Genomic DNA, 54,895 nt, shown 5'->3' on the forward strand with positions numbered 1-54,895 from the left:
AGTGCGACGTACTCGACGACTACATCGAGGCTCAGGTGCACGGACCGGTGCGGCTGGCCCACGATGTCGAGGCTCTGGTCCTCGACCCGAGCTATCAGGGCACTCCGGTGGAGGTGGCCGCTCGGAGGCTGCCCTGTCGGGTCGAGTGGCACGAGGGGTTCCGGCTGAGTGTCGACGAGCTGCAGCGACATCCGGACTACCGCGGCCCGCAGTACGTCGAGCTGGGCCGCCGGATCGCGATAGACGGCGTACTAACCGCGCGGGCGATCGGAGACGCGGCCAACCACTACGACAACCAGGAGCTAAAGCGGGTCTGGCACTGCGTGGCTCGGTTTGGCTGAGAGGGTGGGGGGATGGAGCTGCGGATTTCGGTTGGGGCGGATGAGGTTTGGGCTGAGCACCTGGCGGGGGACGGGGTGCCGGTGGTGTTGCTGCATCCGGGGATTGGGGACTCGCGGTCGTGGGACCCGGTGGTGTCGAGGCTGAGCGGGCGGCGGATGGTGCGGTACGACGTCCGTGGGTACGGGCGCTCTACACCGCCGACCGAGCAGTTCTCACTCGTCGAGGACCTCACCGCAGTGCTGGATCAGCTGGGGCTCGAGCAGGTCGTACTAGCCGGGTGTTCGATGGGTGGGGCTACGGCGCTCGGACTGGCAGTGCAGCAGCCGGAGCGGGTGCGAGGACTCGTGCTGCTGTGTCACAGCCTCCCCGGATTCCCCATGCCGGAGGAGCCGGAGCTCGACGCCGAGTACGACGCGCTGGAGAAAGCGCGGGACGTTGAAGGACTGGTGCGGTTCGGCCTGCGGATAGGCGCTGCCGCGGGTGACGACGACGCAGCGGTCGCCCAGTTGCGCGCCGCCGCGCCGGCGTGGCTTGACCAGGACACCTACCAGAAGCCGGCCACGCCGGTCTACGACCGCCTGCACGAGATCACCGTGCCCACTGTGGTGATGGTGGGCGACAAGGACCGCCCGATCCTGGCCGCTGTGGCTGGTGCTACCGCAGCGCGTATCCCCGACGCCGAGTTCATCTGGATGCCTGGCGTCGACCACCTGCCCAGCCTGCGTGAGCCCGAGCTAGTAGCTGACACCATTCAGCGAATTGCTGGCCCAGCGCTCTAGCGTCGCCGCAGCCGCACCGCTGTCCACAGCCTCCCGACACCGCTCGAGACACTCCGCCAAGTGCTCGAGCAATAGACCGTTCTCAAGCTCCAAAGTGACCAGTGCAGCCGCAGCGTTGAGCAGTACGACGTCCCGCACCGCCCCGGGCTCTCCTTCGACCAGTCCGCGCAGCACCCGAGCATTGAATGCCGCATCACCACCACGCAACTCAGCGAGCGAGGACGGCCGCAACCCCAGCGATCGCGGGTCGAACATGACCTCGGACGCAGAGCCGTCATGCACGACCCACACCCGCGAGAACCCAGTGGTGGTGAGCTTGTCCAGACCGTCGTCACCACGCGCCACCAAAGCCGACTTCCCCTGCGCGGCCAACGCACCGGCGAGCACTGGCAGCATCCGCGGGTTGGCGACCCCCACGAGCTGATGCATCGGATCGGCTGGATTCAGCAACGGTGCAAGGGCATTGAAAGCCGTCGGCACGGCCAACTCACGCCGTACGACGGCCACGTGACGCAACGCCGGGTTGAAGCGCGGAGCGAACAGATAGGTCAGCCCGACCTCGGCCGCGACCCGCGCGGCATCAGCGGCCGACAGGTCGAGCGGCACACCCAAGTGCTCGACCAAATCGGCAGACCCGCCCGCTGACGACGATGCGGCCCGCCCACCGTGCTTGACGACCGTCACCCCTGTCGACGCCGCCACTACGGCCGCCATGGTCGAGACGTTCACCGCACCGGTCCGGTCACCGCCGGTACCGACGATGTCCACGAACGGTCCGCCGATCCGCACCGGCGTCGCGTGCGAACGCAGTACCGAGGCCAGTCCGTTGATCTCGTCGGCCGTCTCGCCCTTGGCTCGCAGGGCGATCAGGAAGCCGGAGATCTGGGCCGGTGAGGCGTCGCCCAGCACGAGTTGGTCCATCGCCCAGCCGGTGTCCGCCGCCGACAGGTCGGAGCCGGCCAGGAGCGCGGAGATCAGCCCGGACCAGGTCCGGAACGTTGTTGCCATGGGCAATCCTCAGGGGTGCTGGGCCGCCCGCGAGGAGACATGACAAACGGCCGCCTCGAAGGAGACGGCCGGGTGGTTACGCGCGGAAGCAGACCGTCAGTCGACGGCCCACCACATCCCCGCACGCTGGAACATGCGGCCGACTTTACCAGCCGCGGATGTGGTCGACGATAAACGTCGGGACGAGCCCGGAGTCGTCTCCGGAACTCTGCTCCGGGAAGTCGAAGACGGCCAGCATCAGCTGAAGAGGGTACGTCGGAGCGCCCTGACAACTGCGGATCCGGGTGCCGTCGACGAAGAACGACGCCTCCCCGTCGGCCCACTCTGCGGCGTAGGTGTGGAACTCGCGGAGATCGATCGGCAGCCGGATCGCCTCGAAGTCCTGCGGTACGGCGGGATCCCGGATGCTCTTCAACCCCATCCCGATCGCGTCCGGGGCGTCGCCGAACACTTCCATCACGCAGATCTCCCCGCACTGGTCCGGCTGCTGCTCGATTCCGCACATCCACAGCGACACCATCGATCGCGGACTGATCTCGGCCCGCGCACGCAGTTCGACGTACCCACCGGCCGGAGTCCAGCCCCAGAACGGCTCCTGCTCCTCGCGTACGACGAGACCGTCCCGGAACGCCTGCTGTCCGACAGTGCTGCCGACCGGGCCGGAGTAGTTGCCGGACTGGATCCCGGACACGCGCAGGTCCGGTTTGTGGTCGCCCTCGCACCACAGTCCCTGCTCCGGCGGGATGCTGAGCGTGAGGCACGAGTCACTGACCTGGTACGTCGCAGCCGACGCGGCGCGCGAACTCCACTGCGGCAGGTAGTGCGGTGACCAGACCGCCACGTCCAGTGAATCGCCGTCGAAGGTGTCCTCGAAAACCGGGGTCTCCGCCATGCCCCCATCATGGCGTGTCACATCATGGTGTCCAGATCCGTCGACGAAATGATGGTCTGCGACAGGAGAGGGCAGCAGTGGACGACCACGACCAGCTAGCGCGGCAGTTCGAGCAGAACCGGGGGCAGTTGCGCGCGGTCGCGTACCGGATGCTCGGATCGCTTACCGAGGCCGACGACGCCGTGCAGGAGGCGTGGCTGCGGCTGAGCCGGTCTGACGTGAGTGACGTGGGCAATCTGGCCGGCTGGTTGACCACTGTGGTGTCGCGGGTCTGTCTGGACATGCTGCGCAGCCGTAAGTCGCGGCGGGAGGATTCGCTGGACACGTACGTGCCGGATCCGATTCTGAGCCGGGATACCCCCGGGCAAGGTCCTGAGGACGAGGCGGTACAGGCGGATGCGATCGGTCTGGCGCTGCTCGTCGTACTGGAGACGTTGTCGCCGGCGGAGCGGTTGGCGTTCGTACTGCACGACATGTTCGGCGTGAGCTTCGACGAGATCGCGGAGATTGTGGACAAGTCGCCCGCGGCGACGCGGCAGCTCGCGAGCCGGGCACGGCGGCGGGTGCAGGGTGCGCCGGCGAGTGACGGGGACAGTGTGCGGCAGCGGGCCGTGGTGGAGGCGTTCCTGGCCGCGTCGCGCACAGGTGACTTCGAGGCGCTGTTGTCGCTGCTCGATCCGGACGTCGTGCTGCGGGCCGACGCTGGGGAAGCGTCGACGGAGTACGCCGGTCCCGCGGTGTCGAAGCTGGTCCGCGGTGCGCTGGATGTGGTGGAGCAGGCACTGCTGTTCACCCGGATGGCGCCGTACACCGAGCTCGCCCTGGTCAACGGACTGCCTGGCACGATCACCGTCGTCAACGGTCAACTGATGGGTGTCATGGGCCTGACCGTTTCCGACGGCAAGATCACCCAGATCGACATCCTCGCGGACATCGAGCGCGTCAAGAAGCTCCCGCTGCCAGCCTGAGCACCCGCCTCGCCTGCGCCTCCGCCGTGCCAGGCGGGTTCCGGTCGGCACTCGGACCACCCGGTCCGATCAGCGTCAGCCAGAAGCCCGCCCACAGAGAGCGGGCGGCCCGGAGACGCTCCGGATCGACGTCGAAACGCCGTACGACGGGACTCCAGTCGGTCTGGCGTCCGGCCAGGTGCTCGACGAGGTTGGCGAGCTCCACCGTGCGGTCGCCGCGGCCGGCGTCCTCGAAGTCGACGATGCGGACCCGGCTGCCGTCCCAGAGGTAGTTGGCCAGGTTCGGGTCGCCGTGGGCGACGACAGGGTCCTGGATGTCGTCGAGGGGATCAGTGGTGAGCCACGCGCGGGCGGCCTCGCCGATCACGCCGTCAGCCGAGCGCATGCCGGTCAGCGCGATGCGGGTGCGGTTGATCAGGGCGCCCAGGTCAATCGGGGGTAGGCCGTCGGGGCTGATTGACCACAGGGTTTCGAGAGCCTTGCCGAGGGCGTCGAGTTGCCTTGGACCCAGTGTCCCGGCGAGTGGCCGGCCAGGGAGGACGGTCATCGAGACCCACGGCGTACCTCCGGATGAGCTGGACAGCGGGGTAGGGACCAGGTCCGAGGTTTCCCGAGACAGCAGGGTGAGAGCGGCCCACTCGCGGGTGGGTTCGCCGCGGGACCAGGACGCGTAGCGCTTGGTGAGGATGTCGCCGGAGTGCTCGACCGAATGTGTCATCAGAAAGAAGTTTGCCGGGGTGTGTCGATCAGCGCCCCTCCCCTTCGACGTACAGGCAGAAGCGGATACGGCGAGGGAGTGAGCTGGGATGACGACGCAGACGGTTGCACCGGTCGCAAACGACCTAGTGGCGGGCCTGCTGGGCGCGGGGTTCAACGGCGCGATCCGCCTCCCCGGTCAGGCGGAGTACGACGTACAGCGCAAGTCCGTGATCCCCACGCTCGACTCCAGGCCCCTGGTGGTCGCTGAGGCCTCCAACCGGACCGACGTGCAGGCAGCCGTGCGAGCGGCTCGCGAGTACGGCGTACCGATCGCGGTGCAGGCCACCGGTCACGGGACCCGCGTTCCAGCCGACGGCGGCATCCTGCTGAAGACGACGCAGCTGGCCTCCGTCCTGATCGACCCGGAGCGACGCATCGCCAAGGTCGCGCCCGGAGCTCGCTGGGGCGCGGTGCTCGACGCCGCCCGGCAGTTCGGCCTCGCGCCGCTCTCAGGCTCGCACCGCGACGTAGGCGTCACCGGCTACACGCTCGGCGGTGGAGTGGGCTGGCTGGCCCGGAAGTATGGCTTCGCAGCCGACAGCGTGATCCGGGCCGAGATCGTCACCGCGGACGGCCGGTTCGTCACCGCGAGCGCCGAGCACCACGCGGACCTGTTCTGGGCAATCCGCGGCGGCACCGGCAACTTCGGCGTCGTGACCTCGCTCGAGTTCCGCCTCTACCCGGTCCGCCAGGTCCACGCCGGCATCGTCTACTACGGCATCGACCGCGCCGCCGCGATCCTGCGCCGTTACCGCGACTGGACCGCGACGATCCCCAACGAACTGAGCACCGCGGTCGTCCTGACCCGCGTCCCCGGCACCGAGCAGCGCGCCGTCGCGATCAAGGTCCTGTACGCCGGTGCCGCCGAACTGGCCGAACACCTCCTGAAGCCGCTGTTCGAGGTCGCCGGTCCCCGGCTGGCCGGCGAGCTGACGACGGTCGAGTACGCCGATGCCGCCATGGGTGGCACGCCCGCCCGCCACCTCGACTTCCTCGAGACCCTGACCGACGAGGTGATCGACGTGGTCACCGGCTTCGACGATGAGGACGCGCCGACCGTCGAGATCCGGCACTGGGGCGGCGCGATGGCGCACCCTGGTCCGAACGCAGGCCCGGTCGGTCACCGCGGTGCGACGTACTCGCTGATCGTCGACCGGGAGATGCACGGTGTGCTGCCGGATTCGGGTCGCACGTTCGTGAACTTCCTCGGCGACCTCGACCGCGCGGAGACGGCGTACGGGCCGGAGGATCTGCGCCGGCTGCGCGAGGTGAAGCGGGCCTACGACCCGACGAACTTCTTCCACCTGAACGCGAACATCAAGCCGTAGACGTGAAGCGACCCGGTCCTCAGGAGGCAAGGACCGGGTCGATTCGGGTCGTTCGTCAGACCGTGCCCGAGTTCCCGTAGACGGATACGTGGACGTGGTCGTAGTGGTTCGCGGTCGTGCCGCCGCGGTCCTCCATCGCGCGCCAGCCTTCGCTGCTGCGCTGGACGGTCCAGATGTGCTGCTGCCAGATCAGCTGGCTGATGCCGAGCTTCTTGTAGTTCGCGTGCAGCCAGTCGGCGACCTCCTGGCCCTCCGAACCGCTGACCATGATGTCCAGCGCGCGCCCACTGGAGTGCTCCGAACCACTGTCGCCGGACCGCAGACCGCCGTACGACGTGATGTCCGGGAACTTGGCGCAGATGGCGCGGTGCACCCGGATCGCGTCCTGAGTCAGACCGTCCTCGACCGAGGAGCCGGACTTGCAGACGCCCTGGCTGATGCTGCCCGCGGTGCTCGCGACCGGCTTGGTCGCGGACAGGTAGGCCGCCTTCACCCAGCGGGACTTGTTGTCGCTGACGATCTCGGCCCAGATGCCGTCGACCTTGCCGGTGACGGAGACCTTGGTGCCCTTCGGCAGCACGTCCAGCAGGACGCCGGACAGCGGGATCGACCAGACGTTCAGGTCGGTGGTGGTGAACTTCGAACCCATCGCCTTCGGCGGCGCCGCGTTCTGCGCCGCGCGATTCTGGGTGGGCTTCGGGATCGGCGCCTGCTTCTTCAGGTGCTTCGCCGCCGGCGTCTTCGCCTTCGTCGGCTTCGGTGTCGAGGGCTTCGCCGCGGGAGCGATGTCCAACGGCGGCCGCAGGGCATCCCGGCTTACCTGGGTCTCGCGCGACAGCTGCAGGGACGAGCTGGCGATCGAGGTGGTGTCAAGCTTGACGTGCTGGTCGGGGAAAGCGGCCGCCGAGCCAGTGGCGACCAGAGCCACTGCCGCACCCGGAATCGCCACCTTCACGAGCCCGGTCCGCATCACCTGCGGGCGCGGTTGACGGTGCCGCGCCTGTCTGTGCCGTCCTGCAGTCACTTCTGGAACCCAATCTGCCGAGACCAAAACGTTATCGACCGGAGGAGTCAAGCACACATCGCCGCGCCGGTTCGAATCGGCCCCGAGACTTAACGCATTGCGAACGTCCAACGGGGTGTCCCAGCCGTGATCTGACCGCTATCCGGATGAAACCTGGTTGAGATCAAACGCTTGGTCCACGCACGCCGGTCGTGATAACGGTCGCGACGAAGGCGGCGTACCGCTCCGTCGTCCAGCCTCGAATCATGACGAGAAGTTCATAGAGTTCGACGGAAATGCAGGTCCACAGGACGTCCGCGACCTCGTCGAGTGTGATCCCGGGGCGCAGGTCTCCGGTCTCGAGCAGGTGCCGGCCGAACATCGTCATCCCGGTCAGCCGTTCGTCCAGCAGGGTCTGCCACGTCTCGCGCAGGGTCTCGTCGTTGTGCCGCCCGTCCCGGATCAGGATCTGCACCTTCGCGGACCGCTGCTGCCGCTCGACGAACCCGTCGACGTACAACTGGATCTTCCGGCGTACGTCGGGTTCTGCCTGGATCGCCTGTGTTTCCGGGCGCTCGGCCATCGGGATCGGCTCGTCGTCGCCGACGATGACGAAGTCGAACACGGCCTTCGCCAGAGCCGCCTTCGTGCCGAACCCCTTGTAGATGCTCTCGGCCGAGACGCCGGCTCGCTGGGCGACCGCACTGATCGTGGTCGCCTGGAAACCGTCCGCCTCGAACAGCTCCTGCGCCGCGACCACCACGTCCCGCCGCCGTTGCCGGGCTCGCTCGCGCCGGCCGGTCGCATCGTAATTCCTCTTGACTTCCGTCATCACCGATCCCATGATTTTGGATACAGGCTCACTGTATCGAATTCTAGGGGGAACCATGAACACCGAAACCGACCTGGGTGCGATCGCGGTTCGCGCACTCCAGATCATGGCCGACGGCGACCGGGCCGACTTCGACGCGCTGGTGCATCCGGCCGCGATCAACCGCGAGGACGAGGTCGAGCCGCCGAACTGCCGGGCGGGCGGACCGGCCGGCTACTACGCGACCGCGCTCTGGCTGCGGGCCGCGTTCGAAGGGCTGGCGCACGAAGTCCACCATCTGGTTGCTGACGGCAACTTGGTGGTGATCGACGCGACGATGAGCGGGCGGCATGTCGGGCCGTTCGCTGTCTACACCCCCGAGGGCGGGGTGGACACGGTGTTCCCGCCGACCGGGAAGACGTTCGCGATCACACAGTCGCACTGGTTCCGGATCGCGGACGGCCAGGTTGTCGAGCACTGGGCCAATCGCGACGACCTCGGCCAGGCGAAGCAACTCGGCTGGGTCCCGCCAACTCCGGCGTACCTGATCCGGATGGCCCGCGCCAAGTCCCGCGCCAAGCGCGCCGCCTGACCTGGCGCGGCTGGCGGCCGACGACGAGGTGAAGGTCCTGCTCATCACCGGCGCGCAGCAAGCGGAACTCAAAGGTCTGGTGGATCGCGAGACGATCTCGAGTGGTGTGCTCGCGGAAGGAATCGCGGCGTTCACCGAGAAGCGGCCGCCGAAGTTCGACTGGTCTTAGATCACGGTGCCGCGGAGCTCGACGCGGTCGCCGGCTGCGGCCGAGACCCGGGCCGCGATCGCCTTGGCCTGGTCGTCGTCGGGGACGTCGACCATGAAGAAACCGGCCAGTTGTTCCTTCGCCTCGCCGAACGGTCCGTCGGTGACCACCTGCACACCGTCACGGATCTGCACGATCCGCCCTTCCTCGGGCGGCAGCAATCCTTCTGAACTCAGCAACTCACCGCTCGCGGCGAGGTCGCCCTCGAGCTTCATCAGCCGGCCGAGCGCCTGCTGATCCTCGTCGGTCCAGGTGGAACCGACGCTCCGATAGATCATCACGACGTACTTCATGGCCTCACCGTAGCGGCGTGGACGGACAGAACCGCACAGATCGAACCGACACAGACAGAACCCCGCGGACCGAAACGGTCCGCGGGGTTCAGGTCCTGCATCTGGATCAGTACCAATGCCGACGTCCACCGATGGCGCGGCCGGTCGTTCCAACCAGGAACAGCACTGCTCCGACCACAACGAGGATGATTCCGATCGTCCACAGGATCGGAACGCTCAGTAAGAACCCCAAAATCAGCAGGATCACACCGAGGATGATCATGAAGCCTCCTTCTCAGGGGCCGCCCGGCGGAAAGTGGCGGCCACCTCAGTACGGTGCCCCGGCGCGGAACCCCTAACCTCCAACGTGCGTTTGATGTCAGGAAGTCACCGGCTCGAGCTGATTTTCCAACGATCGTTTGCGGTTGACCAGCAGGCCGCATCCGGCCAGGCCCAGTGCGATGAAGAACCAGACCGCCACGAACGCGACCCGATAGCCGTGCGTGAGAGCGGTCGGCGTCGTACCCGTCGTACTGGCTGTCGCGATTGCGGAGAGTGCTGCGATGCCTACTGCGCCACCGATCTGGAAGCTGGCGTTCTGCAGTCCGGAGGCAACACCGGAGTCCGCGCCGGCGACATCGCTCAGTGCCGCTATGGACCCTGCGACCGTGCCGGCACCCAGCGCGGCGCCGAAGACGGTCAGACCCCAAAAGGCGAGCTCGAAGTAGCCGGAGTCCACGGTGAGCTGCGTCATGACGGTAGTGCCGGCCCCGGCGATCAGTAGCGAGACGAACGCGACCACGCGCGGGCCGATGCGGGTGACGAGGTGCTGTCCGACGATGGAGCCCACTACTGCCGCGGCCGCGAGTACGGCGGACATCAGGCCGTACTTGATCGCGGACGCTCCCAGCGCCAGCTGGGCGTACTGCGTGTAGATGAAGTTCAGCCCGAACACCGAGAGACCCCAGGCGATCGTGATCAGGTTGCCGCCGACCAGAGCGCGCGAGCGGAAGATCCGCAGCGGTACGAGCGGCGCGGCCGACCTCTTCTCCACTAGTACGAACAGTCCGAACAGGGCGGCCGACAGTACGACGGTCAGCACAGTCCCGGTCGCGGACGAGTCCGGAGCCTCGATAACGGCGTACACGAGGGTGATGAGGGCGGCGGTCACTGTGATGGCACCGGCTACGTCGAACCCGCGTCGGCCCGGTCCACGGCTATCCATGAGCAGAGTGGGCGCCAGTACGACGACGAGCAGGCAGACGGGCACGTTGATGAAGAAAATCCACTGCCAGCCGAGTCCGTCGGTCACTGGCCCTCCGATGAGGGAACCGGCCGTACCGCCGACTCCACTGGTCGCGCCCCAGATTCCGAGCGCCTTGTTGCGGTCCGGGCCGGACGGGAAGGTGGTCATCACGATCGACAGTGCGCTAGGTGCCAGTACGGCGGCAGCCGCGCCCTGCAGGCCCCGCGCGAGTACCAGTGCGTCACCGCTCCAGGCGAACCCGCAGAGCAGCGAGGACCCGGCGAACAGCAGCAGTCCGGTGATGAACACGCGCCGCCGGCCCAGGAGGTCGGAGATGCGGCCACCGAGGAGCAAGAGGCCGCCGAACATCAGTGCGTACCCGCTGGGCACCCACTGGATGCCACCGGTCGAGAAGGTCAGTTCACGCTCGATCGACGGCACGGCGACCAGCACGATCGAGGCGTCGAGGATGATCATGAACCCGGTCAGGCACAGCAGCGCCAGTGCCAACCAGCGCTTCGATTCGGAAACCATCTGACCTCTCCAGTACGGCGGGGACGCTCGGGCTGAGCGTCACTCGGGGGAGACGTCGGGGTCGGCCGCGCTACTTCGACATTCCTGGTTTTTGTCGAAGTCGGGTACTGCTGATCCGACGTACCAGGTGACAAGGGGTCACAACGGCCTCCACGAGGGACAGGATGGTGCCTGTGAAGTACATGCTGCTGATCTACAGCAACGCCGAGAGCTGGGCCGGCCTGTCCGCTGAGCAACGCGACGGCCTGGGGCGCGCGCACGAGTCACTGATGCGAGAGCTCACCGACCAGGGCCTCCTGGTCAGCGCGGCCGGCCTGGCGGACCCCATCACCAGCCGGACCGTGTCGGTCCGCGACGACACCACGACCACCACCGACGGCCCGTATGCCGAGGCCAAGGAGCACCTGGCCGGGTTCTACCTGGTCGAGTGCGACACCATCGACGAGGCGATCAGCTACGCGGCGCGCATGCCGGACGCGGAGTACGTCGCGGTCGAAGTGCGGCCGGTGATGGACTCGTCCGGGCTGGAGATGTGAGCGACTTCGAGCTGCTCCTTCGTGAGCAGGCGCCGCAGGTGCTGAGTGCGCTGGTCCGGCACTACGGTCACTTCGACCTGGCCGAGGAAGCCGTCCAGGAGGCCCTGCTGGCGGCCGCTCAACAGTGGCCGGCTGAAGGTGTGCCGGACAACCCCCGAGGCTGGCTGATCCGGGTCGGATCCCGCCGACTGACCGATCTGCTTCGCAGTGAGTCGGCCCGGCGCCGGCGCGAGGAGAACGCGGCCCAGATGGCCGCGCCCGAGGAATTCGTTGCCTCAGGCCCCGAGCTCGACGATACGGGTGGCCGGGACGACACACTGACCCTGCTGTTCCTCTGCTGCCACCCGGCCCTGTCACCCGCCTCGCAGATCGCGCTGACGCTGCGCGCGGTCGGCGGTCTGACCACTGCGCAGATCGCAGCAGCGTTCCTGGTGCCGGAGTCGACCATGGCGCAGCGGATCAGCCGGGCGAAGCGCAGTATCAAGCAGGCGGGCAGTACGTTCGAGCTGCCGCCCGAGGCGGAGCGGGACGAGCGGATGGGCGCCGTACTGCACGTTCTCTACCTGATCTTCAACGAGGGCTACACCGCGTCGTCAGGTACGTCGTTGCACAGCGCGGAGCTCACCACCGAGGCGATCCGGCTGGCGCGCGGTGTGCGCAAGCTGCTGCCGGATGACGGCGAGGTGGCGGGGTTGCTGGCGCTCATGCTGCTCACCGACGCACGTCGCCCGGCCCGGACCGGTGAGGAAGGCTCACTGGTGCCGTTGGCCGACCAGGACCGCTCTGCCTGGAACAAGGCCGCGATCGTCGAAGGCGAGGCGCTGGTGTCGGATGCGCTGTCGCGCACGCAACTCGGGCCGTATCAGGTGCAGGCCGCGATCGCTGCGGTCCATGACACGGCCGAGCGGGCCGAGGACACGGACTGGCGGCAGATCGTCGCGCTGTACGACGTACTCGAGCAGATGGTCGACAACCCGATGGTGAAGCTCAACCACGCGGTCGCGGTCGCCATGGCGGTGGGTCCGAAGGAGGGCCTCGCCGTACTCGAACCACTCGAGTCCGACGACCGCCTCACCGATCACCACCGGCTGGAGGCGGTCCGGGCGCATCTGCTCGAAATGTCAGGTGATGTGGTCGCTGCGCGGGAGAGCTACCTGCTCGCGGCCCGGCGTACGACGAGTGTCCCGGAACGCAACTATCTGCAATCCAAAGCAGACCGGCTGACCTGAGTCGCGCCGGCAGGGGACATGTGTCAGGTTTGAACTGTGGATCTGACCAGGGCCTCATTGCTGCGCGAAATGTTGACCGGTACCGAGCTCGGGAGCCGGACCACCGACTTCGCGCACTCGCTGCGGCGGTTCACCACGCGGACCGGTGGGTTGATGTTGTTCGGGCCGGTGGACGACGAGCCCTGGCACTTGACCGCGCACTTGGACGACGAGCTGCATCGGGCCGGGGTCGAGGACGTGCGGCCGTCGCTGATCCGCTGGGCCCCGCCGTCGGATGCGCCGCCGCATCTGTCGATCGGGCTCGACCGGCTGCGGGACGCTGGGCGTGGTGAGTCGCTGTTGGTGGTGGCACAGGACAATCCCGCGGAGACGTTGCTCGAACGGGTCAGCGACGTACGACGTCGCGGTACGACGATCTTCAGCATCGGGAACGGGGACAAGGAGCTCACGTCCCTCAGCCACGAGACGCTGGTCCCGGAACTGCTCGTGCCGGACGGATTCGGGTGGGCGACCCGGCGGGTCGAGTTCGATCACGATGAACCGCAGTCCGCCGTACCCCTGGCCGAACTGGACCAGGAGACGACCGAGGGCTTCGAGATGGCCCAGCACCTGGTCAGTCTCGCCGCCGCCGACGAGGAAGCCGGCCAACCAGGCTGGCGCCGCCGCCTTCGCGCCGCCATAGAACGCCTCAGCGGCGAACCCGCCTGACACACCTGCTCGGATCCGTGGACACGTACTTACCTATCCTCGTGATCCGGGTCCTGCTCGAGCTCAAGCGTCGAGGTACAGCGCGGCCAACCGTGGTAGATGCGTCTCCAGATCGTCATCGTCGTCGAAGTCGATCTCCTTGCCTGCTGGTAGGTCCGGGGTGTCGGGAGCCTCTGCCTCGACGGCCTTCCAGTAGGCGGCCTCGTCACCGGTGGCGTTCTTGTACGCGTGACTGCCGACGTGCAGCATCCCTTCGCCGTCGAAACCCTCGAACCCGTCCGGCCGGTCCTCGTCGACCACGTCGGCGAGCGAGTCCGGGACCGTCAGCGCGGCGTCCCAGATCTCCCGCCCTTGCGCGACCAGCCAGCCCCGGAACGAGTCGAATCCATCCTCGGAAGCGCCCGAGTTGATCAGGTACGCCGCCGCCCACAGATCCCACCGGTAGGACTCGACCTGCAACCGCGCGAGCTCGACCCCGAACCCCGCGATCTCCTCGGCCTCCAGCCCCACCAGCATCTTGGTCAGCGCGTCCGCAACCCCATCCGGATCCGCGACGGTGTCATCCACCTCACCACGCGCATCCTCAACAAGACCCCAGAACCCATCCCTGTCCACCCCCAAAGCGTCTCACCAGCCCAGCCCCCTTGGGGAGCGCCAATCCAAACCAACTTCAGCCAGATACTTCAGTCGCGCCTGGCTGGCCAGTCGCCAGACTCGGGACTGGCTGCAAGGACGCCTCGGGCTCGTCCGTCTCAAGGTCGGCAGTCACAGGTTCATCGTTCGTAGCCGTCGAGGTGGGCTCGACCGGGTCCGACTCAGCACCGTCCTGTGAGGACAGGGCTGTCGACGTGAGCGACGGTCGCTCATCTGGCTGGGCCGGCGCCTCCCGGAGCCGCGGCGGGGTCGCCGTCCAGGCCCGCAGGTCCTGCACGATGTCGCCGTAGAAGGTGTCGATCGCGTGCTCGACGGAGTCGATGAACGAGCCTCGGCCCCGGCCACGCTTGGTGCCGAGGGGGAGTCCGAGTGCGACCCGGAACGATCGCAGTTCCTTCTTCGGATCCTCGATCAGCAGCGCCGGTTGATCACGGACAGCACGCAGCAGTTCCGCCGTACCGGCGCCCCGGCCGTGCATCACGAAGGCCTCGATCCGGGTTGCGTCCGGTGCGTGCCGCAGTTGGCGTAGCAGCCAGTTGACTCGGGTCGTCGGCTTCCCTTCTCGGGGTGCGGCGAGGTCTATGTGACAGGTGACCTGTCCGGCTCGGAGATCCGCCGTCACGACCACCGGGCCGACGGCGTTCGGGATGTTGATCGCGCCCTGCAGTGAGCCGTGAGTACACATCGACTGCACCAGTGACTGCGAGCGCAACGCCGGCTCCGCGAGTTCCTTCCTGGACAGCGCGGGCGTGACGTCGTCACCCAGTTTCCGGCCGAGCTGGAGACTCACAAACCGCAGCAGCGCGTCGAACCGCGCGGCAACCTCGGGTGCGCCCTTGTCGCCGGCCCGGAGCGTGTTCGAGGCAACGGCTTCCCGGATCGTCACCCACGACGATCCCATGTCCTCGAACTGCAGCGCCCCGGACCGTGGGTGCTCCAGGTAGCGGATCAGCTCACCAAGGATCCAGGCCTGGTCCGGATCGGCGACGCCGCGATGTTCCTTCTGCAGCACGGCTTCGGCCAGCACCATCGACCAGGACCAGTGATGCAACGCGACGCGCTTGAGCTTCTTCTTGTCCACCTTGGTCGGATGCAGCCCGGCCACCGCCGGGATCTCGTTCGAGATCGTGATGACCGCATCGAAGTCCTGTTCACGAGCGATGTCGAGGTACGCCTCGAGTTGCTCGGTGGCCAGTTCGTTGACGCCGGTCTTCACCTCGACGAGTGCGGTCCACTCCTTCTGACCCCGCCGGGACCGCAACAGACCGTCCGGATACAGGCGGCGCTCACCCAGGTAGAACGGCACCTCGATGTACGTCTCCAGTTGTCCGGCGGGTGCACCCAGCGGTTGGGTGAGCACTCGCCCGAACTCACGAACAGACGACATCACGGCGAGCAGGGCCGACGTCGCACGCCGCTCCTGCTCGTCCGCGCCGTTGATTCCCGAGGTCGGTATCAGGCGTGCCTGATGCCAGCTTTCTTCTGCCATGTCCATCCCCCACGAGCTGTTGCCGGCTGACCCCCCACAGGTCCGCTCTACCGGTGATCGCCCGTTGAGTCCGGGACCATACGCCTGTCGTCACGCAACGTGAAGACGCTGGCCCTATCCGGTCTCCACCAGATCTCGTCCAAGCGGCTGCATTGGTGACAGCAACCGGCGGGGGTGCTCTCTAGGGCAGGTCTCTTTTGTAGACGGTGACGGGGATGCCTTCGCCGAAGGAATGGGTTTGGGTTAGTTTCCAGCGGGTTTTTTGTGGGGTTTCGGTGAAGAGGTGGCGGCCGGTGCCGAGGATGACTGGGAAGGTCATCAGGTGGATCTCGTCTACCAGGTCGGCTGCCAACAGGCTTTGGGCCAGTTGGATGCTGCCGGCTACCTGGATCTCGCCGGGCAGCTTCTTCTTGAGGCTGGTGACCTCGGCGAAGGGGATGACCTGGGTGTTGTTCCAGGTGGGGTTGGTCAGGGTGGTCGAGACGACGTACTTGGGCATGCTGTTGTACTTGTCGGCCAGCTCGCCCTCGTAGTTGGGCCAGGCCGCGGCGAAGCCGTCGTAGGTCTTGCGGCCGATGAGGAGGGCGTCGGCGCCCAGAGCCTCGTCGTTCTTGTACTTCTCGCCGTCGTCGCCGCGATCGAAGTCGAAAGTCCAGTTCGCGTACTTGAAGTCCTCGCCACCAGGCGCCTGTACGACGCCGTCGAGCGAGATGAACGAGGTCAGCACGATCGTCCCCATCGCACTCACACCTCGTGCGCGAACTGGCGCAGTACGGGCGCGAGCACGGTCGGCTCGGTGCTGTGGTTCTCACCCGGGATGGGCTTGAACGTCGCGCTCGGCAGCACGTCGGCGACGGCTTCGGCGCCGGTGGCCAGCCACGGCGCGGTCTTGTCGCCGTGCATGACCAGGACCGGTACGTCGACCTTGGCCCAGCGATCCGTCGGCAGTGGATTGCCCGACATCGTGGTCCCCATGATGCGGCCGTCGTACGCGATCGTGTGTGCGATCTCTTCGACCGGCGCGAAGTACGGGCTCTGCTTGATCCCGGCGACGAACTCCGGCGGCATCCCGGCGGCGGCCGTCATGAAGAGCTCGGCGGCCAGATCCCGGCGACCAGCAGCGACGTGCGCCTCGAGCTGCTCGACGTAGTCGGTCGGCAGCGGCGGACGTCCGTCGTCGGTCACGACCGGTGGCTCGAACAGAGCGAGCGCGGAGATCGGCAGCCCAGCGGCAGCCGCGTCCAGGGACAGGAGTGAACCGGACGACCACGCGAACAGGATCGCCGGTTGCCCGGCGTCCTCGATCAGCGCGGCGATGTCCTCGATCTCCCGCTGGATCGCGTACGGCGCGGTGTCCGTGCTCTCACCGCGTCCGCGCCGGTCGTACGCGTAGACCCGGAACTCGTCACTCAGCAGCTCCGCCACCTGGGCGTTCAACGGGTTCACCGCGCGGTGGGCGGTGGCGCCGTCGACCAGGATCAGCGGCCGGCCCTGGCCCCACGCCTCGAAGGCGATCGTCGTGCCGTCGGAGGATTTCACTGTGCTCATCGTCTGACTCCTCACTCTGGGAACTGTCGTCGTTGGGAACTAGACCGTACAGTACTCAGGAGAGAACTGGACTGTCTAGTATGATTTTCCGTAACCAGAGGAGGACGCCGTGGAGCATCGACAACGGGGAGCCGTGTGGCAGCCGGATCTGTTGCACGAAGGCCGGATGGTCGAGATAGAGGGCGAGGGCCGGACGCCACGCAAGCGACGGGCGATCCTGGCCGCGGCGACCGAGGTCTTCCTCCAGCACGGGTATCTCGGCGCGAGCATGGACGAGGTCGCCGCGAAGGCCGGCGTCTCCAAGCAAACCGTCTACAAGCAGTTCGAGAACAAGGAGCGGCTCTTCGCCGAGATCGTCCTCGGCACCAGCGATCAGCTGATGCAAGGACTGGTCCAGGCGTACTCCGAGACTCTCGACGGAGCCACCGATGCCCGGGAAGCCCTACAGGCGTTTGCGTTTCGGCTCCTGGAGAGCCTGACCGCGGGCAGCGTGCTGCAGCTCCGCCGGCTCGTGATCGCCGAGGCCGACCGCTTCCCGGAGGTCTGCGGCGCCTGGTTCACGAGCGGCTTCGAGAACTCGTTGGAGGCGCTAGGCGTGGCGCTGACCGGCTTGTCGGAGCGTGGTCTGTTGCGTGAGCTCGAGGACCCGACGCTGGCGGCGTACCAGTTCGCCGGTCTGGTGATGTACAAACCGATGAACCGCGCCATGTTCGCCGGCACCAGCGAGCGCCCGAAGCCCGGTGAGCTCGACAACCTCGCCGAGAAGGCCGTAGACGTCTTCCTGGCGGCGTACGGCGTTTAGCCCGGGGCATGCAACCCGGCCACTCAGGTCGCCGTCTTTACGTTCGGCAACCGACCGGCGCGAGGGGCAACGATGAGTGGCGAATCATCGCGTGATCAGGAGTTCTCGGAGTTCGTCCGGGCCCGGCGATCACGTCTGGTGGGAGCGGCGTACCTGTTGTGTGGTGATCGGTACGCCGCCGAGGACCTGGTGCAGACCGCCCTCACGAAGCTGTACGCCGCTTGGCCGCGGATCCACCGGCAAGGCGCCGAAGACGCCTACCTGCGGAAGATTCTGGTCCGGACGAGCATCGACGCGGGCCGGCGGGCCTGGCGGCGTGAGCTGACCTCCGACCAACTACCGGACGAGTCCGTTCCGGGGCCCGATCTGGACGGGCGCGACGAACTCGTGCGGGCCCTGGCGGCCCTCGGGCCAAGGCAACGGCGGATCGTCGTTCTGCGGTACTGGCTCGATCTGAGTATCGACGAAGTCGCCGCGGACCTCCGGGTCAGCACCGGGACCGTGAAGAGCCAGTCCGCTCGTGCTCTCGACAATCTCCGCGCTCGGTTGACCGCATCCCGTACCGACGCACTCATTCAGGAGCAGCCATGAACGAGCAGGATCTGCGCGAGCGCATGCAGCACAGCGTGCTGACCGAGTTCGCGCCGGAGGAGATCGATGCGGCAGCGGATGTGGCGCGCGGCCGGCGAGGGCTTCGACGGCGTCGGGCCGTCGGTGGATTCGCGGCCGCCGCTTCGGTGGCAGCGGTGATTGCCCTCGGCGCCCAGTATCTGCCGCTGTCGTCGGCCGAGCCGGAGGTCACGCAGTCGACGACGAAGCCGGGCAAGACGACGCGGCAGAGCGAGCTGGACCCTGCGTCGCCCTACACGGCGCGGGTGAACGCCACCACCGCTGAGCTCGTTTATGCGGCGAACAGGCAGCTCGACAAGACAGGGAAGTACACGGCGGAGCAACGGGCCGTGCCTCACCCCACCAGGGACGGCAAGTCCGATGCGATCGGCGAGCTGACCGTCACCCGGGAGTGGAAGCAGGCCGGGGGGACGGGGCTGCTCTGGCTCTCGATCGCCCAGCCCCGCTACGCACTCGCGAAGGACAAATGGTGCCGGCTCCAGCTGTCCTGCACCGAACGGAAGGCTCCCAACGGCAAGCAGGTGGTGGTCGGTTCGGTTGCCGCCGTACGGAATTCCAAGGGCGTCCCGTATCGCGAGAGCGGTGGGACGACCGTCCGGTACGCGCGGCCGGACGGCCAGGTGGTCATCGCGGCGGTGCTCGGCATGAACACTCTCGAGCGCATCGTGGACGGGCTGCCGAAGGGTGTGAAGAATCCGGCGGTGACGTGGCAGCAGTTGGCTGCCGTCGCCACGGATCCCGACTTGAAGCTGCGGTAGTTCAACCCGTGCCGCGGGTGGAGGTCCGGACTACGAGTTCGGGTGTGAAGATCACCCGCTGGTGTTCGTGGTCCGGGTTCGACGACTCGTCGAGCAGGAGCTCGGCGGCGGTTCGGCCGAGCAGTTGGCGAGGCTGACGGACCGAAGTCAGGGGTACGGCGGCAGCGGCCGCGAACTCGATGTCGTCGTACCCGACGATGGCGAGGTCCTCGGGGACGCGCAGGCCGAGGCTGACGCACTGTTGCAGCAATCCCAATGCCAGCAGGTCGTTCGCGCAGAACGCGGCGGTCGGCCGGCGGTCTGCCGGGAGGCCGGCGAGTCGTTGCCCTGCGCCCCTACCTTCGGCGACGGTGAGGGCGCCGGTGGTCAGTTCGATCAGGTTCTCCGCTGGGCGGCCGGCGGTTTGGAGTGCGCGGCGGGCGCCGTCGCGGCGGTCGATGACCTGGCCGATCGTGTTCGGGCCGCCGACGTACGCGATCCGTTCGTGGCCGAGTTCGAGCAGGTGGGCGATGGCGAGCTCACCGCCGAGTACGTCGTTCACCGCGACGGAGCAGTGTTCTTCGTCGTCGATGGCACGGTCGACGACCACGACCGGCGTACCGCGGGACGGGAGTTTGCGCAGGCGCGACGAGTTCTGGTCGATCGGGGTGATCAGGATGCCTTGGACGCGCTGCTGCTCGAGCAGGTCGAGGTAGTCGGCCTCCCGGTCGACGTCCTCGTTGCTGTTGCAGAGGAAGACGGACAGGCCGGCCTCGCGGGCCGCGTCCTCGACACCCTTCGCGACGTCGGTGAAGAACGGGTTGCCGGCGTCGAGCATGAGGTAGGCGAGGATCCGGCTGCTGCCGGCACGGAGCTGGCGGGCCGACTCGTTGCGCACGAAACCCAGGGAGGCCATCGCGGCCTCGACCTTCGCCCGGGTCAGCGGGCTGACCACCTCGGGCCGGTTGAGCACGTTAGAAACAGTCCCCAAGCTCACCCCAGCTGCAGCAGCCACAGCCTTAACCCCAGCAGCATGCCGCTTGGCAGCCCGGCGCCGGCGCCCTCCTCCCGCAGAGGAGCCGTCTGAGTGGACCGGCGTGGACATGCCGTCAGCCGACGAGCGGGCGGGGCCGGGGGTGTTGGCTGTGGTGTCTGGTGGCATGTCGGCCCTCCCCACAGACGTGGTGGTTGAAACGTGTTAGCTCGCGCAGCGTACCTGTTCTGGGTGGGATTTCCGCAGTGATCGTCCGGGATCGGTCGTTGGGGTCTTGACGCCTGGCGGGGTGCACGCTTACGTTCGTGCACACCTCTTGAAACCTTTCAGCTCCTAGCCCGCCCCGCGTTGGAGGTGACGATGGCCGACGGTCTGCCGCTCCTGCGGGTGTCCGGGGTGTCGAAGTCGTTCGGCGCCGTCGCCGCGGTCCGCGACGTCTCCTTCGACCTCTACGGCGGCGAGGCGCACGCCCTCGTCGGCGAGAACGGCGCCGGGAAGTCCACGATCGTGAAGATGCTGGCCGGCGTACACCGCCCGGACGCCGGCACCCTCGAGCTCGACGGTACGCCGGTCGACCTGAGCAGCCCCGCCGACGCGAAGGCCGTCGGGATCGCGGTCATCTACCAGGAGCCGACCCTCTTCCCCGACCTGTCCGTCGCCGAGAACATCGCGATGGGCCGGCAGCCGCTGGGTCGTTTCAACACCATCGACCGGGCCGCGATGGTCCGGCTGGCCGCCCAGCTGTTCGTCCGCCTCGGCGTGTCGATCGACCCGAACCGCCCGGCCCGCGGCCTGTCGATCGCCGATCAGCAGCTGGTCGAGATCGCGAAGGCCATCTCGGCAGACGCCCGCGTGGTGGTGATGGACGAGCCGACCGCCGCGCTCACCGGCGTCGAGGTCGAGCGACTGTTCACGGTCGCCCGCTCATTGCGCGACGACGGCGCCGCGCTGCTGTTCATCTCGCACCGCTTCGAGGAGATCACCGCCCTCTGCGAGCGCGTGACGATCATGCGCGACGGCAAGCACGTCTCGACCGACCTGCTCACCGACATCACCGTCGACGAGATGGTCCGCAAGATGGTCGGCCGCGACCTCGGCGCGCTCTTCCCCAAACAGGACGTCACCCCCGGTGCGACCGCGCTCAAGGTCGAGGGACTCAGCCGCGATCCCGTGTACGCCGACATCTCGTTCGAGGTCCGCGCCGGCGAGATCGTCGCACTGGCCGGCCTCGTCGGATCCGGCCGCTCCGAGGTCGTCCAGTCCATCTTCGGCGTCGACCCCCGCGACTCCGGCACGGTCGAGGTCGGCGGCAAGACCCTCAAGCCCGGTACGCCGAAACAGGCGATGGCGGCCGGGGTTGCGCTAGTACCCGAGGACCGTCGGCAGCAAGGGCTCCTGATGGAGTTGTCGATCGAGCGCAACGTGACCCTGCCCAGATCCCGATCGCTCTCCCAGCTGGGCTTCCTGACCGGTAGCCGCGAACGTCGCTCGGCCAAAGAGTGGGCCGATCGGCTGAAGACCAAGTACGGAAGGCTTTCCGACGAGGTCGGCACGTTGTCCGGCGGCAACCAGCAGAAGGTCGTGCTGGCCAAGTGGCTGGCCACCAACCCCAAGGTCCTGATCGTCGACGAACCCACCCGCGGCATCGATGTCGGCACCAAGGCCGAGGTCCACCGGCTGATGTCGAGCCTCGCCGCCGACGGTGTCGCCGTACTGATGGTGTCGTCGGAACTGCCTGAGGTGCTCGGCATGGCTGACCGGGTGCTCGTGATGCGCGAGGGGCGTCTGGTCGCCGAGTTCAGTCGCGCCGACGCCACTGAGGAAGCCGTGATGTTCGCCGCGACCGGGCAGGAGGCGAGCGTATGACCGCCGTCGACCTGCCCGCGCCGCGGAGGTCCTCGCTCGATGTCGTACTGCGAGCACGCGAGCTCGGGATCGTCCTCGCACTTGCTCTGTTGGTCGCGGTGACGACGATCTCGAACCCGCGCTTCCTGTCCGGTCAGAGCATCCGCGACATCCTGCTCGGCACCGCGATCCTGGCCGTTCTGGCGGTCGGCCAGGCCGTGGTGGTGATCACCCGCAACATCGACCTGTCCGTCGGCTCGGTGCTCGGGCTCAGCGCGTTCACGGTCGGCACGCTCCTGCAGAACGATCCGCGCATCCCCGTCATCGTCGCGCTCGCTGTCGGTGCCGCCGTCGGCGCGGTCTGCGGGGCGGTCAACGGAGCCCTGGTCCGCTTCGGCAATGTCCCGGCGCTCGTCGTCACCCTCGGGACCTTGTACGTCGTCCGCGGCATCACATACTTCTGGGCCGGCGGCAGCCAGATCAACGCCGACGAGCTGCCCCAAGGTTTCCTCGATTTCGGCAACGCCACCCTCCTCGGCATCCCGTACCTGGTGCTGATCGCGGTCCTCGTCCTCGTTGTCACCGGCGTCGTCCTGCGCAGTTACCGGATGGGCCGCGAGTTGTACGCGATGGGCTCGAGCCCACAGGCCGCGCGGCTCGCAGGCATTCCAGTAGCGAGAAGGACAGTCGGGGCGTTCATCGTGAGCGGTGGGCTGGCCGGCCTCGCGGGAGTCTTGTTCGCGGCACGGTTCGGCACGATCGACGCGGCCGCCGGGACCGGCTACGAACTCAACGTGGTCGCCGCGGTGGTGGTCGGTGGCGTCGCGGTGTTCGGTGGTAGCGGGAGCGTGTGGGGAGCAGCGCTCGGCGCGTTGCTGCTGACCACGATCGGCAGTTCCCTCGCCGTACTGGAGATCAACCAGTTCTGGCAGCAGGCGATTGTCGGCGGGCTGATCCTGCTCGCGATCGGAGCCGATCGCCTGGTCGCGGCCCGGGTCGCGGCGAGCCTGAAGAAGCGAGGCTCGCATGTCCACAGCTGAGTCCGCACCGGCCACGCGCCTGCTGAACTGGAACGCCGCGATCATCGCGATCACGGTGGTCGTCCTGATCGTCGCAGCCGCGACCGTCGACAACTTCGGTACGTCGCAGAACTTCGGCTTCCTCGTCCTCGACCTGCTGCCGATCGCGCTCGTCGCCCTGCCGATGACGCTGGTGATCGTCACCGGCGAGATCGACCTGTCGGTCGCGAGCACGCTCGGCCTGTCCAGCGCGGTGATGGGCTACCTCTGGAACCAGAACCAGCCGATCGAGACGATCATCCCGCTCTGTCTCCTGCTCGGAGCGGTTCTCGGCGCCGTCAACGGCTTCTTCGTCACGGTCCTCGGGCTGCCGTCGCTGGCGGTCACGATCGGCACGCTCGCGCTGTACCGCGGCCTGGCCTTCGTCGTCCTCGGTGACAGCGCCGTCGCCGACTTCCCGAACCTCTACACCGACTGGGTCACCGGCACGATCGGGAGTACGCCGATCCCGAACGTGCTGATCATCATCGTCGTGCTCGCGATCGTCTTCGGCGTGATCCTGCACGCGACGCCGATCGGCCGGGCGGTGTTCGCGGTCGGCGCGAACGAGCAGGCGGCCCGGTTCGCCGGTGTACGCCCGGGCCGGCTGAAGTTCTGGCTGTACGTCGCCAGTGGGTTGGTCTCCGGTCTCGCCGGAGTGCTGTGGACGCTGCGCTACTCCAGCGCCCGGGCCGACAACGGAGCCGGCCTCGAGCTGGCCGTGGTCGCCGCGGTCCTGCTCGGCGGCGTCTCGATTTTCGGTGGCAAGGGCGCGCTCCCCGGCGTGATCGCCGGTGTCGTGCTCCTCGGCTCATTGCAGAACGCACTGCGCCTGTCCGATGTGTCCAACGAGGCCCTCAACGTGGTGACCGGCGTACTGCTGATCGCCTCGGTGCTCGGTCCCAACCTCGCCAACCGACTGCGCCGTACCTGAAGGGGTGGAACCAATGAACCAACGGAAGAACCTGGCGGTGCTGGCCGTCCTCGCGCTCGCACTGACCGCGTGTGGCGGTGGTACGACGAAGTCGAGCACGGAGAGCCAGAACACGGCGGGCTCGTCGAACACCTCGGCCAAGGCCGATCCGAACGCCCCGCTCAAGGAGGGCCTGAAGATCGCGTACCTGCCGAAGCAGCTGAACAACCCGTACACGGATGTCGAGGTGGGCGGCGGCAAGGTCGCGGTCGGCGAGCTGAAGGGCGAGTACAAGCTGGTCGGCCCGAACGACGCGAGTGCGTCCTCGCAGGTCAGCTACATCAACACGCTGATCCAGCAGCAGCAGAACGTGATCGTGGTCGCCGCGAACGACCCGAACGCCGTCTGCCCCTCGCTGAACCAGGCCCGCAAGGCCGGCATCAAGGTGGTCAGCTTCGACTCCGACGCGTCGAAGAGCTGCCGGGACGCGTTCATCAACCAGGCCACCACGCAGGGAATCGGCGAGAGCCTGGTGAAGATGGCCAGCGAACTGGCCGGCGGTGCTGGTGACATCGCCATCCTGTCCGCGACGCCGAACGCCACGAACCAGAACTCCTGGATCGAGGTGATGAAGACCGAGCTGGCCAAGCCGGAGAACGCCAAGCTCAAGCTGGTCAAGATTGCCTACGGCAACGATGACGACCAGAAGTCGTTCACCGAGGCGCAGGGTCTGCTGCAGTCGTACCCGAACCTCAAGGTGATCGTGTCGCCGACCACGGTCGGTATCGCCGCCGCCTCCCGCTACGTCAGCGCCTCCAGCTACAAGGGCAAGGTGGCCATCACCGGACTCGGCCTGCCGAACCAGATGCGCCAGTACGTCAAGGACGGCACGGTGAAGAAGTTCGCGCTGTGGAACCCGGCCGACATCGGCTATCTGGCGGCGTACGCCGGGGCTGCTCTGAGCTCGGGTCAGATCACCGGCGCGCAAGGGGAGAAGTTCAAGGCCGGCAAGCTCGGCGAGTACACGGTCGGCGCCGACGGCGAGATCGTGCTCGGCCCCCCGACCGAGTTCACCGCCGCAAACATCGACAAGTTCAACTTCTGAGGGCTGCCCGTGAACCGCTATTGCTTCTGCCTCCAGGTCCGCCCGGACCGCTTGGACGAGTACGTCGACCACCACCGGAACGTCTGGCCGGACATGCAGGCCGCGCTCCGCGACTCCGGGTGGCACAACTACTCGCTCTTCCTCCGCGACGACGGCCTGCTGATCGGGTACGTCGAGTCCGAGGACCTGGAGGCCGCCCAGAAGGCAATGGCGGCCACCGAGGTGAACACCCGCTGGCAAGCCCAGATGACCGAATTCTTCACAGGTATAGACGGTAGGCCGCCGGACGAGTCGTTCCTGCTGCTGCCCGAGATCTTCCATTTGAAAGAAGAGGACTGAGCCATGACGACCGAAGCCGTGAAGGCCGCACTGAGCCGCCAGGAGATCGAGTTGCCCTCGTGGGCGTTCGGGAACTCCGGCACCCGGTTCAAGGTCTTCAGCCAGCCGGGCGTGCCGCGCTCCCCGGAGGAGAAGATCGCGGACGCGGCCGTCGTACACAAGTACACCGGGGTCGCGCCGAGCGTGGCGTTGCACATCCCGTGGGACAAGGTGGACGACTACGCCCGGCTGTCGGCGTACGCGAAGGAGCAGGGCGTCCGGCTGGGTGCGATCAACAGCAACGTGTTCCAGGACGACGACTACAAGCTCGGCAGCGTCACCAACCCGGATCCCGCCGTACGGCGGAAGGCCACCGACCACCTGCTCGAGTGCGTCGACATCATGGACGCGACCGGGTCCCAGGACCTGAAGCTGTGGTTCTCGGACGGGACGAACTACCCCGGCCAGGACGACATCCAGGACCGGCAGGATCGGCTCGCGACCGCGTTGAAGGAGGTCTACGACCGGCTCGGCGACGACCAGCGGATGCTGCTGGAGTACAAGCTGTTCGAGCCGGCCTTCTACACCACGGACGTGCCGGACTGGGGTACGTCGTACGCGCACTGTCTCGAACTGGGGCCGAAGGCAGTGGTGTGCATCGACACCGGGCACCACGCGCCGGGGACCAACATCGAGTTCATCGTGGCGTTCCTGCTGCGGGTCAAGAAGCTCGGCGCGTTCGACTTCAACAGCCGGTTCTACGCCGACGACGACCTGATGGTCGGTGCGGCGGACCCGTTCCAGCTGTTCCGGATCATGAACGAGATCGTCCGTGGTGACGCGCTCGACCCGGATCGCGGGATCGCGTTCATGCTCGATCAGTGCCACAACATCGAGGTGAAGATCCCGGCCATCATCCGGTCGGTGATGAACGTCCAGGAGGCCACCGCGAAGGCGCTGCTGGTCGACCGGGACGCGCTGCGGAAGGCCCAGCAGGAGGGTGACGTCCTCGAGGCGAACGCCGCGCTGATGGATGCCTACAACACCGACGTCCGCCCGCTGCTCGCCGACTTACGGGAGTCGCAGGGGCTGGAACCGAACCCGGTCGCGGCGTACAAGGCCAGCGGCTACTTCGACCAGATCGTGAAAGAACGAGCCGACGGCCAGCAGGCCGGATGGGGAGCCTGAACAGTAATGAGCGACAGTGCAGCCGAACTCGTTGCGCGTAGCAACCGACTCGGTGCCGATCCACGCAACACCAACTACGCCGGCGGGAACACGTCGGCGAAGGGGACCGCGACCGACCCGGTCACCCAGCAGCCCGTGGACCTGCTCTGGGTGAAGGGATCCGGCGGCGACCTGGGCACACTCACCGCGAAGGGTCTCGCGGTGCTCAGGCTCGATCGGTTGAAGTCGTTGGTCGACGTGTACCCGGGCGTCGACCGCGAGGACGAGATGGTCGCCGCCTTCGACTACTGCCTGCACGGCAAGGGCGGTGCGGCGCCGTCCATCGACACCGCGATGCACGGGCTGGTCGACTCCCCTCATGTCGATCATCTGCACCCGGACTCCGGGATCGCGCTGGCGACCGCGGCCGACGGCGAGAAGCTGACCGCGGAGTGCTTCGGCGACCGGGTGGTCTGGGTGCCGTGGCGGCGGCCCGGGTTCCAGCTCGGTCTCGACATCGCCGCCGTGAAGAAGGAGAACCCGGAGGCGATCGGCTGCATCCTCGGCGGGCACGGCATCACCGCGTGGGGCAACACGTCCGAGGAATGCGAAGCGAACTCCCTCGAGATCATCCGGACGGCGGAAGCCTTCCTGGCCGACCGTGGATCGGCCGAGCCCTTCGGAGCTGTGGTTCCCGGGTTCGAGGCGCTTCCCGAGGACGCCAGACGGCTCCGGGCCGCGGAGTTGGCGCCGGTGGTCCGCGGACTCGCCTCGACCGACAAACCGCAGGTCGGGCACTACACCGACGCTGACATCGTGCTGGAGTTCACCGCGCGGGAGAAGCTGGCGCCACTGGCCGCGCTCGGGACCTCGTGCCCGGACCATTTCCTGCGCACGAAGGTCCGCCCGCTGGTCCTCGACCTGCCGGCGAACGCACCCCTCGAGGACGCGGTCGCGCGGCTGAAGGAGCTGCACACCGCCTACCGCGAGGAGTACGCCGCCTACTACGACCGCAACGCGGAGCCGGACAGCCCGCCGATGCGCGGTGCGGATCCGGCGATCGTGCTGGTGCCCGGGGTCGGCATGTTCAGCTTCGGGAAGGACAAGCAGACCGCGCGGGTGGCCGGCGAGTTCTACGTGAACGCGATCAATGTGATGCGGGGCGCCGAGGCGGTGTCGACGTACGCGCCGATCGACGAGCGGGAGAAGTTCCGGATCGAGTACTGGGCACTCGAAGAAGCCAAGCTGCAGCGGATGCCGAAGGCCAAGCCGCTGGCGACCCGGATCGCGTTCGTGACCGGTGGTGGGTCCGGGATCGGCAAGGCGATCGCGCAGCGGCTGGCGGCCGAGGGCGCGTGCGTCGTGGTGGCGGACCTGGATCTGGCCGCGGCCGAGGCGGTCGCGAAGGAGATCGGCTCGTCCGACGTGGCCGTTGCCGTGGGCGCCGATGTGTCGTCGGCCGAGGCGGTCGAGGAGGCGATGCGCGAGGCCGTGCTGGCCTTCGGTGGCGTCGATCTGATCGTCAACAATGCCGGACTGTCGATCTCCAAGTCGTTGCTGGAGACCACGGAGCGCGACTGGGACCTGCAGCACGACGTGATGGCGAAGGGCTCGTTCCTGGTCTCGCGGGCAGCTGCGAAGGTGTTGATCGACCAGGACCTGGGCGGCGACATCGTCTACATCTCCAGCAAGAACGCGGTCTTCGCCGGCCCGAACAACGTCGCGTACGGCGCGGCGAAGGCCGATCAGGCCCACCAGGTCCGGTTGTTGGCCGCCGAGCTCGGCGGGTACGGCATCCGGGTCAACGGGGTCAATCCGGATGGCGTCGTACGCGGGTCCGGGATCTTTGCGAAGGGCTGGGGTGCGCAGCGGGCCGCGGTGTACGGCGTACCCGAGTCGGAGCTGGGTGCGTACTACGCGCAGCGGACGTTGCTCAAGCGGGAGGTGCTGCCGGAGAACGTCGCGGCTGCTGTGTTCGCGCTGACCGGTGGGGAACTGACCCACACGACCGGTCTGCATGTGCCTGTCGATGCCGGCGTGGCAGCCGCGTTCCTGCGGTAGGGGTGATGGCCATGGACAAGATCATGGACAGAATCACGCCGCGGAAGACCAGGATCGGTTTGGTCGCCGGTGGGCTCGGTGCGTACTGGCCGCAGTTCCCCGACCTGCTGCCGCAGTTGCAGGCGTCGGCGCGACGGGTGTCGGAGCGGTTCTCGGCGCTGGACTGCGAAGTCGTGGATGTCGGGTTCATCTCGGATGCGCAGGAGGGCGCTGTCGCGGCAGAGAAGTTGCGGCTGGCGGACTGCGATCTGATTGTCGGCTTTCTGACGACGTACATGACTGCGTCGATGCTGGTACCGGTGGCGCAGCGGTCGGGCGCTCCGGTGCTGCTGCTGAACCTGCAGCCGACCGAGGCGATGGATCACGCGACGTTCGACACCGGTGCGTGGCTCGCGTACTGCGGTGCTTGCCCGCTGCCCGAGATGGCCAACGCTTTCGAACGGTGTGGGATCGACTTCCGGTCGGTGTCCGGCTACCTGGAGGACGAGCGGGCCTGGGCGCGGATCGATCGGTGGATCCGGGCCGCCGGCGTGCGGGCTGCGTTCCGGCACGGGCGGCACGGTCTGCTCGGGCATCTCTACCCCGGGATGATGGACGTGATCACGGATCCGACGCTGGTGTCTGCGCAGCTCGGTGGGCACGTGGAGATCCTGGAGATCGACGACCTGCGGGTCCGGGTGGAGAAGGTCACGGCCGCCGAGACGGACGAGCGGATGAAACTCGCGCGGGACATCTTCACGCTGGACGACTCGGTCGACGAGGACGACTTCCGGTGGGGTGCGACGGTGTCGGTCGGACTCGACCGCCTGGTCGAGGACTTTGCTCTTGATTCGCTGGCCTATTACCACCGTGGCCTCGACGGCGAGATGCACGAGCGGGTCGCGGCCGGGATGATTCTCGGCGCCTCGTTGCTCACGGCAAGGGGTATTCCGGCGGCCGGTGAGTACGAGCTGCGGACATCGTTGGCGATGCTGGTGATGGATCGGCTTGGTGCGGGTGGTTCGTTCACCGAGCTGCAGGCGCTGAACTTCAACGACAACGTGGTCGAGATGGGTCACGACGGGCCGGCGCATCTGGCGATCAGTTCGGCCAAGCCGTTGTTGCGTGGGCTCGGGGTCTATCACGGCAAGCGCGGCTGGGGCGTGTCCGTCGAATTCGACGTGAAGCACGGTCCGGTGACCGCTTGTGGGCTTGGTCAGCGCCGGGACGGCTCGTTCAACCTGATCGCGTCGGAGGGCACCGTCGTACCCGGTCCGTTGTTGCGGATCGGGAACACCACGTCCCGGGTCGACTTCGGGTGTGATCCCGGTGAGTGGACCGACGCGTGGTCGGCCTCAGGTGTTGCGCACCACTGGGCTCTTGGTACCGGTCACCGGGCCAAGGACCTGGCTGCGGTCGCCGATCTCCTCCACCTCGACCTGACTGTCGTATCCCCATGAAGCGCGTCGCGGCGGTTGACCTAGGAGCCTCCAGCGGCCGAGTCATGCTCGGCATGGTGGGTCCTGGCGTGCTCGAGCTCTCCGAGGTCAACCGCTTCTGGAACGGCCCCGTTCGGACCGCCGGCACGCTGCACTGGGACGTCCTGCACCTCTATCACTCAATGCTCAAGGGCCTCCGGGGTGCCGGCCAGTTGGACGGCGTCGGCATTGACTCCTGGGCCGTCGACTATGGGCTGCTGGACGGCAAGGGCCGCCTGTTGGGGAACCCGGTCCACTACCGGGACTCCCGTACCGACGGCGTCATGGACCGGGTCCTGGAGACGGTTCCGGCCGCAGAGCTCTTCGACATCACCGGCCTGCAGCAGCTGCCTTTCAACACCATCTACCAGCTCGCTGCCGAGGGCCTCCTCGAGCAGGCCGAGACGTTGCTGATGATTCCTGACCTGCTCGGGTACTGGTTGACAGGTGAGATCGGGACCGAGCGGACCAACGCCTCCACCACGCAGCTGTACGACGTACGGACGCGTGAGTGGAGCGACTCGCTGGTGGCACGGATGGGACTGCCGCGGCGGCTGTTACCTGAGTTGCGGGATCCAGGGGACGTGATCGGCACGGTGCTGCCCGACGAGACCGGGCTTCCGCCTGGTACGCCGGTGATTGCCGTGGGCTCGCACGACACGGCCTCGTCCGTGGTGGCTGTGCCTGCGGGCGACGAACGGTTTGCGTATATCTCATCGGGTACCTGGTCCCTGGTGGGCCTGGAACTGGATGAGCCGGTACTCACGGACGCAGCCCGTGCGGCCAACTTCACCAACGAGGGTGGCGTCGACGGGCAGATCCGGTTCCTGCGGAACGTGATGGGGCTCTGGATCCTGCAGGAGTGCCAGCGCGTTTGGGCCGACGACGATCTGCCGACGCTCCTCCGGGATGCGGCCGCCGCGCCGCCGTTCGCCGTACTGATCGATCCGGACGCTCCGGAGTTCCTTGCTCCTGGCAACATGCCGGAGCGGATCAACGAGCACTGCCGCAAGATCGGGCAGGAACCACCGCAATCGCGCGCGGCTGCGGTTCGCTGTGTGCTGGAGAGTCTCGCCCTCGCTTATCGCCGTACGTTGCGAGCTGCGCAGTCCATCGCGGACCGCGAGGTCGACGTACTGCATGTCATCGGAGGCGGCTCGCAGAACGAGTTGCTCTGCCAGTTGACCGCCGACGCGTGCGGATTGCCCGTGCTGGCCGGCCCGGTCGAGGCCTCCGCTCTGGGCAACGTATTGGTACAGGCTCGCGCTCTGGGCGAGCCATTACCGGACCTGGCCGCGATGCGCGCGCTGGTCCGGTCCACCCATCACCTGCGGCGCTACGAGCCGCAGGCCAAACCGGCCGACTGGGACGCCGCCGAGTCCCGAATGTTCGGAAACAGGTGATTGTATGACCGTCCTCCCGCAGGAATTTCGCCCTCTCGCTCGCCGGGTTCCGCCCCGCGAGATCAGCCATGACGACCTGCAGCTGCTCCGCCTCCTCGCCACCGGCCTCCCGGTGGACGCGGTCGCGCGCCGCCTCGACCTGTCCGAGCGGACTGTCCGCCGCCGTACGCGCCTGGTGTGCGATCGGCTCGGATTCAGTACCGCGATCGAAGCCATCGTCTGGGCCGCTCGCCGCGGCCTGGTCTGAGTCACGGCCGCGCTGATCCCGCCCGGCGCGGGGTCGGCGCGGTCAGATCAGGTAGCGGAACTCGGGCGAGTTCGGGTTGATTCGCTCGATGTCGAGGGGTGCCGCGTGCATGCGCGCGAGTAGCCCGTCGAGGTCGCCGGCCCGGCTGATCTCGATGCCGACCAGGGCGACACCGGTCTCCCGGTTGTTGCGCTTCACGTACTCGAACAGGGCGATGTCGTCGTCCGGCCCGAGCACCCCGTCCAGGAACTGGCGCAGGGCCCCGGGCTCCTGCGGGAACGTCACCAGGAAGTAGTGCTTGAGTCCTTCGTAGACGAGCGATCGCTCGAGGATCTCGCCGTACCGGCTGACGTCGTTGTTCCCGCCGGACAGCAAGCAGACGACGGTCTCACCCGGCCGCACGGTCAAACCGTTGCCCAAGGCACCTGTTGACAGCGCACCGGCCGGCTCGGCGATCAGGCCGTCGGTCTGGTAGAGCTCGAGCATCTCCGAGCAGACCAGACCCTCGGGGATCGACATCAGCTCGACGCCGGCCTGCTCGACCAACGGCAGCGTCACGTCACCGACCCGGCGTACGGCGGCTCCGTCCACAAAGCTGTCCAGCTGCGGCAAGGTCACTGGCTCGCCGGCCTCCAGCGCGGCCGCCATGCTCGCCGCTCCACCCGGCTCAACCCCAACGATCCGTACGCCGGGATGCCGCTGCGTCAGCCAGGTCGCGACACCGGCCACCAGCCCGCCACCACCGACCGGAACCACCAGTACGTCGGGTGCCTGACCGAGCTGCTCGACGAGCTCGACGGCCACAGTCCCTTGTCCTGCAACAGTTCTCGCATCGTCGAACGCGGGCACGATCGTCGCGCCGGTGGCCTCACCTTCGGCGTACGCCGCGGCGGCAGCGTCGTCGTAGGTATCGCCGGTGACGATCACCTGGATCTGCTTGCCACCGAGGGCCGCGATCCGGTCCCGCTTCTGGCGTGGCGTCGTCCGCGGGACGTAGACCTTGCCGTGGACGCCGAGGATGTGACACGAGTACGCGAGGCCCTGGCCGTGGTTGCCCGCGCTCGCGCAGACGACGCCGGCCGACTTGGCCGCGTCGTCGAGCTGGGAGATCAGGTTGTAGGCACCGCGAACCTTGTAGGAACGGCCGATCTGCAGGTCCTCCCGCTTCAGCCAGACCTGTGCGCCGGTGCGCTCGGAGAGGCGGAGGTTGCGTTGTAACGGGGTGCGTACGGCGACACCGTTCAGTCGTTCGACCGCGGCCTCGATCGCGTCCGCGTCGACCGCCGTTCCCAGGCTGGTTCGAGCGACTGAACCAGTGCCTGCACTACTGCCCTGCATGAGCTTCCCTTCCGTGCATTTGCACGATCCTCGCCGAATCGCTCGCTGCCCAAGACGACCCCCGTCCACACTACGGACGGGGGGATACCCGTTGCGCAACAGACTCTTGCACCATGCGTGAAACGGCTCTTCACTGGGCAGTCTAGTTTTCATACGCTCACTCGGTGTAACGGCCAGGGCTCTGGACGGGATGAGCCGAGTAAAGCCGGTCAGAAGGACTGGAGGGCAGGATGGAACTGATTCCGTTCAGTCTGTGGGGCGACGCTTTGTGGTGCGGTCAGGAAGTCGTGCGGGAGGCTCCGCACGAGCAGGCGATCAGAAGCCTGTTCCCCGACCCCATCCCCGCGCGCGGCGCAGACCTGGACACCGACGCGGATCTGGTCCCGGAACCGCGCAACCGTTTCGATCCCCGATCAATCGCCGTACGGGTGCAGGGGAAGGTTGTCGGCTACTTGCCGAGGGACGATGCGCACCGGTATCACCCGGTGTTGTCAGAACTGGTGGGACAAGGCCTGCAACCGCAGGTTCCGTGCCACCTGTGGGTCAGTGAGTGGGAGCCGGCGGACTGGGACGGCAAGAACGACCAGGGCACCGAGTTCCACGCCAGTGTGGCGGTGGCCCTCGGGCAGCCGCACATGCTCGTTCCGGTGAATCTGCCGCCGCCTGGCAGCTATCACCTACTACCGCCCGGCAGCGGCATCGTCGTACCGGGGAGTGAAGTGCACCCCGACGTACTGGCGCCGTTCTTCCGGGCGGAGGGCGAGTGCTGGGCGTACGCCACCATGCATGCGGTCGAAGAGGAGGACGGCATCCAGGACCGGCATCGGATCGTGGTCGAGATCCGGCTGGACGACGAACCGGTCGGCCGGCTCAGCCCACGGCTGAGTGCGGAGTTCCTGCCCGCCATCCACTACCTGACCGACATGCGTGCCGAACCCGCCGCCCGCGTCGCCGTCCGCGGCGACCGAACCGCATCGGAGGTGATCTTGTACGCGGCGCGGAGTCACGACCTGCCGGCTACCTGGCCGGACGGCCTGACCCGCTCCCCCATCGCGTCCCCGCAATGGATCTACTGGGCCGCCAAAGAGGCCAACTAGGCGGCTGCGCTGTACTCACCATGCCTCACTGGTGGGTACAGCGGAGCTACTTGACACCACCCTCCTCAGACCCGACGGAGGGACTCGCGAGTCATCCACGGACGACGGTCTCCTCACCGAGGAGGCCGTCGTCTCGTTGAGCTCAGGCTTCGCGTGCGCCTGGCCGGGTCTGGGAACCCATTTGATAGGCCACGCGTGGATCGACGCGTGCGCCCGTCGGTGCCGCGACCGCCGGCGTACCGTCCGGCCGGGTGGGAGCGCCGGTGGCTGCGACGCCCGAGGTTGCGGCGGCCTGTGCGGCCCGGGCTTCGACCGCAGCCAGGGGCCGGCCGGTCGGCGCCGGCGGATGGGCGAGCTTCTCCACCGCCTCGAGTCCGATCCCCGCGACCTCGCTGCCGGTCATGCGAGCCTCGAGCAGGGTCTGGTCGAACGCCCGTGGCGGCAGACCGGAGTGCCCGGTCAGGTCGGCCGCGTCGATCGTCCTGGCGTGGTTCTCCATCTGCTGCTGGATGCTGCTGATCGCGTTCTCGTGCTGCTCGACGGGGATCTGCGCCTGCGCCTCCGGCGAGGACCTGAAGAGAACTGTCGCGGCAGTTCGCATCGGCGACGTCTGCGGCGCTGGTCCGTGCGAGGCGGACAGCAGGTCCCTGGCGACGTCGCGGTTGGGGAAGCGGTCGCTCAAGGTCTCGACGAAGCCCTCGGCCGCAACCTGGCGCACCTGGTCGCGAAGCTGGCCGGCCGGATCGCCCATCACCCGTTGGTCGAGGATCGCCCGATAGGGCTGCGGGACGTCGCTGGCCGCAATCATGTTGTCCACGTCCCGCACAGCCACCTGCCGGGCCAGCCCGCGGACCATGCCCACGTGCCTGAACTCCCCGGCGTACGCATCGGTCATCGCGTCACAGATGGCCGATCGATCTCCACCCGGACTGGAGCCGTCGAACCGCCCCACGTCATCCTTCATCGGCCGTCCGGTGTGCTGCTGCACCATCCGCGACATCCTGGCCCACCACTGACCACGCTCGTCCGCAGCCCTCGCCACATCTCCTCCTAGACCCCCGCTAACCCGCCGGTAACGATAGCCGCCTATTGTCGGGACGAGTTCGTACAGGAGCGCTGTCGCATGTCTCACGAATCCTCAACGTATGACGCAGTGCGACGTACGTCGAACAACGTTGCCCTGGTACTCGGTGGTGGCGGCGCTGCCGGGCAGGCGTGGCAGATCGGTGTCATCGCCGGTCTGGCCGAAGCCGGCCTCGATCTGATCGAGGCCGCCGAGCTGGTGATCGGCACCTCGTCCGGTTCCACCACGGCCGCGTGGGTCCGCAGCGGGATACCGGCGGCCGAGCTGTTCGCCAAGGTGCTGGCTGAGCCGAGTAGGCCGACCCGGCAACGCCCGCCCTCCGCGCAGCCCAACCCGGTCTTCGAGCGGATGCGGGCCATCGGCGCCGCGGCCACCTCGGCAGCGGAGCTAAGAAAGGCGATGGGCGCGTACGGGTTGGAGAGCGACTCCGCGTACGGACCTGAGGTGACGGAACAGCGGCGCGCAATGGTCGCCGCCCGCTTGCCCAACCACGAATGGTCGGACCGTCCGCTGATCGTGACGGCCGTCAACGCGCAGACCGGCGAGTTGGTCGCGTTCGACCGCGATTCCGGTGTCGACCTGGTGGACGCGGTCACCGCGAGTACGGCGTTGCCCGGTGGCGGCCCCACCCACAACATCAACGGCACCCGCTATATCAACGGCGGCGTCCGCTCCGCCGAGAACGCCGACCTCGCCGCGGGCTACCCGAACGTCATCGTGCTCGCGCCCTTCGGCGGCCGAACAGGTCCGCTACCGGAAGGCCAGTTCGAAGGCATCCGCAGATTCCCAGGCGCGGACCTGCCAAGCCACATCGAGGCCCTCCGCGACCAAGGCAGCCACGTCGAGCTCATCACCCCCGACCCCGCCTCCCTAGCCGCCATGGGCACCAACCAAATGGACCCGGCCACCCGCCTTCCCACCGCCCAAGCCGGCCACACCCAAGGCAAACAAGAAGCCCTCCGCATCACGCTCCGCTGACAGAAGCCCAGGCGATCGCCTGGGCTTCTGAATGGGTCTACTGAGGTTGAATGTTCTGGTTCAGGTGGAAGAGGTTGGTCGGGTCGTAGGTGTTCTTGACCGCCACCAGCCGCTCGTACGTCGCCGGTGGGTAGGACGCTCGAACGATGTCCTCGTTCGTCTCGCCGGTGAAGTTCACGTACGACGCCGCGTCCGGACCCAGTGACGCACCGGACGACCGGGCCCACTGCACGGCCGCGTCGTACCCGTCCGCTTCGGGGCTCCGGGCAACCACATTGAGGATGAACTCCCGGTCCCGCGTCCCGAACGCGGTAGCGTCCGCCGGTACCCGCCCCATCGCCCCGCCCAGGTGATGGACGTGAAGCTCAGACACCCCGTTCGGTACGGCGGCATGCGCCGAAGCGAGAGCCTCGACCGTCGCATCGTCGAGCGAACTGAAGAACGCCGACCGGAAGTAGTTCCGCATCCCCCGTGGGAACAGTGGATCGAGCAGCGTCTGCATCGCGACGTACGGCATCGGCCCGAACAGATCCGCCACCACCGGCGCCAGCTCTCGGAACGGCTTCGTCGCCGCGTCACCCTCTTCGAGGGATCCGGACCACATGCCGAGTACGGCGACGATCGGCTTGCCGTGCACCTCTTCCGGCAGGAACGGCAACGGCGGTGCGGTGGTCAGATTGATTGCCAACGACAACTCATCCGGCGCCGCGGACGCCACCTCACCGAAACCACGCAGTACGTCGGCAGCCCGGTCACCCGGGTAGAAGACCAGCCCGGCGTACACCGTCGGACCGACCTCATGCGCCTGGAACTCGAACGACGTGACGACCCCGAAGTTGCCGCCACCACCCTGCAACGCCCACAGGAGTTCAGGGTTCTCGTCCGCACTCGTGTGCAGATACCGACCGTCAGCCGTCACCACATCCGCCCCGACGAGGTTGTCGGCCGCGAGCCCGAACCGCCGTACCAGCCAACCGATCCCACCGCCGAGGGTGAACCCGGCGACACCGGTCGACGACACCAGACCGCCGGTGACGGCCAGCCCGAACGCCTGCGCCTCGGCGTCGACGTCTGCCCAGGTGGCGCCGCCTTGCGCCACGATCCGCTGTCGATCCGGATCGATCCGCACCGAGTTCATCTGGGACAGGTCGATCACCAGACCGCCGTCCGTGGTCGAGAACCCGGGGATGCTGTGCCCGCCACCCCGTACGGCCAGCGTCAGCCCCTCGCTCCGGGCGAACTCGACCGCCCGGATGACGTCCGCCACGCCGCGGCTGCGCACGATCAGCGCGGGTCTCTTGTCATGCGCGGCGTTCCAGATCGACCGTGCCTCGTCGTACGACGGGTCGGTCGGGCGGATCAGCTCACCACGAAGTCCCTCGGCGAGTTCACCGAGCGTGGCCTCCCCGAGGCTGTCCTGCCGCGCTTGCGTCGTTGTCATCTCAGCTCCTGATTCGTCCCGCTCAGGAGGAACTCCCCCGAGCACCAACGACGCTAGGAAGTCGGCCTTCGCAGTGGCTTAGCGTGACTTAGCTCGCCCTGAGCGACCGCGATCAGGGGTTGCGAAGGAGGGCGTCGGCGCGTGCGGTGCCGATCCGGCAGCCCAATCGGGCGAGGATGTCGAACGCGATCCGACCGTGCCCGGTCAGTGTCTCGGAGTCACCGTCGTCCTGGGCGAGTTCGGCGGCGAGGAGCCGCGCCCAGGCCTCGAGCCGGAGATATCCCTGCGGCCGAAACGCCTCCACTGCCTGTTCGGCGAGCAATCGGGCGACCTGTCGTTGGCCGGCGTACAACTCGACGACGGTGAGGTTCAGCAGCGCGCCCGCCGCGGCCGGCGCATCGTCGACCGCCTCGCCGCGGTCGAGGGCCAGGCGGGTGAGCCGCCGCCCCCCACCGGGGTCACCAGCCGCGGCAGACAGCAGCCCGAGATTGCCCAATGTGAGGTTCTCGCCGCGGCGATCGCCAAGCTGCTCGCGGATCCGGAGCGCCTCACGGAGATGCTCCTCGGCCGGCGCGAACAGCCCCTGGTCGCGCTCGATGCAGCCCAGATGATTGAGCGCATGCCCGAGCCCTGGCGCGTCGTCGATACCGGCGAACACCTCGACAGAACGTCGTACGGCGTCCAGCGCGGCAACGAGATCGCCCGCGAGTCGATGCGCGTCGGCGAAGGCCGACAAGGCGTACCCCCGGCCCTGTACGGCGCCGACCCGGCGCCCGAGCAGGAACGTCTCCTCGAACACCGGGACCATCAGTTCGCCGACCGGTACGAGCGGCAGGCATATCGTGACCGCGGGGAAGAACGGAACGGTGGTCGTGTCGATCAGGCTCAACCGCCGCAGGCATTCGGTGAATCGTTCCTGCGCGGGTACGACGTCCTCGCGGAACAACGCGATCATTGCCGCCAGCCCCTGAGCGGCGGCGGCCACGGGCGTCGCACCCAGGAAGTTCGCCCGTTCGAACGCGTCCGCGGCGGTCCCGGAGATCTCGTCGAGGTCACCGCTCCCGAGCAGCAGCGTGCCGCGCAGTACTCGCGCTGCCACGACGTCAGCCGGGTCCTCGGACTGATCCGCGACGGAGATCGCCTGGTCGCCGAGCGCAGGGATCCGGTTGCTCAGACCACCTCGCGCGTGCAGGATCGCCAGCGCGAAGATCGCCCGTACCCGTTGCCGGGACGGCACGACCGCGACCTCGAGGATGCGTTCGAGCCAGCCCGCTCCTTCGGCGAAATGACCTCGCGCGAGCCAGTACTGCGAGAGGCTCACCCCGAGGAGCAGCGCACGCTCGTGATCGTGGCGGATCGCCCAGCCGAGTGCGGCGCGCAGGTTGTCGTGGTCGGCGTCGAGCGCCTGCGGACGTTCGACGGCAACGCCTGCCCGCTCCGGATCCTGGTCGGACGCCAGCTCGAGGAAGTGCCGGCAGTGCGCGGCCTCCAACCGTTCGACCTCCTGCGCGGTGACGAGATGCTCCCGCGCGAACTGCCGAATGGTCTCCAGAAGCCGATAGCGCGACCGCGGCCCGTCGTGATCGACCACCAGCAGGGATTTGTCGACCAATCGACCGAGACAGTCGAGCACCTCCGGGCCAGGTATCCGTTCGTCTGCACACACCTGCTCGACCGACGGAAGCGAGAAGCTGCCGGCAAAGACCGCGAGCCGACGCAACAACACCTGCTCGTCGTCCGACAGCAACGCATGGCTCCACCCGAGCGCGGCCCGCAACGTCGCGTGCCGGGTCACCCCACCGTGTCGACTGAGCAGGGGGAGGGCCTCACCCAGCCGCTCGGCGATCTCGGCCGGCTCGAGGTGCGAGGCGCGTGCAGCGGCGAGCTCCAGTGCGAGCGGAATGCCGTCGAGACAACGGCAGATCTCGACGACCGACGCGGCGTTGTCCGCATCGAGAACGAACCCGGGCCGGACATCCTGAGCTCGATCGACGAAGAGCCGTACGGACGCCAACGTTCCGAGCCGCTGCAGATCACCGGCATCCGAAGCTTCTGGCAGCTCGAGGGATGGAACCCGGAAGGTCACCTCGCCCGGAGCGTGCAGGGGCTCGCGGCTCGTCGCGAGGATGGTGACTCCGGGGCAACTCCGCCGTACGGCGCTCGCGAGGCCGGCGCAGGCGGCGAGTAGGTGTTCGCAGCTGTCGAGCACGAGGAGAAGGTTGCGCGGAGCCAGGCGGGTGATCAGGGCGCGCAAGGAGTCAGAGGTTGCCGCAGGCTCCAGTCCGAGGGCGGCCGTGACGGTGTCGGCGACGAGATGTGGGTCCGTCACGGGTACGAGATCCGCGATCCACACACCGTCGTCGTACTGGTCGAGCAGCCGGCGCGCGGCCTCTTCCGCGAGCCGCGTCTTGCCGGCGCCGCCGACTCCGGTGAGGGTGACCAGTCGGCCGCGGTCGAGCAAGCGGTGGATGTCGGTGATCTCCCGTTCGCGGCCGACGAAGCTCGTCAGGGCCGTCGCGAGGTTGTGGTGCGGGCGGTCCTTCCTGGTGGGGCTGCCGTTGCCGCTGAGGAGCTCGCCGTACAACTGCTGGGTCTCGGGGTCCGGGTCGGTGCCGTACGTCGTACGTAGGTCCGCACGGAGACGTTCGTACTGGGCGAGTGCTTCGGAGGATCGCCCTGCTGTGGTGTGGCGGCGCATCAGGTTGCGGACAGCGCGTTCGTGTAGCGGGTCGATCTCGAGTGCGCGGTGGAGCGCGTCGAGTGCCTCGACCTCGTGATCCGCCGCCTCTGCGAGGTCGACGAGGAGTTCGCAGAAGTTGGCCCGGAGCTCTTCCCGCGGTCTGGTCGCCCAGTCCTCGAAGCGGTCCTCGGGCAGCAGGTCGCCCGTGTACGCGGTGATCGCGGTGCGCAGTTCTCCGAGGTCGCCGCTCGTCCGGGCGAGGGCGGCCAACCGCTCGAAGGTACGAACGTCAACGTCGAGCAACCCGTCCGCGACCAACACCACGAAGTCGTCCCGCAACTCCAACAGACCGTTGCTCGACTCGTCGCCTGCAAGCGCCCGCCGCGCGACGTGCAGCGCTTGGTGCAGATTGTTGACCGCGGAATTCGGCGCCCGATCCGGCCACAACTCCTCGATCAGTACGTCGCGGTGCAGCCGCTGATCCCGGGTCAACGCCAGCATCTTCACCAGCGTCCGCGCCTTCCGCAGACGCCAAGCCCGCCCATCGACGGGCTCACCCCCTCGATCGACCCCGAACCCGCCCAGCAGCCGAATCCGCACCTCACCCTCCCCCTGAGAGCGTAGACGCCGTTCGTGCCCTTGGATCAGATTGTGCAGACGAGGTTGCCGCCGTCCTGCGACACGACCTCAAATCCCGCGCGCTCGATCTCAGCCCGCAACGCCGAGGCCGGCAAGTGCCGCCGATGCGGGACGTCCCGGTCGCCCTGGTAGCAGATCCCGCTGCTCGCGTCGTACCGAAACCCGTCCCCGTAGACCCGCTCCGGCTCGTAGACAGCAGTGGAAATGAGATAGAAGCCCTTCAAACGAGCGCGTACGGCCGCAAACAGTCGGGCCCGATCGTCGTCCATCACAATCGACTGAAGAACATAGCTGTCGACAATCAGGTCGTACTGCTTCCCGGCCGGCTCATCGGCCAACTCACAAATGTCCTGTACGCCGAAGTCGACCTCCAGCCCACGTTCCGCCGCAAACCCCCGAGCGAGCTCAATTGCCTGTGGAATAAGGTCGATCGCCTCAACCCGAAACCCCCGAGCCGCCAAATAGCAAGCCGCCGGCCCGGTCCCGCATCCGTACTCCAGAACGTCGCCGCTCACGTCGAGCCGACTCAGCGCGTCCTCGAGAAACTCCCGATTCGGGAAAGCATCAAACCCTTCAGCCTCCCCGAACAGTGCACTCCACTGAGCCAATCCCTCCGCCCGCAGCCGGCGATAGGCGTCTTCGTGTTCGGCGTAGTAGTACTTCACCTCAACAGCTTGTCACCGCCGAAGGTCCGCAGCACCCGCCGACGATTTCAAGTTCGCCGTACGCGAGGTTGGACGAACAGACGCCCGTCTCGGGAAGGTCGAGCTGGACGTCACGCGCGCCCTCCCAATCGCCGGCAACTGCCGCGACGACCGAACGGGCCTGCTCGTAGCCGGTGGCGAGAAGAAACGTCGGCGCACGACCGTAGGACTTCGCTCCGATCGCGTAGTAGCCCGGCTCGGGATGGGTGAGTTCGTCCGCGCCGTGCGGAGGGACCGTACCGCAGGAGTGCTTGTTCGGATCGATCAGCGGCGCGAGCGCACGCGTGGAGCCGAGGATCGGGTCCAGGTCGAGCCGCAGTTCCGAAACGAACTCATGATCCGGCCGGAACCCGGTCGAGTTCACCACCGTGTCCGCAACCACCCGCCGATCACCGGCAGCCAGCTCGACCCGGCCGTCCGCCGTACGGGTGACCGCCTCGATGAGGAATGAGCTGACCAGCTCGATGCGCCCCGACTGCACGAGCTGCTGGAGACGACTCCCGAGAGCGCCCCGAGCAGGTAGCTCGTCCGCCTCGCCGCCACCATAGGTACGGGCCTGATCTGTCCCGCGGACCACCCAGACGATCTCGGTCCCGGCGACCTGCGCAGCCAGTTCGCCGAGGTCGAGCAGGGTCGTCGCCGCCGAGTGGCCGGCACCGACGACCGCCGTACGACGACCTGCGTAGCGGTCACGATCTGCGTCGAGTACGTCGGGGAGAGCGCGCGCGATTCCCTCGGCTCCGGTCTCACCACGGGCTGGTATGCCGGAACCGCCGAGTACGTTCGGCTTGCGCCAGGTGCCGGTGGCATCGATCACCGCGGCCGCCAACAGCTCCGTCCCGTCGGCCAGGCGGATCAAGAACGGCGCGTTCTCACGTCCAGCGGTACGGACGCGGTCGTACCCAACCCGGGTTACGGCCGCCACCTGTGCGCCGTACCGGATGTGAGCCTTGAGCTCGAGCGCCAACGGAGTCAGATACCTGTCGATCAGGTCGCCGCCGGTCGGCAGCGTGCGCAGGTCCGGCTCAGTCCACCCCGAGCCCTCCAGCAATCGCCGGGCGGCGGAGTCGATGTCGTAGCGCCATGGGCTGAACAGCTTTACGTGCCGCCACTCGTCGATGGCCGCGCCGGCGCTCGGACCGGATTCCAGTACGACGAAGTCCAGCCGCCGCTCGGCCAAGTGCGCAGCTGCGGCCAATCCGACCGGCCCAGCGCCGATGACGACCACTGGAATCTGCCCGCCCATCGCCCATCTCCCTGTCTAGAAGTTCATCGAAACAGCGCCTAGCTTGCCTGCTGCTTCGATAGGAGTCAAGATAGACGCATGTCGAAACAGGGAGCCGATGGCTGTTGCTCGCCGATCTCCGCGAGTGCTCTCGACGCGGCTGGTGCCGCCGAGGGCGCGGCTGTTTTCAAGGCCCTGGCCGATCCGATCCGGCTTCGGCTGCTCTCGATGATCACCTCGGCCGATGGCGAGATCTGCGTCTGCGAGTTGACACCGCAGTTCGAGGTCAGCGGTCCGACGATCTCCCATCATCTGAAGGTGTTGCGGGAGGCCGGCCTCGTCGACTGCGAGCGACGCGGGACCTGGGTCTACTACTGGCCTGTCCCCGATCGGCTGCGGTGGATCTCCAGCCTCCTCGCCGTACCCGAGCCCGCGGCCGCGCGGTGAAGACCGTTCTGTTCGTCTGCGTGCACAACGCCGGCCGCTCGCAGATGGCGGCCGGTTGGCTTCAACATCTGGCCGGCGACACAGTCGCCGTACGGTCTGCTGGTTCCGAACCCGCGGACCAGCTGAATCCCGTTGCCGTACAGGCCATGCGCGAGGTCGGTATCGACATCACCGAGGCCACGCCGCAACTGCTGTCGACTGACGCCGTACAGGCAAGCGATGTCGTGGTGACGATGGGGTGCGGAGACGCCTGCCCGTTCTTCCCCGGTAAGCGTTACGAGGACTGGGCGCTCACAGATCCGGCTGGTCAGCCGATCGAAGTCGTACGCCAGGTGCGGGACGAGATCCGAGCGCGGGTTGAGAAGCTCCTGGGGGAACTGGCCCGGCCATGATCTGCAGGGCGCGGTGGGCGACGATCAGGGTGCTGATGATGTCGGCGACGAAGATGAACTGCAGGATCACGTGCAGAGCGCAGAAGCGAGGGCTGATGGCCCGGTGGCGCATCATCAACGCAAGACAGGTCACGCTGTAGATCGAGGTCGGCAGCATCATCAGGTAGGTGCCGATGACCGCGGGGACGAGGCCGGTCGAGGCGGTGGCGCCGACCAGCGCCAGGCCGGCCGGACCCTCTAAGAGGATCGCTCCGCGGGTAATGGCGATCGGGAGGAGCGCCAGCCCGAGAACGATGATCGCGCAGAGGATGAAGTTCTGCACGAACAGCGGGATGAGCGCGAGTTTGACGGTCAGCGCAGAGCGTCGCAGTACGGCGAGATCGTCGGCCAGGAAGAGCCGGACGGCCGCGCGGAACGTGACCAGCGGTACCACCGGGATCAGCACCAGCAGGGTGAAAACCGCCGGCGAGGCGAGGGTGAGATACCAGATCAAGTCGACGAACGCGTACGCGTCCACGTGCAGAAAGTGGGAGATCGCGACACACGCCAGCCACAGCGTCGCGACCGACGAGCCCACGATCAGGACGCCGGCCAACAACTTCCTCGACGTCCCCGGGCGCCGTAGGACCCCGAGGCGGTCCCGGGCCACCTCGACGACCACGATCGCACTGAGTACGTCGACGACGAACAGGAAATGCAGCGCCATGTTGATGCCGAAGAACGTCCGGCCGATCTGGTTGCCCCGCCGCATCAGCGTCAGACAAGCCACGCCGTACGCCGAAGTCGGCAGGAACACGAGATAAGTCAGGAGGACGAGCAGCGGCGCCACGATGAACCCGTCGAGCCCGAGCCGGTCGTCGTCGTTGGCACCGACGACCGTGACCACTTCCGTGAGCGCGATGAAGTTCAGTACGAAGAACGGAATGGCGATGAGCTTCACGAAGTTCGACGAGTCTTGCGCGGCGTCGAGATCGCCCTTGCGGGTGAGCCGGGCCGCGTCGGCGACCACCACGGCCGCCGTGACGAGGTAGACCAGGAGCCAGGCGCCGAGTACGACGTACGCGACAGTCAGGTCCGCCGTTCCGTCGATCCTGATCGGCTTCTTCGCGCCGATGCCCGAGGCAACGAGTCCCGTCAGCACCGCCCCGAGAACGAGGATTCCACCCAGCACCTTCGCCGGCCATGTAGCACTACCCATCCCGGTGGACCCCCTACGCAGTGATGCCCAGCATCTTCGCCTGCGAAGAGGTCAACCCCACAGCTCCACTTCGAGCCGGTCGGGCCTGGTAAGCAGAGGTGTTGACCTGCGAGCATGCGAGTTATGGCGAGCGACTACGGACAACCGATTGGTCAGGTCCTGGGGGACGGGTTCGAGGTGCCCGAGCTGCTGCCGGGCTGGACGGCTCTGGAAGGCATCGTGCTGGTCAAGTGCCTGGACGCCGAAGGCCACCCGAGCTGGGCGTTCCGCGAAACCGAGGGAATGAACATCGAGGAAGTCATCGGCGCCCTCACCATCCAACTCGACATGCTCCGCGAACGAGCCGTCGACGCCTTCCGAGCCGACGAAGACGACTAACAATTCACGACGTAACGGTGATCTCAAGTGGTGCCGACAACATGCTCCCGCCCCGAGTCTGCAGCCCCACAACCACCCACCATCGCCCAGGCGGCACGGCGTACCCCAACTCAGGAACCATCGACGCCGTCCCGATCAACACCGGCACCGACCGACTCTCGCCCGCTTCGATCACGAACGGCACCATCGGCAGAGGATGCGGCCCGACATACCGACCAACCACAGCGCCGGACCTGTCAACCACCGCCGACATCACCTCGCCATTGGTCGACAACACCTGCCTCTCCGCGCCGCGATTCGTCACGAGCACGTCCCGCCGAGCAAACCACCCACTCCGAACCGACAACGGCGCCAGCACTTCAACGCCAAGCCCGACGCCATCAGCCGCTTCCCCGCGCAGCCCGTGTTCCCGCACGAACAACTGTCGCCCCGGAAACGTCATCGCCCCAACCCGCAGCTCCACAAACTCGCCGTACGCCGCATCCAACCCCGCCGCGATCTCAGTAGCCCACGCAGCCAGATCAATCCGAATCCGCCCCTCACCCCGCTCACTCCCAGGATCCGGAAACCCCACCAACGCCCCCGGCGACTCCCCTACCAACCGCCGCAACTCACCCCGCAAACTCTCCCAATCACCCACAGCCCGAGCGTGCGCCGTTTGGGGCTGTTAGTCGAGGCAGAACTCGTTGCCTTCTATGTCTTGCATGTTGAGGCAGGACTCGTTGACGCCGTCGGCGACCAGTAGTTGCCCGCGTACGGCGCCGAGTGGGAGCAAACGGGTGCATTCGGACTCGAGCGCGGCCAGGCGCTCTTCACCGACGAGCCCGGTGCCGACCCGTACGTCGAGATGCACGCGGTTCTTGACGACCTTGCCCTCGGGAACTCGCTGGAAGAACAGCCGCGGACCCACACCGGTGGGATCGATGCACGCGTACGCCGAACCCTGTTCCTCGGCAGGCAACGCACGGTTGAACTCGTCCCACGACGCAAATCCCTCCGGTGGCGGCGGTACGACGTACCCCAGCACCTCGCACCAGAATCGAGCGACCCGCTCAGGATCCGCACAGTCGAACGTGACTTGGAACTGCTTGACCGACGCCATCGCACAACCATAGAGGCGAGACGCGTACGCCGTCTCCCCGAATTGGCACCTGCTGACCCCGAGCACCCGGAGCGCCGATTAGCCGAGGAACCCGACCTCGGCGGCTGCGCTGAACTGTCGGATCGTCCTGGCATCCTCGCCTGCATGGCGATCCCGCGAGCAGCCGCAGTAGTGACCGACGGCCGTCGAGTCTTGGTGATCAAGCGCTACCTACGCCACAAGGTCGTCAGCGATTGCGTCATGTGTGAAGCCAGCAACTGGGCCGGCCCAGACTGCCCCGGCCACCATTACGCCGTCCTGCCCGGAGGCCACGTCGAGCAAGGTGAAACCCCCGAAACGGCCGCCCTACGAGAGCTAACCGAGGAAACCACCCTCACCGCTCAAGTCGACCGCCTCCTATGGACCGGCCACCACAACGGCAGACCCGCCTCCTACTTCCTGATGACCGAAGTAACCGGCACCCCACGCCTCTCCGGCCCAGAAGCCCAAGCCCATAGCCCCCAAGACAGCTACGAGCTCCTGTGGGCACCCCCCACCGACTTCCACAACCTCGGCCTCTACCCCGCCGACGTAACCCCCCACCTAACCCGCCTACTAAGCGTCAACGCCTAAAGGATTCCCAAGATGCACAAGGACAGTCGGGCGCCGTCAAGACGGTTCCGAGGCTGCTTGGGAGGCGGCTCCGGGCAGTACCGGTCACGCGGGCCTGGATACCTTGCTCGCGATTCTCACTGCGGTCGAATTCAAGGCGGCCGGCGAGGACCCACCGGAATGGACCAAGGTCGAGCCTCTTCCGGACCCATGGATCCCCGACCATCCGTTTCTCGATCGCGACGAGGTCATCGAGCAGACTCCGGCGTACCTGGCGCGAGCCAACATCTTCGTTCCCGCGCGTGATCTGTCGACCGCGTGAGATGAGGACTTACCGGGCGGAGCGTAGTACGTCGAATTCGCAGCCTGGGGTGTTTGGGTTGAAGCCGTGTTCGAGTAGCCAGCGGGCGGCTCGCAGGCTTCTTAGGGACCACCAGGCGCGGATGATGTCGCGGTCGACGTTGGTGCCGTAGCCGGCGGTGACGTCGGCGAGGTGTTCCTCGTGGCCGAGGGTCAGGCTGGCGAGGTCGTACATCGCGTCGCCCTGGCTCGCCTCGGACCAGTCGATCACGCCGGTGACCTCGTCGCCGTCGACGAAGACGTGGGTGATTTGCAGGTCTCCGTGCGTGAACGCCGGCGTCCACGGCCTGAGCGCAGCCTCGGCTACCCGGCGGTTGCGCGTGACCAGCTCAGTGGGCAGCAGGTCGTTCGTGATGAGCCAGTCGCATTCGCCGTCGAGGTCCGATGTGATCTCGTCGAGGCTCGGACCTGTCCACGGCGGCAGCGGGGCGTCGTGCAATTTCCGTACGGCGGCACCCGCCGCAGCCCACGCTGCCGGTGACGCGGCGAGGGCTCGCCAAGACGGCCGAGCGCCGTACCTCGAACGGTGGCGAGCGCGAGTACGGACGGCTTCCGCCACAGGATCTCCGGCGTCGGGATCGGCGCCAGAGCCATCGCCTCAACCTCGACGTCGAGGTTCGTCGGATCAGCATCGATCTTCAGGAACACATCGCTGACGCGCAGAGTCACGCGCTCGCTGTGAGAAACGACGACCTCGACCTCATCCACGTCGGCCATTCTCGCGGGATGACCCCCGACGCCGCCACGGCTTTGTCGCGGGGTCAATTGTTGCGGTGGGCTACTACTCGGGCGAGGCCGAGGGACTGGCCGCTGTCGGCGTGGAGCATCTGCGCTTCTTCTTGGCCCGGCGTACCGCGGTCGTGGTCGCAAGCCTCGTTCCACTGCAACCAGTCTCGCCACCCGTTGGGCAGTCGGTCGGCTACCTCGACGGTGACCAACCCGGTCTTCTCCCAGTGTCGGCGCCACCAGCCGGCGCTGTGCCAGGCGCAGAAGTCCCATTTCCAGTAGGGCTCGAGGTGCGGTGGCGGAAGGGTCTCGTACTCCGCGGCGAGACCGGGCTGAATGATCCCGATCTGCCCGCCAGGCCTCACGAAGCGTGAGTAGTAGCCGAGATAGAGATCGTCGGTGCCGAAGTAGTGGTACGCGCCGATGCTGATCAGCGCGTCGAAGAAGTCCTCGGCGAAGGGCAGCGCATGGGCCTCGGCGTAGATGGGGTGAACTTGGTCCTCGACGTGCGCCTCGGTCGTACGGCGCAAGTTCTCCTCGGGCTTGACCCACAGGTCAGTCGCCCACACCTCAACCCCGAACTCCTTGGCCAGGAAGATCGAGCTCAACGCAGCACCACACCCCATATCGAGTACCCGCATGCCGGGCTCGAGTCGCATGCGCTCAGCCAACGCCTCCGCCTGCCACACCGGGTTCGGCCCCATCCCGCCGTCGACGATCCACCGAGCCGAATACCCAGCCGACCACGGGTAACGCTCGTTCCTCAGCAGCACCTCGAGTTCAGCATCATCCACGCGATCGAAGTGTGGGCGAGTGCCTCCAGCGAGGCAAGGGGTTATTCGTACACAATCGCTTCCACGTACTGCAAGTCGTGCTCGATCCTGTCGGCGGTAAAGTTGTTCTTGATCGAGGTGTGCAGATTATGCGCCGCCCAGAGTGAACTAAATATCTTCAACAGATCCGGATCAATCGTGGCTCGAATGATCTCATCCAATCGCGTGATCGCTTCCGGTAGAACGCCGTACAGCGCAGCCTCTTCGGGGAGGTTGTGACGTGTACCGATCAGCGCAAATCGTCGATCGCCACGTGCCACGCCGCGATTCCAATCCACAACCGCGGATATATCTCCATTGTCGTCATAGAGGATATTTCCCAATGTGTAGTCGGTGTGGACCAGATCATCGCTCGCCATCTCTCCTGGACTGAGTGCGGCAAGCTCGCCAAGCAGTCGCCGGCTGCGAGCGCTGTAAGACCCGAGTGTGTCGAGATAGGCATCGCCGCTCGGGAACGCGACTGGAGGCGGAACGTCTGGTCTATCCAGGAGCAAGTCCGCGAAACGCTCATTCATAGCCACCATGGCATCTACGCGTTCCGCATTCACACTCGTCGGGCGCCGACCGGGAAGTCGCTCCTGAACCACAGCCACATAACCATCGCTGAGCTCCAGCACAACCTCATGCGACGGAACCGGTACGCCGTGACTCTTCGCCAGCTCGAGAATCTCAGCAGTAAGCCGCATCAGTTTCACCTCGGTCTTGGTGCGAGTCAGAGCGAATTCCCGCCCGTCCGAGCTACGCACGTACGCCGCGCCACTGGTCCCGCCAACAAGATCATCCAGACCAACAAGCTTCAGCCCAAGATCGACGGACAAATTGATTTCGGCAACAACCTCGGTCGGACGCCAAGGATTCTCCGACTCAACAAATGCCAACTGATGCTGCGACACCTGCATCACCTCTCCACACGCATGCGGTCCGACCCTAGCGCCGGGCGCGGTCACCCCTGAGGCCTCGTGTCGCGCCTGGTTTCGGGCAGGGCTCGAAGAATTTGGGGGACGATGTCGATCCAGAGGTGATGCCGTTCGACCTAGGGGCGAGTGGCCGCCTACGGGGTCGGCCGGAGCATTCAAGGAGAGCATCGTGACCGCGATCTACACCTTCGACGTCTTCTCCAGCCTCGACGGCTTCGCGTCGTACGACGACGCCGACTGGGGACCGTACTGGGGCAAGCAGGGCCCCGAGTTCCTGGACCGGCGGCTCGCTCAGTACGACGAGGAGCAGCGGATCGTCTTCGGGGCCAGCACGTTCCGGCTGATGATGGAGATGATCGGCTCGAGCAAGGTGCCGACCGACGCCCTCGACCCGGTCAACGCACGCATGCGCAGCCTGCCGACCACGGTCCTGTCGTCCACCCTCGAAGGCCCTTTCGACTGGCCGGACGCAACCGTCGTGACCGGCGACGCCGTCGAAGCAATCACCCGCCTCAAGGAGGAGTCCGACGTACCCCTCCGCTCTCACGGCAGCCTCTCCCTGAACCGAGCCCTCATGGCAGCTGGCCTGGTAGACCGAGTCCAGCTAACGATCTTCCCGGTCATCGCCGGCCGATCCGGCGTAGAGCCCATCTTCCAAAACGCAGCAGACTTCGACCTAGCCCTACTCGAAACCCACACCTACGACAACCAAACCCAAGAACTCACCTACCACCCCACCTTGCACACCTCTCCCGCTTGAGGACGCTGCTCACCTCAACCTCGCGAAGCTTGCTGACAGGCATAAACGAGTGATGCGCGGCGGGTGGACCATGGATTCATGGCGGCCAGGGATTTGGTGTTTGAGGCGGGGGACAGAGTCCGGACCTGGGGTCGATTCGTGGCCCGTGCAGACGGTGATTGGCTGGACCTGGCCCGCGTCCATAGTCTGATCTCCGAACCGCCGGGCTGGAAGTCAGATCGGTCGATCCGGCTGATCTGGGCCGACGCCGATGCGGTACCTACCGATTGGGCGTCGAACGGAGTCCCGGGCCACGTCTCGGTGGTCGGGATCTGGCGCGACGAGAGCATCGACGTCGAGGAACGGTCACCGGATCGCCCTGCTCGGGAGCCACGTGCGCATCGGAAGAACCCACCGTGCCCACCGCCACGTGGTGGCTGGCGTCGCGGCGTAGAAGCATGGAACCTTGACTTCGACACCAGCGACCTGGAGTCGTCCGGGGTGATCGTCCACCAGGCGATCTTCCGTCCCTCCGCAGACCAGGAAGTCCTCGTCGTGGCTGCCACCGACGTCGACGCGGTGACCCGGCAGATGGCCCCGCACTTTCCTGATCAGCTCTGCGTGGTGCCCAGCCGGTTCACCCGCGGTCAACTCGAGGACGTCCGCGACGTCCTGCACGCCCGCTGGCGTGAATGGCGCGTGGAATCGTTCGGTACCGGCTCAGACGCGCAAGCCCAGCCATTCATCACGGCCCAACTATTCCGGGTGACGGCCGAGATAGCCGACTGGGCCGACACGCTGCCCGAGGGACTGCTCCGCATCAGCTCCGCGCTCACCCCCGCCTAGGTTGGTCAGGCTGGGGTGAGTAGGCAGAATTCGTTGCCTTCTGGGTCGGCGAGGACCGTCCATGGGACGTCGAGGTCGATGGTGGTGGCGCCGAGAGTTTGCAGTCGGTCCGCTTCGGTCTCCAGGTCGTCATCTGGGTACGGGCGCAGGTCGAGATGGACTCGATTCCATACGATTTTGGCGTCGGGCGTGCGGAGGAATTGCAGGTAGGGGCCGACGCCTTTGGCTGAGCGCAGTACGGCGTTGTGGTCGGTCACTTTGTGCAGGGTCCAGTCCATAGCCTCGCCCCAGAAGCGGGCCATGGCTCGTGGATCCGCGCAGTCGACGACGACCGTGGCGATCGGGCCGGTGTCTTGGATCGGGTCGTGCCAGTTCAGCACGCAGAATTCGTTGCCCTCTGGGTCGGCCATGACTGTCCAGGGGACGTCGCCCTGGCCGATGTCAACGGGTGTGGCGCCGAGGTCCTTCAGGCGCGCCACCAGCTCGACCTGGTGGGCCGGCGAGGTGGTGGCGAGGTCGACGTGGACGCGATTCTTTACGGTCTTGGGTTCTGGGGAGGCAACGAGGTCGATGCAGACGGCGGCGGGGTCGGGGTAGACGAAGCCCTCGGGTTCGAGGTTGGTCACGCCGGGTCCCTCGCTCGAGATTCCCCACCCGAGCGCCTCCGCCCAGAACTCGCCCAGCGCGGAGTCGTCCCGAGCCTTCATATTGATCTGAACAAGCCGCGTCGCCATGCCGGCGATGCTAGCGGGCGACACAGAGGCTGGTCGGGTCAGAGGGACCGGCTAGCTGTCCTCCGTCGTCAGTTCCTGGAGGTACGTGACGGGCTTGCCCAATGCTTCGGCGTACGCGATCTCGCGGCGGGTGGTCTCGCCGATGTACCCACCGGGGTTCACGATCCGTACCTCATCCGCGAGGTCAATCCTGCGCAGATGCAGCTCACCCAAGGCCCGCACGAGCGAGGGGTCCAGCCCAGGCGCCGCGGTGGCCTCCGGACCCAGCACGATCGCCAGCTCAAGCGTCAAGCGCGTGCGCTCGCTCGCAATCTCCCTGCCGAACCGCAGAGAACCACACAGACAAACGACCTTCGGGCGAGCAGCCGGCATGTTGGACACGAACACCATTCAAGCGGTAGATGCCCTGTTGGCAGGAACGACCCCGGGCAGAGCAAAACCCCAGGTCATCTAGCTCGTGACCTGGGGTTTGTTTGCGCGCTCGGAGGGATTCGAACCCCCAACCTTCTGATCCGTAGTCAGATGCTCTATCCGTTGAGCTACGAGCGCTGGGACAACGTCGAGTAACGATACATGGCGGCGGCGCGTCTAGGCCAATCGGCTCCTGACCTGGGGATTCGGGTCGTACGGCGAGGTGGCCGGAGGCGGAGGTGGTGGGGCCCTACGATCCGGAGCATGGGTATCGAGGACTTGCTGGGCGGGCGGGATCTGAAGGACGTGAAGAAGGCGGTCGGGTTCGTACTGGAGAACTCGGACGACTTCCAGAAGGTGCTGAACCTGGTCCGCGATCTGCCGGACGACGCGCTCGGGCTGATCGGGAAGCTGCCGGAGCTGCTCAAGACGATCGGGTCGGGCCTCGCCGAGGCCGGCGAGCAGGCGGCCAAGGCGGCTGGGGCGCTCGTCGGGGACGACGGCGAGGGCGGCGCGCGGAAGGCGCTGACCGGGAGTGCGAGCACGATGAACACGGCAAAGGACCGGCTCAAGGACGCCGCCGGGATGCTGTCGGGGCTGGCCGGCGAGCTGGACAAGATCCCCGGGATCGGGGACGCCGCTGCGAAGAAGCTGAACGACGGGAGCGGGCAGATCGGCAGTGTCGCGACCGAGGTCGAGAGCCTGGCGGGCAACCTGCAGGACTTGTCCGGGATCCTCGCGACCGTCGGCGACGCGCTCAAGGGGCTAGGCACCAAACTGTCCGAGTCGGGCGGTTCGGTCCGGACGCTCCTCGACTGAGGTTTCATTGCCTGGTCCAGATGAGCGACGACTCCCGGTCCCCGGTCCGGCTTGAGCAGCTGGAACGTGCCCCCCGCCCGGCTGATCGTTCGTCACCCAACACGCTCTGTCGAGCACCTGCGGGAGCTGCCATGATCATCGAATCGGCGGATGAGTTCGTGCGGGTTCGGTTCAGTGACGACCCGGAGGAGTACGGGCGCGCGGCGAGAGGATCCGCCAGCCTCGAGGTGTGGCTCGATGTCATCGAGCGGTATCCGGATGCGCGGTTCTGGGTCGCCCACAACAAGACGGTTCCGTTGGAGATCCTGGAGCGGCTCGTTGCCGATCCTGACTGGCGGGTCCGGTCGATGGTCGCCAGCAAACGCAAGGCAACGCCCGAGATCCTGGCACGTCTGGCGGACGATGAGCACGACTCGGTCCGGTTAACTGTTGCTTATCACCGCAACACCTCGGAGCAGACTCTGCTGCAGATGGTCGACGACCCTTGGGAGGACATAAGGGCCAAGGTCGATGAGCGGTTGAACCCTCCAGACCAGGGCGAGTAGCGGCCGAGTGGGTTGACCATGGTCCGCCGGGATCGGGTGGTCGGGTCGGGGCCGGTCTTCGGGGGCGCTGGCTCGTCAGGGTGGGGTGTGTCCACGGGGTGGTCGATGAAGCGCGACAGCGCGTGCACACGGGTGGGTGGGAGCGGTCGGCGAGCACGCGACGTAGGAGCGCGCGTAGCGGGCGCGTGGGTGGACCACATCTGCCGGAACCGCCCGGGTGGGCTTGTCGTCCCAAGGCGGGTATCCGAGAGCGAGGGAGGACCTTCGCGTGGTTAAGGTCGCGGGCATGGGTAGTCGATTGGTTCGGGGTACGGCGATCGGGTGCGGGGTGGCCGCGGTTGCGGGAACCGGGATCGGGTTTGCGGTCGGTGAGCCGGTGCAGCCGGAGGACATCGTGGCGGCCCGGTCGTTGCCGGCTGATCTGTGTGCCCGGATCGGGGACGTCTCCGACCTGTTGCCCAAGGCATCGAGCGGGAAAGAGCCGGTCGTGATGGCCCAGGGCGGTACGAGCGTCATCACCTGCGAGGCGGGCAGCAGCCGCAGCAAGGTGGTCGGCTACACCGCCGCGGGCCTGAAGGTGACAATCACGCCGTACGCCGGAATGGACGCAGGCGCGGGCAATCTGCCGTTCACGCCGACCCAGATCGCGAAGAAGGCCTTCACCCGATCCCCGATGAACACCCGGCAGAATCGCCCCTACCCGACGAAAACCAGCCGGAGTGCGAACGGCCTGGCCGGTGAGTCGTGGACCGTGCGGGCGCTCGTCCAGCGGGCGGATGTCGTCGTACAGGTGGACTACACGGCCAACCCGGTCGACGCGGACACGGCGGAGAAGGCTGCGCTCGTACTCGCGGACCGAGCCATCTGGGAGACCAAGTGAGCAACGGCCAAGTGAGCAACGGCGAAGTGGGTAACAGCACGCCGGAGATCCCCGGCTACGAACTCGATCAGCGGCTGCTGCAGCACCCGCTGGCGGAGTTGTGGCACGGGCGCACCTTCACCGGGATGGAGATCATTGCGCTGGTGCT

At 67.1% G+C, this 54,895-nt stretch carries 61 protein-coding genes and 1 tRNA gene (2 of these 62 cut by a window edge); 35 read left to right on the plus strand and 27 right to left on the minus strand.

The annotated features are described in order from the left end of the window. A protein-coding gene (locus AB0L70_RS04160; protein WP_363679735.1) for a DUF3626 domain-containing protein crosses the window boundary here: on the plus strand, positions 1-341 show its 3' end. 442 nt of this gene lie to the left of the window's left edge; only the last 341 of its 783 coding nucleotides appear in the window; the start codon falls outside the window, past its left edge; the stop codon is at positions 339-341. Positions 342-353: 12 nt separating this feature from the next. Beyond that, on the plus strand, positions 354-1,121 hold the full coding sequence (locus AB0L70_RS04165) for an alpha/beta hydrolase (RefSeq protein ID WP_363679737.1): 768 nt from the start codon (positions 354-356) through the stop codon (positions 1,119-1,121). On the opposite strand, the gene trpD is transcribed toward AB0L70_RS04165, so the two are convergent. Continuing rightward, on the minus strand, positions 1,077-2,129 hold the full coding sequence (trpD, locus tag AB0L70_RS04170; protein WP_363679740.1) for an anthranilate phosphoribosyltransferase: 1,053 nt from the start codon (positions 2,127-2,129) through the stop codon (positions 1,077-1,079). The genes AB0L70_RS04165 and trpD overlap by 45 nt on opposite strands. 145 nt (positions 2,130-2,274) lie before the next feature. Next, positions 2,275-3,021: a glycoside hydrolase family 16 protein gene (locus AB0L70_RS04175; protein WP_363679742.1), complete on the minus strand. Its 747-nt coding sequence runs from the start codon at positions 3,019-3,021 to the stop codon at positions 2,275-2,277. 77 nt (positions 3,022-3,098) lie between these two features. On the opposite strand from AB0L70_RS04175, the gene sigJ reads away from it, so the two are divergent. Beyond that, positions 3,099-3,989: an RNA polymerase sigma factor SigJ gene (gene sigJ / locus AB0L70_RS04180; protein WP_363679744.1), complete on the plus strand. Its 891-nt coding sequence runs from the start codon at positions 3,099-3,101 to the stop codon at positions 3,987-3,989. On the opposite strand, the gene AB0L70_RS04185 is transcribed toward sigJ, so the two are convergent. After that, positions 3,964-4,707 carry an aminoglycoside phosphotransferase family protein gene (locus AB0L70_RS04185; RefSeq protein WP_363679746.1) on the minus strand — a complete coding sequence of 248 codons (744 nt, stop codon included), beginning with the start codon at positions 4,705-4,707 and terminating at the stop codon, positions 3,964-3,966. The two genes, sigJ and AB0L70_RS04185, sit on opposite strands and share 26 nt — an antisense overlap. Before the next feature lie 88 nt (positions 4,708-4,795). Here AB0L70_RS04185 and AB0L70_RS04190 point away from each other — a divergent pair, with 88 nt between their 5' ends. Continuing rightward, positions 4,796-6,076, plus strand: a complete 1,281-nt coding sequence (locus AB0L70_RS04190; protein WP_363679748.1) for an FAD-binding oxidoreductase — start codon at positions 4,796-4,798, stop codon at positions 6,074-6,076. A 55-nt stretch (positions 6,077-6,131) separates the two neighbouring features. Here the strand turns inward: AB0L70_RS04190 and AB0L70_RS04195 are convergent, their stop codons facing one another. Together AB0L70_RS04195 and AB0L70_RS04200 are read right to left on the minus strand one after the other, a co-directional pair. Next, positions 6,132-7,046 carry an SH3 domain-containing protein gene (locus AB0L70_RS04195; RefSeq protein ID WP_363679750.1) on the minus strand — a complete coding sequence of 305 codons (915 nt, stop codon included), beginning with the start codon at positions 7,044-7,046 and terminating at the stop codon, positions 6,132-6,134. Positions 7,047-7,263: 217 nt separating this feature from the next. Further along, the gene (locus AB0L70_RS04200) at positions 7,264-7,911 is read right to left on the minus strand and encodes a helix-turn-helix domain-containing protein (protein ID WP_363679752.1); all 648 of its coding nucleotides are present in this window, start codon (positions 7,909-7,911) and stop codon (positions 7,264-7,266) included. A gap of 55 nt (positions 7,912-7,966) precedes the next feature. On the opposite strand from AB0L70_RS04200, the gene AB0L70_RS04205 reads away from it, so the two are divergent. Together AB0L70_RS04205 and AB0L70_RS04210 are read left to right on the plus strand one after the other, a co-directional pair. Next, positions 7,967-8,482: an ester cyclase gene (locus AB0L70_RS04205; protein WP_363679754.1), complete on the plus strand. Its 516-nt coding sequence runs from the start codon at positions 7,967-7,969 to the stop codon at positions 8,480-8,482. A 28-nt stretch (positions 8,483-8,510) separates the two neighbouring features. Next, complete coding sequence (locus AB0L70_RS04210; RefSeq protein ID WP_363679756.1) at positions 8,511-8,651, plus strand: hypothetical protein; 141 nt, start codon at positions 8,511-8,513, stop codon at positions 8,649-8,651. Here the strand turns inward: AB0L70_RS04210 and AB0L70_RS04215 are convergent. The 3 genes from AB0L70_RS04215 to AB0L70_RS04225 all read right to left on the minus strand — a co-directional run bounded on the left by AB0L70_RS04215 (position 8,648) and on the right by AB0L70_RS04225 (position 10,742). Next, positions 8,648-8,983: a YciI family protein gene (locus tag AB0L70_RS04215; protein WP_363679758.1), complete on the minus strand. Its 336-nt coding sequence runs from the start codon at positions 8,981-8,983 to the stop codon at positions 8,648-8,650. The two genes, AB0L70_RS04210 and AB0L70_RS04215, sit on opposite strands and share 4 nt — an antisense overlap. Positions 8,984-9,089: 106 nt before the next feature. Next, complete coding sequence (locus tag AB0L70_RS04220; protein ID WP_363679760.1) at positions 9,090-9,245, minus strand: DUF6131 family protein; 156 nt, start codon at positions 9,243-9,245, stop codon at positions 9,090-9,092. 96 nt (positions 9,246-9,341) lie between these two features. Further along, positions 9,342-10,742, minus strand: a complete 1,401-nt coding sequence (locus AB0L70_RS04225; RefSeq protein ID WP_363679762.1) for an MFS transporter — start codon at positions 10,740-10,742, stop codon at positions 9,342-9,344. Positions 10,743-10,924: 182 nt separating this feature from the next. Between AB0L70_RS04225 and AB0L70_RS04230 the strand changes: the two genes are divergently transcribed. From AB0L70_RS04230 to AB0L70_RS04240, 3 genes are read left to right on the plus strand one after another with little or no spacing between them, the layout of a single operon-like run. Next, a complete protein-coding gene (locus AB0L70_RS04230) occupies positions 10,925-11,278 on the plus strand; it encodes a YciI family protein (RefSeq protein WP_363679971.1) in 354 nt (117 codons plus the stop codon). Beyond that, positions 11,275-12,507, plus strand: a complete 1,233-nt coding sequence (locus AB0L70_RS04235) for an RNA polymerase sigma factor (RefSeq protein WP_363679764.1) — start codon at positions 11,275-11,277, stop codon at positions 12,505-12,507. Before AB0L70_RS04230 ends, AB0L70_RS04235 begins: the two co-directional genes overlap by 4 nt. Positions 12,508-12,543: 36 nt before the next feature. Beyond that, the gene (locus AB0L70_RS04240; protein WP_363679766.1) at positions 12,544-13,215 is read left to right on the plus strand and encodes a hypothetical protein; all 672 of its coding nucleotides are present in this window, start codon (positions 12,544-12,546) and stop codon (positions 13,213-13,215) included. A gap of 63 nt (positions 13,216-13,278) precedes the next feature. Here the strand turns inward: AB0L70_RS04240 and AB0L70_RS04245 are convergent, their stop codons facing one another. The 4 genes from AB0L70_RS04245 to AB0L70_RS04260 all read right to left on the minus strand — a co-directional run bounded on the left by AB0L70_RS04245 (position 13,279) and on the right by AB0L70_RS04260 (position 16,906). Next, complete coding sequence (locus AB0L70_RS04245; RefSeq protein ID WP_363679768.1) at positions 13,279-13,830, minus strand: DUF4240 domain-containing protein; 552 nt, start codon at positions 13,828-13,830, stop codon at positions 13,279-13,281. 55 nt (positions 13,831-13,885) lie between these two features. Next, positions 13,886-15,358 (minus strand): hypothetical protein, encoded by a 1,473-nt coding sequence (locus AB0L70_RS04250; protein ID WP_363679770.1) that lies wholly within the window; start codon positions 15,356-15,358, stop codon positions 13,886-13,888. 181 nt (positions 15,359-15,539) lie between these two features. After that, on the minus strand, positions 15,540-16,097 hold the full coding sequence (locus tag AB0L70_RS04255; RefSeq protein ID WP_363679772.1) for a dihydrofolate reductase family protein: 558 nt from the start codon (positions 16,095-16,097) through the stop codon (positions 15,540-15,542). Between the two features lie 5 nt (positions 16,098-16,102). Next, a complete protein-coding gene (locus tag AB0L70_RS04260; protein ID WP_363679774.1) occupies positions 16,103-16,906 on the minus strand; it encodes an alpha/beta hydrolase in 804 nt (267 codons plus the stop codon). Between the two features lie 109 nt (positions 16,907-17,015). Here AB0L70_RS04260 and AB0L70_RS04265 point away from each other — a divergent pair, with 109 nt between their 5' ends. The 3 genes from AB0L70_RS04265 to AB0L70_RS04275 all read left to right on the plus strand — a co-directional run bounded on the left by AB0L70_RS04265 (position 17,016) and on the right by AB0L70_RS04275 (position 19,096). After that, positions 17,016-17,708, plus strand: coding sequence for a TetR/AcrR family transcriptional regulator (locus AB0L70_RS04265; RefSeq protein ID WP_363679776.1), 693 nt, complete (start codon positions 17,016-17,018; stop codon positions 17,706-17,708). Between the two features lie 72 nt (positions 17,709-17,780). After that, entirely contained in the window at positions 17,781-18,299 is a 519-nt protein-coding gene (locus tag AB0L70_RS04270) for a SigE family RNA polymerase sigma factor (protein ID WP_363679778.1), read from the plus strand. Then, a complete protein-coding gene (locus AB0L70_RS04275; RefSeq protein ID WP_363679780.1) occupies positions 18,296-19,096 on the plus strand; it encodes a hypothetical protein in 801 nt (266 codons plus the stop codon). Before AB0L70_RS04270 ends, AB0L70_RS04275 begins: the two co-directional genes overlap by 4 nt. A 1-nt stretch (position 19,097) precedes the next feature. Here AB0L70_RS04275 and AB0L70_RS04280 read toward each other — a convergent pair whose 3' ends face one another. Beyond that, the gene (locus AB0L70_RS04280) at positions 19,098-20,090 is read right to left on the minus strand and encodes a LacI family DNA-binding transcriptional regulator (protein WP_363679782.1); all 993 of its coding nucleotides are present in this window, start codon (positions 20,088-20,090) and stop codon (positions 19,098-19,100) included. Positions 20,091-20,429: 339 nt separating this feature from the next. Between AB0L70_RS04280 and AB0L70_RS04285 the strand changes: the two genes are divergently transcribed. The 10 genes from AB0L70_RS04285 to AB0L70_RS04330 are packed head-to-tail and all read left to right on the plus strand — an operon-like array spanning position 20,430 to position 31,643. After that, positions 20,430-21,935 carry a sugar ABC transporter ATP-binding protein gene (locus AB0L70_RS04285; RefSeq protein ID WP_363679784.1) on the plus strand — a complete coding sequence of 502 codons (1,506 nt, stop codon included), beginning with the start codon at positions 20,430-20,432 and terminating at the stop codon, positions 21,933-21,935. Continuing rightward, complete coding sequence (locus AB0L70_RS04290; protein WP_363679786.1) at positions 21,932-22,954, plus strand: ABC transporter permease; 1,023 nt, start codon at positions 21,932-21,934, stop codon at positions 22,952-22,954. Before AB0L70_RS04285 ends, AB0L70_RS04290 begins: the two co-directional genes overlap by 4 nt. Further along, on the plus strand, positions 22,941-23,906 hold the full coding sequence (locus AB0L70_RS04295) for an ABC transporter permease (RefSeq protein ID WP_363679788.1): 966 nt from the start codon (positions 22,941-22,943) through the stop codon (positions 23,904-23,906). The genes AB0L70_RS04290 and AB0L70_RS04295 overlap by 14 nt, the downstream gene beginning before the upstream one ends. Positions 23,907-23,919: 13 nt before the next feature. Continuing rightward, complete coding sequence (rhaS, locus tag AB0L70_RS04300; protein WP_363679790.1) at positions 23,920-24,990, plus strand: rhamnose ABC transporter substrate-binding protein; 1,071 nt, start codon at positions 23,920-23,922, stop codon at positions 24,988-24,990. Between the two features lie 9 nt (positions 24,991-24,999). Continuing rightward, positions 25,000-25,329 (plus strand): L-rhamnose mutarotase, encoded by a 330-nt coding sequence (locus AB0L70_RS04305; protein WP_363679792.1) that lies wholly within the window; start codon positions 25,000-25,002, stop codon positions 25,327-25,329. 3 nt (positions 25,330-25,332) lie between these two features. Continuing rightward, entirely contained in the window at positions 25,333-26,496 is a 1,164-nt protein-coding gene (gene rhaI / locus AB0L70_RS04310) for an L-rhamnose isomerase (RefSeq protein WP_363679794.1), read from the plus strand. A 6-nt stretch (positions 26,497-26,502) separates the two neighbouring features. Further along, positions 26,503-28,536: a bifunctional aldolase/short-chain dehydrogenase gene (locus tag AB0L70_RS04315; protein WP_363679796.1), complete on the plus strand. Its 2,034-nt coding sequence runs from the start codon at positions 26,503-26,505 to the stop codon at positions 28,534-28,536. 11 nt (positions 28,537-28,547) lie between these two features. After that, a complete protein-coding gene (locus AB0L70_RS04320) occupies positions 28,548-29,975 on the plus strand; it encodes an L-fucose/L-arabinose isomerase family protein (protein WP_363679798.1) in 1,428 nt (475 codons plus the stop codon). Next, the gene (locus tag AB0L70_RS04325) at positions 29,972-31,396 is read left to right on the plus strand and encodes a rhamnulokinase family protein (protein ID WP_363679800.1); all 1,425 of its coding nucleotides are present in this window, start codon (positions 29,972-29,974) and stop codon (positions 31,394-31,396) included. The genes AB0L70_RS04320 and AB0L70_RS04325 overlap by 4 nt, the downstream gene beginning before the upstream one ends. A gap of 4 nt (positions 31,397-31,400) precedes the next feature. Next, entirely contained in the window at positions 31,401-31,643 is a 243-nt protein-coding gene (locus AB0L70_RS04330; RefSeq protein ID WP_363679802.1) for a helix-turn-helix domain-containing protein, read from the plus strand. 42 nt (positions 31,644-31,685) lie between these two features. On the opposite strand, the gene ilvA is transcribed toward AB0L70_RS04330, so the two are convergent. Continuing rightward, positions 31,686-32,981: a threonine ammonia-lyase IlvA gene (gene ilvA, locus AB0L70_RS04335; RefSeq protein ID WP_363679804.1), complete on the minus strand. Its 1,296-nt coding sequence runs from the start codon at positions 32,979-32,981 to the stop codon at positions 31,686-31,688. A gap of 230 nt (positions 32,982-33,211) precedes the next feature. Between ilvA and AB0L70_RS04340 the strand changes: the two genes are divergently transcribed. After that, positions 33,212-34,078 carry a hypothetical protein gene (locus AB0L70_RS04340; protein ID WP_363679806.1) on the plus strand — a complete coding sequence of 289 codons (867 nt, stop codon included), beginning with the start codon at positions 33,212-33,214 and terminating at the stop codon, positions 34,076-34,078. A gap of 142 nt (positions 34,079-34,220) precedes the next feature. Here AB0L70_RS04340 and AB0L70_RS04345 read toward each other — a convergent pair whose 3' ends face one another. Further along, positions 34,221-35,120, minus strand: coding sequence for a hypothetical protein (locus AB0L70_RS04345; protein ID WP_363679808.1), 900 nt, complete (start codon positions 35,118-35,120; stop codon positions 34,221-34,223). Positions 35,121-35,201: 81 nt separating this feature from the next. On the opposite strand from AB0L70_RS04345, the gene AB0L70_RS04350 reads away from it, so the two are divergent. Further along, positions 35,202-36,140 (plus strand): patatin-like phospholipase family protein, encoded by a 939-nt coding sequence (locus tag AB0L70_RS04350; RefSeq protein WP_363679810.1) that lies wholly within the window; start codon positions 35,202-35,204, stop codon positions 36,138-36,140. A gap of 37 nt (positions 36,141-36,177) precedes the next feature. On the opposite strand, the gene AB0L70_RS04355 is transcribed toward AB0L70_RS04350, so the two are convergent. The 4 genes from AB0L70_RS04355 to AB0L70_RS04370 form a co-directional block, all read right to left on the minus strand. After that, on the minus strand, positions 36,178-37,581 hold the full coding sequence (locus AB0L70_RS04355; RefSeq protein WP_363679812.1) for an FAD-binding oxidoreductase: 1,404 nt from the start codon (positions 37,579-37,581) through the stop codon (positions 36,178-36,180). 112 nt (positions 37,582-37,693) lie between these two features. Further along, complete coding sequence (locus tag AB0L70_RS04360; RefSeq protein WP_363679814.1) at positions 37,694-40,861, minus strand: BTAD domain-containing putative transcriptional regulator; 3,168 nt, start codon at positions 40,859-40,861, stop codon at positions 37,694-37,696. A gap of 44 nt (positions 40,862-40,905) precedes the next feature. Beyond that, a complete protein-coding gene (locus AB0L70_RS04365) occupies positions 40,906-41,565 on the minus strand; it encodes a class I SAM-dependent methyltransferase (protein WP_363679816.1) in 660 nt (219 codons plus the stop codon). Position 41,566: 1 nt separating this feature from the next. After that, positions 41,567-42,850 carry an FAD-dependent oxidoreductase gene (locus tag AB0L70_RS04370; protein ID WP_363679818.1) on the minus strand — a complete coding sequence of 428 codons (1,284 nt, stop codon included), beginning with the start codon at positions 42,848-42,850 and terminating at the stop codon, positions 41,567-41,569. A 78-nt stretch (positions 42,851-42,928) separates the two neighbouring features. Here AB0L70_RS04370 and AB0L70_RS04375 point away from each other — a divergent pair, with 78 nt between their 5' ends. After that, positions 42,929-43,276 carry a metalloregulator ArsR/SmtB family transcription factor gene (locus AB0L70_RS04375; protein WP_363679820.1) on the plus strand — a complete coding sequence of 116 codons (348 nt, stop codon included), beginning with the start codon at positions 42,929-42,931 and terminating at the stop codon, positions 43,274-43,276. A 44-nt stretch (positions 43,277-43,320) separates the two neighbouring features. Beyond that, positions 43,321-43,668, plus strand: a complete 348-nt coding sequence (locus AB0L70_RS04380) for an arsenate reductase ArsC (RefSeq protein WP_363679973.1) — start codon at positions 43,321-43,323, stop codon at positions 43,666-43,668. Here the strand turns inward: AB0L70_RS04380 and AB0L70_RS04385 are convergent. Then, entirely contained in the window at positions 43,568-44,866 is a 1,299-nt protein-coding gene (locus AB0L70_RS04385; RefSeq protein ID WP_363679822.1) for a hypothetical protein, read from the minus strand. The genes AB0L70_RS04380 and AB0L70_RS04385 overlap by 101 nt on opposite strands. Positions 44,867-44,989: 123 nt before the next feature. Between AB0L70_RS04385 and AB0L70_RS04390 the strand changes: the two genes are divergently transcribed. Beyond that, the gene (locus AB0L70_RS04390) at positions 44,990-45,244 is read left to right on the plus strand and encodes a hypothetical protein (RefSeq protein WP_363679824.1); all 255 of its coding nucleotides are present in this window, start codon (positions 44,990-44,992) and stop codon (positions 45,242-45,244) included. 667 nt (positions 45,245-45,911) lie between these two features. Here the strand turns inward: AB0L70_RS04390 and AB0L70_RS04395 are convergent. Beyond that, entirely contained in the window at positions 45,912-46,346 is a 435-nt protein-coding gene (locus AB0L70_RS04395) for a VOC family protein (protein ID WP_363679826.1), read from the minus strand. 144 nt (positions 46,347-46,490) lie between these two features. Here AB0L70_RS04395 and AB0L70_RS04400 point away from each other — a divergent pair, with 144 nt between their 5' ends. After that, entirely contained in the window at positions 46,491-46,958 is a 468-nt protein-coding gene (locus AB0L70_RS04400; RefSeq protein ID WP_363679828.1) for an NUDIX domain-containing protein, read from the plus strand. A gap of 103 nt (positions 46,959-47,061) precedes the next feature. Continuing rightward, positions 47,062-47,259, plus strand: coding sequence for a hypothetical protein (locus tag AB0L70_RS04405; RefSeq protein WP_363679830.1), 198 nt, complete (start codon positions 47,062-47,064; stop codon positions 47,257-47,259). A gap of 9 nt (positions 47,260-47,268) precedes the next feature. Here AB0L70_RS04405 and AB0L70_RS04410 read toward each other — a convergent pair whose 3' ends face one another. From AB0L70_RS04410 to AB0L70_RS04420, 3 genes are all read right to left on the minus strand, one after another. Beyond that, positions 47,269-47,856, minus strand: coding sequence for a phosphotransferase (locus tag AB0L70_RS04410; protein WP_363679832.1), 588 nt, complete (start codon positions 47,854-47,856; stop codon positions 47,269-47,271). 202 nt (positions 47,857-48,058) lie between these two features. Further along, positions 48,059-48,817 carry a methyltransferase domain-containing protein gene (locus AB0L70_RS04415; RefSeq protein ID WP_363679834.1) on the minus strand — a complete coding sequence of 253 codons (759 nt, stop codon included), beginning with the start codon at positions 48,815-48,817 and terminating at the stop codon, positions 48,059-48,061. 41 nt (positions 48,818-48,858) lie between these two features. Beyond that, positions 48,859-49,755 (minus strand): phosphotransferase, encoded by an 897-nt coding sequence (locus tag AB0L70_RS04420; RefSeq protein ID WP_363679836.1) that lies wholly within the window; start codon positions 49,753-49,755, stop codon positions 48,859-48,861. Between the two features lie 187 nt (positions 49,756-49,942). Between AB0L70_RS04420 and AB0L70_RS04425 the strand changes: the two genes are divergently transcribed. After that, positions 49,943-50,533, plus strand: coding sequence for a dihydrofolate reductase family protein (locus AB0L70_RS04425; protein WP_363679838.1), 591 nt, complete (start codon positions 49,943-49,945; stop codon positions 50,531-50,533). A gap of 138 nt (positions 50,534-50,671) precedes the next feature. After that, a complete protein-coding gene (locus AB0L70_RS04430) occupies positions 50,672-51,358 on the plus strand; it encodes a hypothetical protein (protein WP_363679840.1) in 687 nt (228 codons plus the stop codon). Between the two features lie 5 nt (positions 51,359-51,363). Here the strand turns inward: AB0L70_RS04430 and AB0L70_RS04435 are convergent, their stop codons facing one another. The 3 genes from AB0L70_RS04435 to AB0L70_RS04445 all read right to left on the minus strand — a co-directional run bounded on the left by AB0L70_RS04435 (position 51,364) and on the right by AB0L70_RS04445 (position 52,641). Further along, positions 51,364-52,092: a VOC family protein gene (locus tag AB0L70_RS04435; protein WP_363679842.1), complete on the minus strand. Its 729-nt coding sequence runs from the start codon at positions 52,090-52,092 to the stop codon at positions 51,364-51,366. A gap of 51 nt (positions 52,093-52,143) precedes the next feature. Further along, entirely contained in the window at positions 52,144-52,383 is a 240-nt protein-coding gene (locus tag AB0L70_RS04440) for a hypothetical protein (RefSeq protein ID WP_363679844.1), read from the minus strand. Between the two features lie 185 nt (positions 52,384-52,568). Further along, a tRNA-Arg gene (locus AB0L70_RS04445) sits at positions 52,569-52,641 on the minus strand. 126 nt (positions 52,642-52,767) lie between these two features. Between AB0L70_RS04445 and AB0L70_RS04450 the strand changes: the two genes are divergently transcribed. The 4 genes from AB0L70_RS04450 to AB0L70_RS04465 form a co-directional block, all read left to right on the plus strand. Next, positions 52,768-53,322, plus strand: coding sequence for a hypothetical protein (locus AB0L70_RS04450; RefSeq protein WP_363679846.1), 555 nt, complete (start codon positions 52,768-52,770; stop codon positions 53,320-53,322). A 131-nt stretch (positions 53,323-53,453) separates the two neighbouring features. Continuing rightward, positions 53,454-53,867: a hypothetical protein gene (locus AB0L70_RS04455; RefSeq protein ID WP_363679848.1), complete on the plus strand. Its 414-nt coding sequence runs from the start codon at positions 53,454-53,456 to the stop codon at positions 53,865-53,867. A gap of 286 nt (positions 53,868-54,153) precedes the next feature. Beyond that, positions 54,154-54,747, plus strand: coding sequence for a hypothetical protein (locus AB0L70_RS04460; RefSeq protein WP_363679850.1), 594 nt, complete (start codon positions 54,154-54,156; stop codon positions 54,745-54,747). Continuing rightward, positions 54,744-54,895: the 5' end (the start) of a hypothetical protein gene (locus tag AB0L70_RS04465; protein ID WP_363679852.1), read on the plus strand. Its footprint extends 1,060 nt past the window's final position; 152 of the gene's 1,212 nt are visible here — the first part of the coding sequence; its start codon is at positions 54,744-54,746; its stop codon lies beyond the right edge, outside the window. Before AB0L70_RS04460 ends, AB0L70_RS04465 begins: the two co-directional genes overlap by 4 nt.

Origin of the sequence: Kribbella sp. NPDC051952 (assembly GCF_040680855.1) — a bacterium.
GTDB lineage: Bacteria > Actinomycetota > Actinomycetes > Propionibacteriales > Kribbellaceae > Kribbella.

Excerpts from the sequence above, each read along its gene's own strand:
- AB0L70_RS04190 (WP_363679748.1), top strand. The coding sequence starts at position 4,796 with ATGACGACGCAGACGGTTGCACCGGTCGCAAACGACCTAGTGGCGGGC.
- AB0L70_RS04375 (WP_363679820.1), top strand. The coding sequence starts at position 42,929 with ATGTCGAAACAGGGAGCCGATGGCTGTTGCTCGCCGATCTCCGCGAGT.
- AB0L70_RS04175 (WP_363679742.1), bottom strand. The coding sequence starts at position 3,021 with ATGGCGGAGACCCCGGTTTTCGAGGACACCTTCGACGGCGATTCACTG.
- AB0L70_RS04285 (WP_363679784.1), top strand. The coding sequence starts at position 20,430 with ATGGCCGACGGTCTGCCGCTCCTGCGGGTGTCCGGGGTGTCGAAGTCG.
- AB0L70_RS04185 (WP_363679746.1), bottom strand. The coding sequence starts at position 4,707 with ATGACACATTCGGTCGAGCACTCCGGCGACATCCTCACCAAGCGCTAC.
- AB0L70_RS04215 (WP_363679758.1), bottom strand. The coding sequence starts at position 8,983 with ATGAAGTACGTCGTGATGATCTATCGGAGCGTCGGTTCCACCTGGACC.
- AB0L70_RS04230 (WP_363679971.1), top strand. The coding sequence starts at position 10,925 with ATGCTGCTGATCTACAGCAACGCCGAGAGCTGGGCCGGCCTGTCCGCT.
- AB0L70_RS04350 (WP_363679810.1), top strand. The coding sequence starts at position 35,202 with ATGTCTCACGAATCCTCAACGTATGACGCAGTGCGACGTACGTCGAAC.
- AB0L70_RS04200 (WP_363679752.1), bottom strand. The coding sequence starts at position 7,911 with ATGACGGAAGTCAAGAGGAATTACGATGCGACCGGCCGGCGCGAGCGA.
- trpD (WP_363679740.1), bottom strand. The coding sequence starts at position 2,129 with ATGGCAACAACGTTCCGGACCTGGTCCGGGCTGATCTCCGCGCTCCTG.
- AB0L70_RS04340 (WP_363679806.1), top strand. The coding sequence starts at position 33,212 with ATGGAACTGATTCCGTTCAGTCTGTGGGGCGACGCTTTGTGGTGCGGT.
- AB0L70_RS04460 (WP_363679850.1), top strand. The coding sequence starts at position 54,154 with ATGGGTAGTCGATTGGTTCGGGGTACGGCGATCGGGTGCGGGGTGGCC.
- AB0L70_RS04295 (WP_363679788.1), top strand. The coding sequence starts at position 22,941 with ATGTCCACAGCTGAGTCCGCACCGGCCACGCGCCTGCTGAACTGGAAC.
- AB0L70_RS04205 (WP_363679754.1), top strand. The coding sequence starts at position 7,967 with ATGAACACCGAAACCGACCTGGGTGCGATCGCGGTTCGCGCACTCCAG.
- AB0L70_RS04385 (WP_363679822.1), bottom strand. The coding sequence starts at position 44,866 with ATGGGTAGTGCTACATGGCCGGCGAAGGTGCTGGGTGGAATCCTCGTT.
- AB0L70_RS04275 (WP_363679780.1), top strand. The coding sequence starts at position 18,296 with ATGAACGAGCAGGATCTGCGCGAGCGCATGCAGCACAGCGTGCTGACC.
- AB0L70_RS04455 (WP_363679848.1), top strand. The coding sequence starts at position 53,454 with ATGATCATCGAATCGGCGGATGAGTTCGTGCGGGTTCGGTTCAGTGAC.
- AB0L70_RS04435 (WP_363679842.1), bottom strand. The coding sequence starts at position 52,092 with ATGGCGACGCGGCTTGTTCAGATCAATATGAAGGCTCGGGACGACTCC.
- AB0L70_RS04255 (WP_363679772.1), bottom strand. The coding sequence starts at position 16,097 with ATGGGGACGATCGTGCTGACCTCGTTCATCTCGCTCGACGGCGTCGTA.
- AB0L70_RS04290 (WP_363679786.1), top strand. The coding sequence starts at position 21,932 with ATGACCGCCGTCGACCTGCCCGCGCCGCGGAGGTCCTCGCTCGATGTC.
- AB0L70_RS04355 (WP_363679812.1), bottom strand. The coding sequence starts at position 37,581 with ATGACAACGACGCAAGCGCGGCAGGACAGCCTCGGGGAGGCCACGCTC.
- AB0L70_RS04420 (WP_363679836.1), bottom strand. The coding sequence starts at position 49,755 with ATGCAGGTGTCGCAGCATCAGTTGGCATTTGTTGAGTCGGAGAATCCT.
- AB0L70_RS04260 (WP_363679774.1), bottom strand. The coding sequence starts at position 16,906 with ATGAGCACAGTGAAATCCTCCGACGGCACGACGATCGCCTTCGAGGCG.
- AB0L70_RS04450 (WP_363679846.1), top strand. The coding sequence starts at position 52,768 with ATGGGTATCGAGGACTTGCTGGGCGGGCGGGATCTGAAGGACGTGAAG.
- AB0L70_RS04250 (WP_363679770.1), bottom strand. The coding sequence starts at position 15,358 with ATGGCAGAAGAAAGCTGGCATCAGGCACGCCTGATACCGACCTCGGGA.
- AB0L70_RS04330 (WP_363679802.1), top strand. The coding sequence starts at position 31,401 with ATGACCGTCCTCCCGCAGGAATTTCGCCCTCTCGCTCGCCGGGTTCCG.
- ilvA (WP_363679804.1), bottom strand. The coding sequence starts at position 32,981 with ATGCAGGGCAGTAGTGCAGGCACTGGTTCAGTCGCTCGAACCAGCCTG.
- AB0L70_RS04315 (WP_363679796.1), top strand. The coding sequence starts at position 26,503 with ATGAGCGACAGTGCAGCCGAACTCGTTGCGCGTAGCAACCGACTCGGT.
- AB0L70_RS04270 (WP_363679778.1), top strand. The coding sequence starts at position 17,781 with ATGAGTGGCGAATCATCGCGTGATCAGGAGTTCTCGGAGTTCGTCCGG.
- AB0L70_RS04380 (WP_363679973.1), top strand. The coding sequence starts at position 43,321 with ATGGCGGCCGGTTGGCTTCAACATCTGGCCGGCGACACAGTCGCCGTA.
- AB0L70_RS04325 (WP_363679800.1), top strand. The coding sequence starts at position 29,972 with ATGAAGCGCGTCGCGGCGGTTGACCTAGGAGCCTCCAGCGGCCGAGTC.
- AB0L70_RS04320 (WP_363679798.1), top strand. The coding sequence starts at position 28,548 with ATGGACAAGATCATGGACAGAATCACGCCGCGGAAGACCAGGATCGGT.
- AB0L70_RS04370 (WP_363679818.1), bottom strand. The coding sequence starts at position 42,850 with ATGGGCGGGCAGATTCCAGTGGTCGTCATCGGCGCTGGGCCGGTCGGA.
- AB0L70_RS04395 (WP_363679826.1), bottom strand. The coding sequence starts at position 46,346 with ATGGCGTCGGTCAAGCAGTTCCAAGTCACGTTCGACTGTGCGGATCCT.
- AB0L70_RS04220 (WP_363679760.1), bottom strand. The coding sequence starts at position 9,245 with ATGATCATCCTCGGTGTGATCCTGCTGATTTTGGGGTTCTTACTGAGC.
- AB0L70_RS04225 (WP_363679762.1), bottom strand. The coding sequence starts at position 10,742 with ATGGTTTCCGAATCGAAGCGCTGGTTGGCACTGGCGCTGCTGTGCCTG.
- AB0L70_RS04195 (WP_363679750.1), bottom strand. The coding sequence starts at position 7,046 with ATGCGGACCGGGCTCGTGAAGGTGGCGATTCCGGGTGCGGCAGTGGCT.
- AB0L70_RS04165 (WP_363679737.1), top strand. The coding sequence starts at position 354 with ATGGAGCTGCGGATTTCGGTTGGGGCGGATGAGGTTTGGGCTGAGCAC.
- rhaI (WP_363679794.1), top strand. The coding sequence starts at position 25,333 with ATGACGACCGAAGCCGTGAAGGCCGCACTGAGCCGCCAGGAGATCGAG.
- rhaS (WP_363679790.1), top strand. The coding sequence starts at position 23,920 with ATGAACCAACGGAAGAACCTGGCGGTGCTGGCCGTCCTCGCGCTCGCA.
- AB0L70_RS04390 (WP_363679824.1), top strand. The coding sequence starts at position 44,990 with ATGGCGAGCGACTACGGACAACCGATTGGTCAGGTCCTGGGGGACGGG.
- AB0L70_RS04400 (WP_363679828.1), top strand. The coding sequence starts at position 46,491 with ATGGCGATCCCGCGAGCAGCCGCAGTAGTGACCGACGGCCGTCGAGTC.